The sequence below is a fragment of the Pseudoduganella namucuonensis genome, from assembly GCF_900116645.1.
In the GTDB taxonomy this organism is placed as follows: domain Bacteria; phylum Pseudomonadota; class Gammaproteobacteria; order Burkholderiales; family Burkholderiaceae_D; genus Rugamonas; species Rugamonas namucuonensis.
In genome coordinates, this window is the sequence record NZ_FPBO01000015.1 from 1 (window position 1) to 55,688 (window position 55,688).

Genomic DNA, 55,688 nt, shown 5'->3' on the forward strand with positions numbered 1-55,688 from the left:
TTGAACGTTTTGCGGCACGCCCGACACCGGTAGCGTGGAAGCCCGTGAGCCTGGCCATGTCGGTATAGCTCGGCCCCTCCACAATGAGGACAGCTCGTGCACGTGGTGGCGAGCATATCCCGGATCTCCCCAGCTTCAGCTCCCTTGCTCCATTCATTCAGCATTTCACGAATGACGCCCCGCTGCTCCGGTGACAGCTCAATTAATTGTGCCGCTAGCGCACTGAACTCACTCTTCTTCATCGCCGCCTCCCATGTCTGCAAGTACTTGTCAGACCTGAGTTTGGGCGGGCAGTTCCACACCTAGCCGCGACATAGCCAAAAAAAACGCCCCGCTCGAGGCGGGGCGTGCGGACGGCGTCCCGGCGGAACCGGGACAGGACCAGGAGGCCGCTTATTCCTTTTCGAGCTCGAACACCTTGTGCAGCGCGCGCACCGCCAGCTCCATGTATTTCTCGTCGATCAGCACCGAGATCTTGATCTCGGAGGTGGAGATCATCATGATGTTGATGTTCTCTTCGGACAGCGTGCGGAACATCTGCGACGCGACGCCCACGTGCGAGCGCATGCCCACGCCGACCACGGAGATCTTCGACACCTTGGCGTCGCCCACCAGCGTGCTGTAGCCGATCTCGGCCTTCTGGCCGTTCAGCACGTCCACCGCTTTCTGGTAGTCGTTGCGCGAGACGGTGAAGGTGAAGTCGGTCTTGCCATCCACGCTCTGGTTCTGGATGATCATGTCGACTTCGATGTTCGCTTCGGCGACCGGGCCCAGGATGTGGTACGCCACGCCCGGACGGTCTGGCACGCCCAGGACGGTGATTTTGGCTTCGTCGCGGTTGAAGGCGATGCCGGAGATGACTGCTTGTTCCATGTGTGTGTCTTCCTCAAACGAAATCAGGGTGCCCGAGTTGGCTTCGGTGTCGAGATCCATCAACGGATCGGTCAGCGACGACAGCACGCGCGTCGGCACGCGGTAGTTGCCGGCGAATTCGACCGAACGCGTCTGCAGGACCTTGGAGCCCAGCGAGGCCAGTTCCAGCATTTCCTCGAACGTGATGGCCTTCAGCCGGCGCGCTTCCGACACCACGCGCGGGTCGGTGGTGTAGACGCCGTCGACGTCGGTGTAGATCAGGCATTCGGCCGCCTTCAGCGCGGCGGCGATCGCCACGGCCGAGGTGTCCGAGCCGCCGCGGCCCAGCGTCGAGATGTTGTCGTTCTCGTCCACGCCCTGGAAACCGGTGATGATGACGATCTTGCCGGCGTCCAGGTCGCGCTTGACCTTCTCGTCGTCGATCGACTGGATGCGGGCCTTGGTGAAGGCGGAGTCGGTTTTAATCGCCACTTGCCAGCCGGCGTACGAGACCGCGCTCTTGCCGATCGATTGCAGCGCCATCGACAGCAGACCCACCGAGACTTGCTCGCCGGTCGACGCGATCATGTCCAGCTCGCGCGGGTCGGGCGGGTTTTGAACTTCCCTCGCCAGCGCGATCAGACGGTTGGTCTCGCCGGACATGGCCGACGGTACCACGACGATCTGGTGTCCCGCGTCGTGCCATTTGGCGACGCGGCGCGCGACGTTCTTGATGCGGTCCGTCGATCCCATCGACGTGCCGCCGTACTTGTGAACGATTAAAGCCATAACAGTGAGGTTTCCGCTCAGAGATTGTAAATAAAGGACCTATAACTCTACAGGCTGTAGGGCGAATCGACAAGCCAAAAAAGTTATGACGTCATACAGTATTGGCATATCGACATACGAAAACCGCACAGTACCGACTTTTATTTCGCCTCCCAGCGGAACACCATGCGTTTACCCCCGCCCTGCCCGGTTTGGTGGCAATCCATGCCGATTCCGGCCGCGAACAGCAACTGGCCCGGCGCTTTCACCACCGGCAGCCGGGTGCGCTCCCAGGCGGGAATGTTGAGCGCCTGATAATGGTATTTGAGCGCGCGCGTGGGCCGGTTTTCGGCCAGCTTGAGCCGCTCGCCGCCGCGCCGGAATTCGATGGTCAGGTATTGGCCGCGCAGCCAGTCGGCGTCCACGCCCCGCTCCGCCTCCTCGATGTGCAGCACGCCGCCGTAGTTCGGGAACGCGATCGACGTTTCGCCGTCCCAGCGGAAGTCCTGGCCGGGGGCGTCGTCGAAGCGGTCCTCGCGCGTGCCTTCCAGTTCGGGCAGGCGCGGCGCCAGGTACAGGCGGTCGCGGTGGCGGCGCACGTCCACCTCGGGATGCACCACCAGCAGTTGCGCGTCGTAGCGCGCCTCCAGCAGCTGCGCCAGCATCTCGTGCAGCCAGGCGGTGGACGGCATGCTCAGGCCCTTGACGCTGAACCAGTGGCGCAGCAGGTTGTAGCAGCGGTCCACGCTCATGTCGCGCAGCTTGCCGATGTCGACGCTGTCGCCCTCCAGCGCGGCTTTCAGATCCTGCTCGGCCAGTTCGTTCAGCAGGCGCTGGGCGGACTGCGCGTGCTGCGCGCTGCGGGCGAAGCGTTCCTGGAAGCCGGGGAAGTGCCGCGCCAGCGCGGGCATCACCGTGTGGCGCAGGGCGTTGCGGGCGTAACGGGTGTCGGCGTTGGATTCGTCCTCGATGTGCTGGATGCCGTGCGTGGCGGCGTAGGCCTCGAGCTGCTTGCGCGAGGCGGTGAGCAGCGGACGGGCCATCGTCAGCGCGGGATTGGCCAGCAGTTCGGGGGCGGTGTTGGCGGCGTCCATGCCGGACAGGCCGGCCGTGCCGGAGCCGCGCAGCAGTTGCAGCAGCACGGTTTCGGCCTGGTCGTCCTGGTGGTGGGCGGTCAGCAGCAGGTTCACGCCGTGCTCGCGGCACAGGGCGCCCAGCGCGGCGTAGCGCTGCTTGCGGGCGGCGGCCTCGGTGCCGGAGCGCTCCTTCGTTTGCAGCGTGATGTGGCGGGCCTCGAAGGTCACGCCCAATGCCGCGCATTCTTGCGCGCAGTGGGCTTGCCAGGCGTCGGCGTTGGGGCTGATGCCATGGTGGACGTGGAAGGCGTACAGGCCGATGCCCCGCTCTTTCGCGTAGGCCTGCGCCAGGTGCAGCAGGACGGAGGAATCGAGCCCGCCGCTCAAGGCGACGGCGACGCGGCCCTCGTGCGGCACGCCGGCCAGGGACGCGGCGAAGATGCTGGATGGGGTGGCGGTTTGCTGCTTTTTCATACGGGAACTCCTAAAAAACCGGGGACAGACCACGTTTTAGGTGCAACTAGTTGCACCTAAAACGTGGTCTGTCCCCGGTTTCGGGCCGTGCGGACGGTCTTATTCTTGCGGCGTGGTCTCTTTGAATTTGCCGTAGCTCATGAGCTTTTCGTGGCGGGCGTTGATCAGGTCCTTGGTCTTCATGCCGTGGAACTGGCGCAGCGAGTCGGCCAGCGCGCGCTTCAGCAGGGTCGCCATCTGTTTCGGGTCGCGGTGCGCGCCGCCCAGCGGTTCGCTGACGATCTTGTCGATCAGGCCCATGGCCTTCAGGCGGTGCGCGGTCAGGCCCAGGGCCTCGGCGGCGTCGGACGCGCGCTCGGCGGTCTTCCACAGGATGGAGGCGCAGCCTTCCGGCGAAATCACGGAGTAGGTCGCGTATTGCAGCATCAGCACCTGGTCGCCCACGGCGATCGCCAGCGCGCCGCCGGAGCCGCCTTCGCCGATGATGGTGGCGATCAGCGGCACCTTCAGTTCGGCCATCACGTACAGGTTGTGGCCGATGGCTTCGGACTGGCCGCGCTCCTCGGCGTCGATGCCGGGGAAGGCGCCGGGGGTGTCGACAAACGTGAAGATCGGCAGGTTGAACTTCTCTGCCAGCTTCATCAGGCGCATGGCCTTGCGGTAGCCCTCGGGCTTGGGCATGCCGAAGTTGCGCATCGCGCGTTCCTTGGTGTCGCGCCCCTTCTGGTGGCCGATCACCATGCAGGACTGGCCGTTGAAGCGCGCCAGGCCGCCGACGATGGACTGGTCGTCCGCGTAGGTGCGGTCGCCGTGCAGTTCGTGGAAGTCGGTGAAGATCTCGTTCACATAGTCCATCGTGTATGGACGCTGCGGGTGGCGCGCGATCTGCGCGACCTGCCAGGGGGTCAGCTTGGCGTAGATGTCCTTGGTCAGCTGCTGGCTTTTCTTGGCCAGGCGGTCGATCTCCTCGGAGATGTCGACGGCGGAATCGTCCTGCACGAAACGCAGCTCTTCGATCTTCGAATCGAGTTCGGCGATCGGTTGCTCAAAATTGAGGAAAGTCGTTTTAGTCATTCTACCTCCGTGATGTTGCGGCCACGCGCGCAGGGAAACCTGCCGTTTCGGGGCTGTGAGTTGCTATTTTACCGGAACCGCGGGGGCCACTGGGTCCAGACTGCGCCACAGGTACCAGGTGGCGACCGTGCGGTAGGGTTCCCAATTGGCCGACACCTCGCGCGCGTCGCTGCGCGAAACCGGCTCTCCGGAGAAGTAATTCTGGCTGATGCCTTGAATCAGGCCGGGGTCGTCCAAAGGCAGGACGTTGGGCCGAAGCAGATTAAATATCAGAAACATCTCGGCTGTCCAGCGCGTAATGCCGCGGATTTGCACCAGCTCAGCGATGACGGCCTCGTCGTCCATCTGGTCCCACTGGTTGGCGTGGACCTTTTTGGTCTTGAAATGGTCGGCCAGGTCGAGGATGTATTCGGTCTTGCGCTTGGACAGCCCGCAGGCGCCCAGTTGCTCGGCGCCGGCCTTGACCACCATCGCCGGCGTGAATTTGGGCAGCGCCAGCAGCAGCTTTTGCCAGGCCGCGTCGGCGGCCTTGGGCGTGACCTGCTGCTTGACGATGGAGCGCGCCAAGGTCGTGAACGGGTCGTCGTGGCCGACCAGGTGCAGGTCGCCAAACTGAGGGATCAGCTTCTTCATGATGCGGTCGCGCTTCATGAGTTCCGCCTTGGCCTCCTCCCAGTACGGCGGCACCGCCACCGCCGGGGACGAAATGCCCGCCATGTCCTTGTGGCTCACCATTATGCGCGGCGCCAGTTGGTGGTGCCGTCGGGCTTGTCTTCGAGGATGATGCCGGCCGCCAGCAGGTCGGCGCGGATCTTGTCGGACTGGGCGAAGTCGCGCGCCTTCTTGGCGGCGGCGCGCTGTTCGATCGCGGACGCGATGGCGTCCTCGCCGAGCGAGTCGCCGACGGCCGCCTGCAGGAAGGCCTGCGGCGCGCGCTCGAGCAGGCCGAGCACGGCGGCCAGGCCTTGCAGCTGGCGCGCGGCGGCGGGCGACCTCGATTTATTCACCTCGCTGGCCAGGTCGAACAGCACCGACACCGCGATCGGGGTGTTGAAGTCGTCGTCCATGGCCTCGGCGAAGCGCTGGGCATTGGCTTCGGTCCAATCCAGCGCCAGGCCGTCGCCTTCCGCGCCGTCCAGCGCGGTGTACAGGCGCGTGAGCGCGCCGCGGGCGTCGTCCAGGTGGGCGTCCGAGTAGTTCAGCGGGCTGCGGTAGTGGGCGCGCAGGATGAAGAAGCGCACCACCTCGGCGTCGTACTTCTTCAGCACGTCGCGGATGGTGAAGAAGTTGCCCAGCGATTTGGACATCTTCTCGTTGTCCACGCGCACGAAGCCGTTGTGGATCCAGTAGTTGGCCAGGCTGTGGCCGGTCGCGCCCTCGGACTGGGCGATCTCGTTCTCGTGGTGCGGGAACTGCAGGTCGGCGCCGCCGCCGTGGATGTCGAACTGGTCGCCCAGCAGCGCCGAGCACATGGCCGAGCACTCGATGTGCCAGCCCGGACGGCCCTTGCCCCACTTGGAGTCCCACTTGACCTCCTCGGGCTCGGATTCCTTGGAGGCCTTCCACAGCACGAAGTCCAGCGGGTCGCGCTTGCCGGTGTTGACGTCCACGCGTTCGCCGGCGCGCAGGTCGTCCAGCGACTTGCCGGACAGCTTGCCGTAACCCTCGAAGTTGCGCACCGCGTAATTGACGTCGCCGTCCTCGCCCTGGTAGGCCAGGTCCTTGGCTTCGAGCCGCTCGATCAGCGCCAGCATCTGCGGCACGTATTCGGTCGCGCGCGGCACCAGGGTCGGCGGCTGGATGCCGAGGGCGGCGGTGTCCTCGTCCATGTATTGGGTGAAGCGGCCTGTCAGTTGGCCGATGGTTTCGCCGTTTTCAACCGCGCGCTTGATGATCTTGTCGTCGATGTCCGTGATGTTGCGCGCGTAGGTGACGTCGTAGCCCGACGCCTTCAGCCAGCGGTAGACCACGTCGAACGCCATCATCATGCGGCCGTGGCCGATGTGGCAGTAGTCGTAGATCGTCATCCCGCAAACATACATGCGGACCTTGCCCGCTTCCATCGGTACGAATGTCTGTTTTTCGCGCGCCAGCGTGTTGTAAATCTTTAAATTGCTCATCGGACTCTTGCGTTTTTATAAAGGGCAAGCCAGCCGGGCAATACGAAACCGGCGCGGGACACTTGTGGTGCCGCGCCGGCGCTGATCGTTGTTCGCCGTGGGGACTGACAGACCCTCGTTATCTAGTTCTTCTTTGATAGAATGATACGTCGCACCTAGTATAGCATTGATAAAAACAGTACCGGCCCGATCTTGGAGAGGTTTTTATCGGATCTTAACTTAAGGAAGTCATATGCAAGAGACAAAAACCCTGATGGCAAAATTCATGGGCCTGTTCGCCGGCCTGGCCCTGTCCGGCGCCGCCGTGGCCGCCGATCCGGCCCTGCCGCAGGTGTCGTTGAAGACCACCGAGGGCGAAATCGTCCTGGAGCTGAACCAGGAAAAAGCGCCGAAAAGCGTGGCCAATTTCCTCGCCTACGTGAAGAGCGGCTATTACAAGGGCACCATCTTCCACCGCGTGATCGACGGCTTCATGATCCAGACCGGCGGCTACTCGGTCGACCTGAAAAGCAAGCCGACCCGCCCGCCCGTGCCGCTGGAGTCGCAGAACGGCCTGAAAAACGAGACCTACAGCGTGGCCATGGCCCGCACCGGCGATCCGAATTCGGCCACCTCGCAGTTCTTCATCAACGTGGTCAACAACGAGGGCCTGGACTATCCGGGCCGCGACGGCTTCGGCTACACCGTGTTCGGCCGCGTGATCAAGGGCCACGCGGTGGTGGACAAGATCAAGGGCGTGCTGGTGGACGACAAGCCGATGTTCGCCAACATCCCGGTCAAACCCATCGTCATCACCTCGGCCACGCTGCTGAAGACGCCCGTTCCGGTGGAGCCGCCGCCGCAGGCGCAGGCCCCGGTCACGCAGTAAAATAGCGCTTTGGCCGCGCCTCCTGTATAGTCGCGGCCCATGTCATCACCCTAACACTAAGGATCATCTCATGACCAAGATCGTCATCACCACCAACATGGGCGTCATCACCGCCGAACTGGACGCGGAAAAAGCGCCTAAAACGGTCGCCAACTTCCTGGCCTACATGAACGCCGGCCACTACTCGAACACCATCTTCCACCGCGTGATCGACGGTTTCATGATCCAGGGCGGCGGTTTCGAGCCGGGCATGAAGCAGAAGCCGGCGGAAGCCACCGTTGAGAACGAGGCCAAGAACGGCCTGAAGAACGAGCCCTACACCCTGGCCATGGCCCGCACCTCGGCGCCGCACTCGGCCGGCGCGCAGTTCTTCATCAATGTGAAGAACAACAGCTTCCTGGACTATCCAGGCCAGGACGGCTGGGGCTACGCCGTGTTCGGCAAGGTCGTCGAGGGCACCGACGTGGTCGACGCCATCAAGAAAGTGAAAACCACGCGCAGCGGCATGTTCGCCGACGTGCCGGCTGAAGACGTGATCATCGAAAAAGTCGAAGCAGCGTAATAGTCCCGCCCCGCTCGCGGGAAACCCTGGCGGCCGCCGCGCGCGCCGCCGGTTTCCCGCCGCATCCCTTGGATTCCCCCGCGCGGGAATGACGGTATCCGCACCGATGTCCTCTGCACACAATCCCCCAGTCGCGCTGTTCATTTCGGACCTGCACCTGCAGCCGTCCCACGCCGCCATCACGGCCGCCTTCCACCAATTCATGGAACGACACGCGCCGCGCGCGCGGCAGCTGTATCTGCTGGGTGACCTGTTCGAGTACTGGGCGGGGGACGACGACCTGGCGGAGCCGTATCATCAAGAGATCATCGCCGCCATCCGGCGCGTCAGCGACGCCGGCGTGGCCGTGTACTGGATCGCCGGCAACCGGGACTTCCTGGCCGGCGACGCCTTCGCCGCCGCCGCGGGGCTGACCCTGCTGCCGGAAACCTGGGTGGCCGACATCGCCGGCCAGCGCATCGCGCTGCTGCACGGCGACGCCCAGTGCACCGACGACGTGAAATACATGGAATTCCGCGCCATGGTGCGCCAGCCCGCGTGGCAACAGCAATTCCTGGGCATGCCGCTGGCGCAGCGCAAGGCCATCATCGCCGGGCTGCGCGAGAACAGCCGCAAGGAGCAAGGCGGCAAATCCTACGAGATCATGGACGTGACGCCGCAGGCGATCGCGGACATCTTCACGCAGACCGGGACCAACGTCATGATCCACGGCCACACCCACCGTCCCGCGCTGCACACGGCCGGCGCCACGCGCCGCTACGTGCTGCCGGACTGGGAGCCGGACGCCACGCCCCCGCGCGGCGGCTGGATCGCCGTCGCCGCCGACGGCGCCATCACCCGCCACGGCCTCGACGGCGCCATCCTGGCCTAACCACAAGCGCGGCGAGTGCCTGGTCCGCGGCACGCGGGCCAGGTACCAGTTACGTGGCGGAAAAATGTCCGAATGTCGCGCCTGACACCGATGTTATTTTGATAACCACCTAGCCCCAGATCATCTCTTCGGTCCAGCCGAGCTCGGCGAAGTCCTGCGCGCGCAGGCCGGCTTCGCCTGCGCTGTAGAACTCGTCCAACTGCGGCGGCGCTATGCGCGTGCCGGACAGCATCGCGTGCGCCTGCCCGCGGTGGTGGGTCTGGTGCTGGAACAGGTGCGCCAGCAACCGGTGCCGCCGGTCGCGCTGGACCGATCCGGTGCGCAGTATCGTCACGTAACGGCCCAGCTCCTCGTCCTTCAATTGCTTGCAGTAGTCGATCAATCGCCGGTCCGCGTCGCGCTGCTCGGCGCGCAACCCGGCGCAATTGGCGCACGGTTCGTCGCGCTCGAAAAAACTCAGGTAGTTGGGGTGCGGCTCGGCGCCGCGCAGCTCGCGCTCCAGGGCGTCGATGTAGAACCAGTCCACCGTCAGGTTGTGGTTCAGGGTCGCCTTGATCGACGGGAAGAAGCCGGTGCGCGCGGCCTGGAATTCGTCTTGCGTCAGCTGCGCGCAGGCCTTGTGCAGGCGGTGGTTGGCCCAGGCGTTGTTGTAGGCTTCCGTCAGCAAGTGATGCGATAGCGTCGGTGTCTTCATGGTTGCTCCTTGTCCAGCGCGCGCTGCCACCGCTCCGACCACTGCAGCAATGGCCCCATCGATTCCAGCAGCCCCGCTCCCAGTTCGCTCAGCGCGTAGCCGCCCCCTTCCGCCTGGCCGATGATACCCGCCTCGCGCAGCTCGTGCAGGCGCTGGTTCAGCACCGTGGGCGACATGTCGTCGCAGCGCTCGCGCAGCGCGCGGAAGGTCAGCGGCTCGCCGCGCAGCTCCCAGATCACGCGCATCACCCAGCGCCGGCCCAGCAGGTCCAGCAAGGCCATGATGGGCCGCCCGCTGCGCGAGCCGCGCACCGGCATCCCCGGTTTGGGTATTGCCATTTCCAGTCCTTTGCTACACAATCCGTAGCGGTTCGCTACATTATCCGTAGCGCCAGTCTACCACCAGGGAGATCATCATGCACGCACCGAGAATCGCGCCCGTCGAGGGTCCGTATGCGCCGGCCATCCGGGAGGCGTTCGACCGTGTCATGCCGCCCGGCATGGAACCGTTGAATCTGTTCAAAACCATGGCGCACAGCCCGCGCGTGCTGCAGCGCATGTTCGCCGGCAATCTGCTCGATCCGGGCCCGCTTTCGCTCAAGGACAGGGAAACGCTGATATTGCGCACCTGCGCGCGCTGCGGCTGCGACTACGAGTGGGCGGTGCACGCGGCGCTGTTTTCGCGGGCCGCCGAATTGAGCCCGGCCGAGATGGCGGCCACGCGGGCGGACGATCCGGACGCCCTGCTGCTGCGCGTCGCCGACGAATTGCACGACGGCGCGGCGTTGTCGGACCGGACCTGGGAGGCGCTGTCGGCCCGCTACGGCCCCGGGCAGATCCTGGAGATCCTGGCGCTATGCGGCTACTACCACGCGATCTCGTTCATCGCGAACGGTTGCCGCGTAGCGGCGGAGCCGTTCGCGCGGGCCACCGGCGCGCAAGGCGCCACGGGAGACTAGGGAATTCCGGTTCCGGGCCGCCGGCGCGTGGCCTCCGTCCCGCCTATTTCGCGGGCTCCAGCATGATCACCAGCGAGGTCGGCGTGGTGCGGATGGTGGTGGGCACGAAGCGCACGCCGGCGTAGCGCAGGTCGTCGGGGTTGAAGCTGTGGAGCGGCACGTCGCGTAGCAGCTTGTCCACCAGGATGTTGGCGGCGCCGGCGATCTGGCGCTGCTGCGATTCGCCCACGCCGTCGATGGCGAAGCGGTCGACCTGCGCGTCGCTGAGGAAGACGGCGTTGCGCACCGTGTCCACCACCAGCCGCCCGGACAGCGTCAGCCCGCCGCGCCACGATTGCCGCACCAGCATGGGCGTCACCGTGAGGTCGGCCGACAGCGAGACGCGGTCGTTGTCGCGCAGGGTCGCCAGCCGCGGGTTGTCGAGCTGGATGTCGAACACGCCCAGCGCGCGGTGGTGGACGGGGAAGCGCTGGTCCAGGTTGCGCTGCAGCTTCTCCAGCGGCAGTTCGACCTGGCGCGGGCCGACCAGCCCCGCGCAAGAGGTCAGCAGGCCGCAGGCCAGCAGCGGCAAGGCGGCGTTTCCGAGCAGTCGCGCACAGACGGCGCGGCGGGTTGGGTTCATGGTGTTCCTGTGATTGGGCGGCATCGCGGGCGACGCGCCCGTTTCGATTGCCGTAGAGTGTATTTCATCTTCCAGGGAGACGCCATGACAGTAGTGCGGACGGGTTGCGCAAGCTGGTCCATCCCGCGGGCGGCGGCGGCCGACTTTCCGGCCGAGGGCAGCCACCTGCAGCGTTACGCCGCCGTGTTCAACGCGGTGGAGATCAATTCCTCGTTCTACCGGCCGCACCAGCCGCGCACCTACGCGCGCTGGGCCGCCGACGTGCCGGACGATTTCCGCTTTTCGGTGAAGGCGCCGCGCCGCGTCACGCACGAGCGGCGCCTGGACGATTGCGCCGAGCCGATGGCGCAGTTCGCGGGGGGGACGGCGGCGCTGGGCGCGAAACTGGGCTGCGTGCTGGTGCAGCTGCCGCCCAGCCTGGACTTCGACGCCGCCACCGCGCGCGCCTTCTTCAAGCTGGCGCGCCGGCATTTCGATTGCATGATCGCCTGCGAGGCGCGGCACGCGTCCTGGTTTTCGGACGCCGCCACCAGGCTGCTGGAGAAGGCCGGCGTCACGCGCGTGATCGCCGATCCGGCCAAGGGCCAGCCGGGCGAACACGTGCCCACCACGCCCGGCGCCTACGTGCGGCTGCACGGCAGCCCGCGCGTCTATTACTCGTCCTACGAGGACGAGGCGCTGGACCGCTACGCGGCGCTGCTGGCGCGGGCGGACGGCGAGAGCTGGTGCGTGTTCGACAACACGGCCTCCGGCGCGTCGGTGCCGAACGCCGTCGCGCTGCTGCGACGGCTGGGACCGGGCTGACCGACATCCCCTGGACGACAGCGCGCGAATTCCGTTTGCCTTTTTTCGATCTAGTGTTATAGTTCACTACAACACCACCTCATCACATCACCGGAGGACGCATGTATGTGGAATGACCATACGCCGATTTACCGCCAGCTCAAGGAGCGGGTGATCGGCATGATGCTCGACGGGCTGCTCAAGCCCGGCGACGCCCTGCCCTCGGTCCGCCAGGTGGCGGCCGATTACCAATTGAATCCAATCACGGTGTCCAAGGCCTACCAGGAACTGGTGGACGAGACGCTGGTAGAAAAACGAAGGGGATTAGGCATGTACGTTACCGAAGGCGCCCACGAGAAACTGCTGGCCAGCGAACGCGAACGCTTCGTGCGCGAGGAGTGGCCGGCCATGGTCGAGCGCATCCGCCGCCTGGGCCTGGACATCGAGCAGCTGCTGCGGGTCTCGCAATCCCTTTCGGCGCAGCGGGACGAACCGGGAGCGCCGGCATGAGCGCCCTGATCACTGCCCGCAACCTGTCCAAGCGCTATGGCAAGCACCTGGCGCTGGACAACGCCAGCTTCGAGATCCAGCCGGGCCGCATCGTCGGCCTGATCGGACCGAACGGCTCCGGCAAGACCACCACGCTGAAGGCCATCCTGGGCCTGGCGCGCTTCGACGGCGAGCTGTCGGTGCTGGGCATGGACCCGCGCAAGCAACGCGACGAGTTGATGCAAGAGGTGTGCTTCATCGCCGACGTGGCGATCCTGCCGCGCTGGATGCGGGTGCGGGACGCGATCGACTTCGTGGCCGGCGTGCATCCGCGCTTCAACCGCGACAAGGCCGAGCGCTATCTGGCCAGCACCAAGCTGGAACCGGGCATGAAGGTGAAGGCCATGTCCAAGGGCATGATCGTGCAGCTGCACCTGGCGCTGGTGATGGCGATCGACGCCCGGCTGCTGGTGCTGGACGAGCCGACCCTGGGGCTGGACATCCTGTACCGCAAGCAGTTCTACCAGAACCTGCTGGAGGATTACTTCGACGAGCAGAAGACCATCATCATCACCACCCACCAGATCGAGGAGGTGGAGAACCTGCTGACGGACCTGATGTTCATCCGCGAGGGGAAGATCACCCTGTCGGCGTCCATGGAGGAGATCGGCGACCGCTACACCGAGGTGATGGTCGAGCCGCAGTTCATCCACGCGGCCAACGCGCTGGCGCCGCTGACGCAGCGCAGCGTGTTCGGCAAGGCGGTGATGCTGTTCGACGGCGCCTCGCGCGCGCAGTTGGAGAAGTTTGGAGAGACCCGCACGCCGAGCGTGGCGGACCTGTTTGTCGCCACTATGAAAGGGACCTACGAATGAATACGCCCGCTAAAAAATTCGAATGGCTGCTCAGGCGCGAGCTGTGGGAGCACAAGGGCATGGTGGTGTGGGCGCAGTTGGTGGTGGCGGCCATCATCTTCGCGCTGGTGGCGGGCGCCCTGCTGCTGGGGCAAAACATGTCGTACAGCGAGGACGGCGTGCGGCTGTTCTCGATGAGGGAGAAGATGATGGACGAGTCGGTCCGCCAGGTGTTCAGCGACATGGCGCCGCAGATGTACCTGGTCACCGCCGCCCCGCTGTACATCATGCTGGGCTTCCTGGTGTTCTTCTACTGCCTGGGCGCGTTGCACGACGACCGCCGCGACCGCAGCCTGCTGTTCTGGAAGTCGCTGCCGGTGTCGGACCACATGACGGTGCTGTCCAAGGTGGCCGTGGCGCTGGTGGTGACGCCGGCGGTCACCATGCTGATCGGCACCGCGCTGTCGCTGGGCGTGATCCTGCTGCTGTGCCTGAAGATGGCCTTCATGGGCGTCAACGCCTTCGGCGCGCTGCTGTCGTCGCCGGAGTTCTACCTGGCGCCGGTGCGCGCGCTCGGACTGCTGCCGGTGTACGCGCTGTGGGCGCTGCCGACGGTCGGCTGGCTGCTGATGGTGTCGAGCTGGGCGCGCTCCAAGGTGTTCCTGTGGGCGGTGGGCGTGCCGCTGGGCGCGGCGGTGCTGATCGCCTGGACCAACCGCATCTTCGCGCTGGGCTGGAACAGCGGCTGGTTCATGGAGCACATCGTGGCGCGCATCCTGGGCGGCGTGGCGCCGGGGGTGTGGTTCGCGTTCAGCCGCATCGAGCCGGGCGAGGTGGTCCGGGCCGGCGGCAAGCACCAGGCGGCGGGGGATTTGTTCCTGGCGTCGTGGGGCACGCTGGCCACCGGCACGCTGTGGGCGGGCGTGGCGGCGGGCGTGGCGATGATCGCGGTGGCGGTGTGGATGCGGCGCTGGCGCGAGGAGGGGTGAGCGGCGCGTATTAACGGCCCAGCATCTGGCGGTACTGGGTGGGCGTGACGCCGACCGTGGCGCGGAACTGGCGGGTGAAGGCGCTGTGGTCGCCGTAGCCGCAGGCCAGCGCGATCTCGGCCACGCTGGCCGGTCCGGCCAGCATGCGCGAGGCGGCGTCCAGCCGGGTCTTGATGATGAGCTGGCGCGGCGTGAGCTGGTAGATGCGCAGGAAGTAGCGCTCCAGCTGCGCCACCGACATGCTGGCGGTGCGCGCCAGCTCCGGCAGCGGCAAGGGCTGGTCGTAGCGCTCGTGGATCATGCGCACCGCGGCGGCCACCTTCTGGTAGCTCGCGTTCTTCCTGTCCTCCATGGCCAGGTCGCGCGACACGCCGGCCAGGCCGACGATGGCGCCGGACGCGTCGCGCAGCGCCGTCTTGCGCGTCAGGCACCAGCCCGGGTCGCGGTTCGGGTACAGATGCAGTTCCAGCTGGTCCTCTATCTCCCCCGCCCCCGCCAGCACCGCCTGGTCCTGCGCCAGGTAGTTCTGGCCGTAGGGCCGCGCGAACACCTCGGCCGAGGTGCGTCCCAGCAGCGCGTCCTTGTGCTTCAATCCACAGCGCTTGACCAGGGTCCGGTTGACCACCACGTAGCGGCCGCCCGCGTCCTTCACGAAGAACACCACGTCCGGCAGCGCGTCGAACAGCGGCTCGGCGAAGAACACGTCGGCGATGCCCTCGCCCAGGGCGGCGCGCGCGCCGGCCATTTCCAGTTTGGTCTTGTCCATGGGCGCATTCTCGCACAGCCCGGGCGGGGGGCCGGCCGTTGTGCCGATTTCGTCATCCCCGGTGCGCAGCCGATGCAAGACGGCCGGGGGCGATCGGCCTATGATTGCCCTCATGAAAACGATCTCCATCATCGATAGCCACACCGGCGGCGAACCGACCCGCCTGGTGACCGGCGGCGGCCCGGAACTGGGCGCCGGACCGCTGCGCGAGCGCCTGGAGCGCCTGCGCGACGAACACGACCGCTTCCGCTCGGCGGTGGTGTGCGAGCCGCGCGGCTCGGACGTGCTGGTGGGCGCGCTGCTGTGCGCGCCGCACGCGCCCGATTGTGCCGCCGGCGTCATCTTCTTCAACAACGTCGGCTACCTCGGCATGTGCGGGCACGGCACCATCGGGCTGGTGGCGTCGCTGGCGTTCATGGGCCGTGTCGGCGCCGGGCGTCATCGCATCGACACGCCGGTGGGCGTGGTGGAGGCGGAGCTGCACGCGGACGGCAGTGTCACCGTGGAGAACGTGCCGGCCCACCGCGCGCTGCGCGACGTGGTGGTGCAAGTGCCCGGCCATGGTCCGGTGACGGGCGACGTGGCCTGGGGCGGCAACTGGTTCTTCCTGGTGGCGGACCACGGCCTGGAGCTGGAGGTGGCGCGCGCGGGCGAGCTGACGGCCTTCTGCGGCCAAGTCAAGCAGGCGTTGGCGGCGGCCGGGGTGACGGGCGAGGACGGCGCGGAGATCGACCATATCGAGTTGTTCGGGCCTTCGCGCAACGGCGCGGACAGCCGCAACTTCGTGCTCTGCCCCGGCAACGCCTACGACCGCTCGCCCTGCGGCACCGGCACCAGCGCCAAGCTGGCCTGCCTGGCGGCGGACGGCAAGCTGGCCGAGGGCGCGCTGTGGCGTCAGGAGAGCATCGTCGGCAGCGTGTTCGAGGGGTCCTACCGGCGCGATGGCGACAAGCTCATTCCCAACATACGCGGCCAGGCGTGGGTGAACGCGCAGGCCACGCTGATACTCGATCCCAGCGATCCACTGGTGTGGGGCATACGCTGATGGCCAGCGCCGGGACGCCCAGCGATTCGACGGGCGCGGCGCCCGAGGCGGCCGCCGCCCCGGGCCTTGGCGGCGTATCCACCGCCGCCGCGGGTGGATCGGCCGACGTGCTGGTGGTCGGCGCGGGCATCGTCGGCGCGGCGTGCGCGGACGCGCTGGCCGCGCGCGGGCTGCGGGTCACCGTCATCGAACAGGAGGTGGTCGGCTCGGGCGCGACGGCGGCGGGCATGGGGCACCTGGTGGTCATGGACGACAACCCGGCCGAGCTGGCGCTGTCCTCCTACTCGCTGGAACTGTGGCGCGAGTTCGTGGCCGACCAGCCGGCGCGGCACGAGTACAGCCGCTGCGGCACGATCTGGGTGGCGGCGGACGACGAGGAACTGGACGCGGCGCGGCTGAAGGCGGCCACCATGGCGGCGCACGGCCTGGAGTGCCGCATGCTCGACGCGGCCGCGCTGTACGCGCTGGAGCCGCAATTGCGGCCCGGCCTGGCCGGCGGCCTGCTGGTGGCCGGCGACGGGCTGGTGTATCCGCCCAAAAGCGCGCGCATCCTGCTGGACCGGGCGCTCGCCCGCGGCGCGCGGCTGGTGGCGGGCTGCGTGCGCGCCATCGAGGATGGCGGCGTGCTGCTGGCCGATGGCACGCGGTTGCGGGCGGGCGCCGTGGTGGTGGCGGCCGGGTCGCGTTCGTCGCAGCTGCTGCCGGAATTGCCGGTGCAGCCGAAGAAGGGGCACGTGGCCATCACCGACCGCTATCCCGGATTCATCCGGCACCAGCTGGTGGAGCTGGGCTATATCAAGAGCGCCCACGCGGCCAGCGGCGATTCGGTGGCGTTCAATCTGCAGCCGCGTCCCACGGGACAGATTTTGATCGGGTCGTCGCGCCAGTTCGGCGCCACGGACCCGGCGGTGGAGCCGGACATGATGGCGCGCATGCTGCGCCACGCAGTGGGGTTCACGCCGGCGCTGAGGGGGCTGAACGTGCTGCGCTGCTGGACGGGTTTGCGCGCGGCCAGCCCGGACGGGCTGCCGCTGATAGGCGAGCATCCGGGCCGGCCGGGGGTGTGGCTGGCCACCGGGCACGAGGGCCTGGGCATCACGACCTCGCTGGCGACGGCGCAGCTGCTGGCGGCGCGGATCGCGGGCGGGGACGCGGCCATACCGGCGCAACCGTATTTGCCGGAACGCTTCGCGACACTTCAACCCAATTGCGAACCCTGGGGTCAGTCCCAGCGGGACTGACCCTGGCATCCGCCGTTGGTTTTTTATGCGCATCGCCAAACGCTACTTATTATGATCGACACCATCCAACTCACCATCGACGGCCAGGGCATCAAGGTCCCTCCCGGCACCATCGTGGCGGCGGCGATCGCGATGGCGATGCCGGCGGCGATCACGCGCCGCTCGGTCGGCGGCGCGCTGCGCGGGCCGGTGTGCGGCATGGGCGTGTGCCAGGAGTGCCGCGTGACCATCGATGGCGTGGCGCACCAGCTTTCGTGCCAGACGCCGTGCGCGCCGGGTATGGATGTGCGCACCGCGCTGTCGGAAGGCGCGCCATGAGCATGTTCGACATCCTCGTCATCGGCGCCGGCCCGGCCGGCCTGGCCGCCGCGCACGCCGCCGCCGCGCAGGGCGCCATCGTCGGCGTGGTGGACGACAATCCGCAGGCGGGCGGCCAGATCTGGCGCGGCGGCGCGCAACACCAGCAAGACCGGCGCGCGCGCCGGCTGTGGGAAGACCTGCGGGCGGCCCGCAACGTCAGCTTCATGCACCAGGCACGCGTGCTGTATCCGTCCGGTCCCGGCGCGCTGGCGGTGCAGACGCCCTCCTCGGCCCTGACATTGCGCTACCAGCGCCTGGTGATCGCCACCGGCGCGCGCGAATTGCTGCTGCCCTTCCCCGGCTGGACCTTGCCCGGCGTGACCGGCGCGGGCGGGCTGCAGGCGCTGGCCAAGGGAGGCTATCCGGTGACGGGCAAGCGCGTGGTGGTGGCCGGCTCCGGTCCGCTGCTGCTGGCCGTCGCGGCCACGCTGGTGGAGCGCGGCGCGCGGGTGGCGGCCATCGTCGAGCAGGCCGACAACGCCAGCCTGGCGCGCTTCGCGGCCGGCCTGCTGGCGACACCATCGAAAATAGCGCAGGCGCTGCGATTGCGGCGGCGCCTGCGCGGCATCCCCTATCACAGCGACAGCCACGTGCGCCTCGCGCGTGGCGCCGGCGCCTTGCGGGAAGTGGAAGTACAAGGCGGCTCCGGCAGCGTAACGATCGCCTGCGATTACCTCTCATGCGGCTACGGGCTGGTTCCCAATCCGGAACTGGCCCTGGCTTTGGGCTGCGCCACGAGCGCGGCGCATACGCCGCACGGCGGGGGGCATGCCCTTGCCGTGCAAGCCGACGCCTGGCAGCAGACCAGTATTCCCGGCGTGTACTGCGCCGGCGAGGGCACCGGCGTGGGCGGCGTGGACAAGGCGCTGGCCGAGGGCCGCGTCGCCGGACTGGCGGCCGCCGGCCGCATGGACCTGGCCGAGCGGCACTTCGCCGAACGGGCCAAGTGGCAGGCTTTCGCGGGCCGCCTCGCCAAGGCCTTCGCCCTCGATCCCGCCATCCGCGCGCTGGCCGACGACGACACCATCGTCTGCCGCTGCGAAGACGTCAGCCATGGCGAACTGCGTCGGCACGACAGCTGGCGCAGCGCCAAGCTCCACACCCGCTGCGGCATGGGCCCTTGCCAGGGCCGCGTCTGCGGCGGCGCCACCGATATCCTGTACGGATGGCGGCCCGAATCGGTACGCGTGCCGTTATCCCCGGCGCGCGTCGACAGCATCATCACTCATAACCCAAGGAGAACAGCATGAGCACAACAATAAGCGCAGCAAAATGGCAGGGCATATTCCCGGCAGTGACCACCAAGTTCCACGCCAACGAGGAACTGGACCACGCCGAAATGGAGAAGCATTTCGAGTTCCAGATCCAGAACGGCGTGCACGGCATGGTCACTTGCGGTTCGCTGGGCGAGGCCAGCACCTTGTCGCTGGAGGAAAAACTGGAAGTAGCGAAGCTGGCCGTGAAGGTCGCCAACGGCCGCGTGCCGGTGCTGGCCAACGTCAGCGAAACCCGCACCGCCAACGCCATCCGCTACGTGCAGCAGGCGCGCGACCTGGGCGTGCAGGGCTTCATGGTGATGCCCTCCGTGCTGTACGCGGCGGACGCGCGCGAGGCCAAGGACAACCTGCGCACCATCGCCGCCGCCGCGAAGCTGCCGATCATGGTGTACAACAATCCCGTCACCTACAAGGTGGACCTGACGCCGGAGGACTTCCAGGAACTGGCGGACTGCGAGGAACTGGTGGCGATCAAGGAATCGACCGACAACATCCGCCGCATCACCGACCTGCGCAACGCGGTGGGCGACCGTTACCAGCTGTTCATGGGCGTGGACGACCTGTCGTTCGAGGGCCTGGCGGTGGGCGCGGACGGCCTGCTGGCCGGATTGGTGGTGGCCTTCCCGGCCGAGACGGTGGCGCTGTACAAGCTGATGAAGGCCAAGCGCTATGACGAGGCCCTGAAGCTGTACCAGTGGTTCATGCCTCTGCTGCACCTGGACGTGTCGACCAAGCTGGTACAGAACCTGAAGCTGGTGGAGGCGCTGGTCGGCGTCGGTAACGAAAACGTGCGCCGCCCGCGTCAGCCGCTGGTGGGCGCCGAGCGCGAGAAAATCGTCGCAATCGTCCGTCAGGCCATGGCGACCCGGCCGGGCCTCGGCCGCCTGTTCTAAAACGGTATGTCGCCGGCGTAGACCTTTAGCGGCCGGCGTTCCTCGTATGGCCAAGCCGTGGCGTTCTCCATCGCGATGGAGTGCTTTGCCGCCTCGGGCGGCAGGTGCACCACGAGGCCTGTGTGGGAAAACATACTGAAACCTCCACTGAAATGACCTGAAAAGTCCTGAAAAATACTGAAACCGCACATAGGGTTGGACCTTTTCAGGGAAATTCAGTTCAATTCAGGGCGTTTCAGGACCGATTTCAGGACGTTCTCCCGCATGGGGTGCGCAAGCAGTACATCCACCTCTACGCCCCGCCCCGTCAACTTCGGTTGACAAATCCAAATCCGTCAACTAAAGTTGACGCATGGGTGATATCAAGACATTAACGCTGCCGGACGAACCGGGCGAGGCGCTGGCCGCCGTGGTGGCCTTGCGCATGGTCGCGGACCGGCTGGAGCGCAGGGCCGTGCGCGACGCGATCGCGCAGGGATGGACTTGGGCGCAAGTGGCGGAGGCGCTCGGCGTCACCCGCCAGGCGGCCCACAAAAAGCACGCCGGCGCCATCGCGGCCGGCCATTCAACCGGCATGGGGGAGGACTGATGTTCAATCGCTTCAAACTGTATTGGCAGGATATCCGCACCGTGGCCGCGCTCAACACCGAGGCGGAACGGCAGGCGCACTTGGGCGGCGAACAGTTGCCAGGGGCCGAGCACTACCTGCTGTCGGCGCTGTCGCTGGAAGAGGGATCGGCGCGCCGTGCGCTGCAACGGGTCGGCGCCGATCCCGAAGGCTTCCGCGCTGCGATCTCGGAACAATATGCGTCAACGCTGGAGAAGATGGGATTGGACGCCGGGCTGGCCGGCGAGGCGCCGCCCCCCGTTTCGGACAAGAAGGCGCTGTTCAACGCCCAGCCCTCGGGACAGGCCTTGATGCGGGCGCTGCCGGATTTGCGCAAGGCCACCAAGGCCACGCCTTTGTGCGGCGCGCACGTGCTGCTGGCCATCGCCCGCATGCCGCACAGCGTGGCGGCGCGGGCCTTGAAGACGATGGGGGTGGACTGCCAGGCCGTCGCGCGAGCGGCCGAGGCCGAGCTGGCGATGATGGCTTCGTAAACGCGGGCGGGCTTGCACGCATCCGGCGGAATAGCTCTTCGAGCTACTCCGCCCTACCGAGGCTATCGAATCAGCGCAGGGCCAGCGCGGTGCCGGGCGCCGCGCTCTCGTCCAGCTTGAACACGGCCACCACCTGCTCCAGCGTGGCCGCCTGCTCCTGCAGCGACGCGGCCGCGGCGGCGGCCTGCTCCACCAGCGCGGCGTTCTGCTGCGTGGCGTCGTCCATCTGGATGATGGACTGGTTGACCTGCCCGATGCCGTCGCTCTGCTCGTGGCTGGCGGAGGTGATCTCCACCATCAAGGTCGCCACGTGCTGCACCGAGGCCACAATCTCCGTCATCGCCGCGCCGGCGGTGTCGGCCAGCTTGCCGCCCGCCTCCACCTTGCCGACCGAATTGACAATCAGTTCCTTGATCTCCTTGGCCGCCGCCGCCGAGCGCTGCGCCAGGTTGCGCACCTCGGAGGCCACCACCGCGAAGCCCCTGCCCTGCTCCCCGGCGCGCGCCGCCTCCACCGCCGCGTTCAGCGCCAGGATGTTGGTCTGGAAGGCGATGCCGTCGATGACGCCGATGATGTCCGACATCTTGCGCGAGCTTTCCGTGATCTCGCCCATCATCTCCACCACCTGCGTGACCACCGTGCCGCCCTTGACCGCGGCCGCCGTGGTGGCGCCCACCAGCTTGTTGGCCTCCTCCGCGTTGGCCGCGTTCTGCTTGACGGTGGAGGTCAGCTGCTCCATCGCCGCCGCCGTCTCCTCCAGGTTGGAGGCCTGGTGCTCGGTGCGGGCCGACAGGTCGAAGTTGCCGGTGGCGATCTCGGTGGACGCGTTGGCGATCAGGTTGGTGCTGTCGCGCACCTTGCAGATGGTGCTGTTGAGCGAGGAGACGAAGCGGTTGAAGGCGGTGGCCAGCGCGCCGATCTCGTCGTCCGACTCCACCTCCATGCGGCGGCTCAAGTCGCCGTCGCCGCTGGCGATGTCGCCCAGCATCTCGGCCGCGTGCACCACTGGCGCGGCGATCGCGCGCGCGATCAGGAAGATGGCGGCCATGCCGATGCCGCCGCCGATCAGCGCGGCCACCAGCGCCGAGATGGTGGCCGAGCGCGCGATATTGCCCAGCACCTCGGCCTCCGGCACCTCGGCCACCACGTACAGGTTCAGCTCCGGCACGAAGGACGAGGCGACGAACTGCGCGCCCCGCTCGCCCTTGTAGGTGGCCGAGGCGAATTTCTGGCCGCCCAGCAGCGTCTTCGAGATGTCCGCCGAGAAGCCCGGCAGGTCCTTCAGGAAGTGCTTGCCGTCCACCAGCGCCGGGTTGCGGTGGATCAGGAAGGCGCCGTTCGGCCGCACCAGGTACACGTGGCCGGACTCGCCCAGCTTGTAGGAGCGGATCGATTGCGCCAGCGCGTTCACGCCCAGGCCCAGGCCGGCCACGGCCAGCTTGCCGCCGGCCGTCTGCACGCGGGTGTTAATGAACATCATGTAGGTGTCGGCGCTGACGTCCTTGTCGATGTCCAGCGTGTAGGGCGCGCCGCCGGCCAGGAAGCCGTAGAACCACTGGTCGCTGGCCTTGTCCTTGGACAGCGTGCGGTCGTAGCCGGCGTCGGTGAAGTATTTGCCGGTGTCGTGCGAGACCCAGAACACGGTGGCGGCCGAGTTCTTGGCCTTGAGTTGCCTGGCGTATTTCTGCCACGCGGCCGCGCCCTCGTCCGGCACGCCCGCCTCCTCCCAGTCGTGCAGGAAGGTGTTGTTGGCCAGGGTCTGCGACACCGACAGCGGCTGGCCGATCTGGCGCAGGATGTCGTTGCGGATCTCGCCGATCTGCGCCGGCAGTTCCTGGTCGACCACGCGCCGGCGGGTGTTCTCGCTGCCCATGTACACGGTCAGCGTGGAGGAGATCAGCATGAACAGCAGCAGGCACAAGCCCATGCTGAGCATCAGCTTGTTTTTGATGGATAGACGGCGCCACATGGCCATAACGAATCTCCCGGAGTATGAGTGGAGCGCCGCGTGCGTGCGCGGCGCCCTTTGTTTTTCAGTGTACCCAGCAAGTTGCGCTGTCCCAACCATTTTCCGCTATCTGTTGCGCGTCCAATACCCCGGTTGCGCGTATACCCGCTTTAACTCATCTATAAAGAAACGTATCTTGGCAGGCAGGTGTCTTTGTTGTAGATAGACCGCCATGATGTCGTAGTCCGGCAGCGCGAAATCGTCCAGCACGGTGATCAGGCTGCCCTCGGCCAGCTGCGACTGGATCTCCCACGTCGAGCGCCAAGCCAGCCCCAGGCCCTCGCACGCCCAGCGGTGCAGCAACTCGCCGTCGTTGCAGTCCAGGTTACCTTGTACCTTAACCGTGACGGGTTTGCCGCCCTGTTGAAAATACCAGCCGCGTTGCTGGCCGCCCTGCAGGTTGAAGGCCAGGCAATTGTGGTGTTCCAGGTCCTCCAGGGTGCGGGGGATGCCGTACCGGTCGAAATAGTCCGGCGTGCCGCACACCACGCGGCGGTTCCTGGCCAGCTTGACGGCGACGAAGCTGGGGTCGATCACGCCGCCGATGCGGATGCCCAGGTCGTAGCCCTGGCGCACCAGGTCGATCACCTGGTCGGTCAGGTTGAAGGAGATCTGCACGTCCGGGTTGGCGGCCAGGAAGGCCGGCGCGTGCGGCGCCACGTGCTGGCGCCCGAACGAGGCCGGCGCCGACACGATCAGGTGGCCGGTGGCCGTGTGCCGCCCGGCCGAGATGTTGCGCTCGGCCACGTCGAAATCGGCCAGCAGCTTGCGGCAATCGTCCAGGAACACGTTGCCCTGCTCGGTCAACGTCAGGTGGCGCGTGGTGCGGTGCATCAGCTTCACGCCCAGCCGCTTCTCCAGCGCGTCGATGCGCCGCCCCAGCATCACCGGCGTGATGTTCTGCACCAGCGCCGCGCCCGCCAGCGACCCCTTCTCGACCACGGCCACGAAGGCCTCGATTTGTTTGAATTTATCCATGGAATCATTATTCCATACCTGGAGTATCGAATAAACCGATATTTTGTCGTCTTATCACGGAAGCCCAACGCGGATAGCATACAAAACATCAACAACGGGTTTCACACCATACACATCAGGAGAACGACATGGCAAAGATGACCGCAGCTGAAGCAGCTGTCCACGTACTGAAAAAAGAGGGGATCGACATCGCCTTCGGCGTGCCCGGCGCGGCGATCAACCCGCTGTACGCGGCCCTCAAAAAGAACGGCGGCATCAAGCACATCCTGGGCCGCCACGTCGAGGGCGCCTCCCACATGGCTGAAGGATACACCCGCGCCGCGCCCGGCAACATCGGCGTGTGCATCGGCACCTCCGGCCCCGCCGGCACCGACATGATCACCGGCCTGTACTCGGCCCAGGCCGACTCGATCCCCATCCTGTGCATCACCGGCCAGGCGCCGCGTGCCCGCATGCACAAGGAAGACTTCCAGGCCGTCGACATCGCCTCGATCGCCAAGCCGGTCACCAAGTGGGCCACCACCGTGCTGGAGCCGGCGCAGGTGCCGCGCGCCTTCCAGCAAGCGTTCCACCTGATGCGCTCCGGCCGTCCGGGCCCGGTGCTGATCGACCTGCCGTTCGACGTCATGATGGCCACCATCGAGTTCGATCCGGAAACGTACGAGCCGATGGAGGTGTACAAGCCGCGCGCCACCCGCGCCCAGATCGAAAAGGCGCTGGGCATGCTGAACGACGCCGACAAGCCCTTGATCACCGCCGGCGGCGGCATCATCAACGCCAACGCGTCCAAGCTGCTGGTCGAATTCGCCGAGATCGTCAACGTGCCGGTCATCCCGACCCTGATGGGCTGGGGCACCATCCCCGACGACCACGCGCTGATGGCCGGCATGGCCGGTCTGCAGACCAGCCACCGCTACGGCAACGCCACCGTGCTGGCCTCCGACTTCATGATCGGCATCGGCAACCGCTGGGCCAACCGCCACACCGGTTCCGTGGACGTGTTCACCCAGGACCGCTCCTTCGTCCACATCGACATCGAACCGACCCAGATCGGCCGCGTGTTCGGTCCGGACCTGGGCATCGTGTCCGACGCCGGCCACGCGCTGGAATTGCTGGTCGAAGTGGCCAAGGAATGGAAGGCCGCCGGCAAGCTGAAGGACCGCACCGGCTGGGTCCACCAGTGCCAGGAACGCAAGCGCACCATGCTGCGCAAGACCGACTACGACAACGTCCCGGTCAAGCCGCTGCGCGTGTACGAGGAAATGAACAAGTACTTCGGCCGCAACACCCGCTACGTGTCGGCCATCGGCCTGTCGCAGATCGCCGCCGCCCAGTTCCTGCACGTGTACGAGCCGCGCAACTGGATCAACTGCGGCCAGGCCGGCCCGCTGGGCTGGACCATCCCCGCCGCGCTGGGTGTGCGGGCCTCCGACCCGACCACCGACATCGTCGCGATCTCGGGCGACTACGACTTCCAGTTCCTGATCGAGGAACTGGCCGTGGGCGCGCAGTTCAAGCTGCCGTACATCCACGTGCTGGTCAACAACAGCTACCTGGGCCTGATCCGCCAGTCGCAACGCGGCTTCGACATGGACTACTGCGTGCAACTGGCGTTCGAGAACGTCAACGCGCCGGAACTGAACGGCTACGGCGTGGACCACGTGGCGGTCGTGCAGGGCCTGGGTTGCAAGGCGATCCGCGTGCACACCCCGGACGAGATCATCCCCGCCTTCGAGAAGGCCCGCGAACTGATGGCGCAATTCAGCGTGCCGGTGGTGGTCGAGATCATCCTGGAGCGCGTGACCAACATCGCGATGGGCACCGAGATCAACGCGATCAACGAGTTCAACGACATCCTGGACGTTCAGTAACAAGCCGGAACGGGGGAGCCGACCTCCCCCGCGCAGCAACCTAAAGGAAGAAGACATGCCAAAATTCGCCGCCAACCTGACCATGCTGTTCAATGAACTGCATTTCCTGGACCGCTTCAGCGCCGCCTCGCGCGCCGGCTTCAAGGGGGTCGAGTTCCTGTTCCCCTACGACTTCGAGCCGGAGCAACTGGCCGAGAAGCTGCACCAGTTCCAGCTGGAGATGGTGCTGCACAACCTGCCGGCCGGCCACTGGGCGGGCGGCGAGCGCGGCATCGCGTGCCTGCCGGACCGCGTCGCCGAGTTCGAGGCGGGCGTGGAGCAGGCCATCCGCTACGCCAAGGTCTTGAAGACGCAGCGCGTCAACTGCCTGGTCGGCATCCCGCCGGCCAACGTGGAACGCGCCAAGGCGCAGGCCACGCTGGTGCGGAACCTGAAGTTCGCCGCCAGGGAATTGAAGGCCGCCGGCGTTCCGCTGCTGATCGAACCGATCAACACCTTCGACATCCCCGGCTTCTTCCTGTCGGGCACCCGCCAGGGGCTGGAACTGATCGAGGCGGTCGGTTCGGACAACCTATTCCTGCAATACGACATCTACCACATGCAGCGCATGGAGGGCGAACTGGCCAACACCATCAAGGCCAACCAGTCCGTCATCAAGCACATCCAGCTGGCCGACAACCCGGGCCGCTTCGAGCCGGGCACGGGCGAGATCAACTACCGCTTCCTGCTGAACTTCCTGGACGAGATCGGCTACGACGGCTGGGTGGGCTGCGAATACAAGCCGAAGAACGGCACCGTGGACGGCCTGGGCTGGCGCCAGGCATTGGCGAACTAAAACCAACGCCGAAAGGCCGGGGTCAGACCCCATGGGGTCTGACCCCAGATTCCGCCTCTGGTTCTAATTAATAAACACTAGGAGAAATTATCATGGCAAAACTGGGATTCATCGGTCTGGGCATCATGGGCGCGCCAATGGCGGGCCACCTGCAAGCCGGCGGCCACAAGCTGTACCTGCACGACATCAAAAACCCGCCGGCCAACCTGGTCGAGGGCGGCGCCACCGTCTGCACCTCGGGCGCCGAAGTGGCCAAGCGCGCCGACATCGTCTTCCTGATGGTGCCGGACACCCCGCACGTCGAGGAGGCGCTGTTCGCCGAGGACGGCGTGGCCGCCGGCCTGACCGCCGGCAAGATCGTGGTCGACATGAGCTCGATCTCGCCGATCGCCACCAAGGAATTCGCGAAGAAGATCAACAAGAAGAACTGCGCCTACCTGGACGCCCCCGTGTCCGGCGGCGAAGTGGGCGCCAAGGCCGCCTCCTTGACCATCATGGTCGGCGGCCCGACCGAGGCGTTCGACACCGTCAAGCCGCTGTTCGACCTGATGGGCAAGAACATCACCCTGGTCGGCGGCAACGGCGACGGCCAGACCACCAAGGTGGCCAACCAGATCATCGTCGCGCTGAACATCCAGGCGGTGGCCGAGGCGCTGCTGTTCGCGTCGAAGGCCGGCGCCGACCCGGCCAAGGTGCGCGAGGCGCTGATGGGCGGCTTCGCCTCCTCGCGCATCCTGGAGGTGCACGGCGAGCGCATGGTCAAGCGTTCGTTCAACCCGGGCTTCCGCATCCAGCTGCACCAGAAGGACCTGAACCTGGCTCTGCAAGGCGCCAAGGCGCTGGGCGTGTCGCTGCCGAACACCGCGGCCACCCAGGAACTGATGAACGCCTGCGCCGCCAACGGCCTGGCCGGTCTGGACCACTCCGCGCTGTGCCAGGCGATCGAGCTGATGTCCAACCACAAAATCGCGCAAGGCTGATCCAGCCCGAGCGACGCGCCCCGGCCTCCGGGGCGCTTTTTTTTGCCCAAACCAACGGCAAAAATCCGGGGTCAGACCCCATTGGGGTCTGACCCCGGCCTTTGCCTCTGGTTTTAATCGATACCACCAAAGATCCAAATGCGCCGCGAACGTAAAGCCAAAATAGTAGCCACGCTGGGCCCCGCCAGCTCCGACCGCAACACCATCCAGGCCCTGTTCGAAGCGGGCGCCGACGTGTTCCGCTTCAACTTCAGCCACGGCAGCCACGCCGACCACAAGGCCCGCCACGACATCGTGCGCGCCATCGAACAAGACCTGGGCCGCCCGATCGCCATCCTGGCCGACCTGCAGGGCCCGAAACTGCGCATCGGCCAGTTCGCCGGCGGCAGCGTCGCGCTGGACGCCGGCGCCGAATTCACGCTGGACCGCGACCCCGCGCCGGGCGACGCGCGGCGCGTCTGCCTGCCCCACCCCGAGCTGTTCGAGGCGGCGCGCGCCGGGCAATCACTGTTGCTCGACGACGGGCGCGTGCGCCTGGACGTGCTGGCCAGCGACGACACCACCATCCGCACCCGCGTGGTCAACGCCGGCGTGCTGTCGGACCGCAAGGGCGTCAACGTGCCCGACGCCGTGCTGCCGATTCCCGCGCTGACGGCCAAGGACCGCCGCGACCTGGACTTCGCGCTGGAACTGGGCGTGGACTGGATCGCGCTGTCGTTCGTGCAGCGCCCGGAGGACGTGCTGGAGGCGCAGGCGCTGGTCAAGGGCCGCGCCGGCGTGCTGTCGAAACTGGAAAAGCCGGCCGCGCTGGACCGGCTGGAGGAAATCATCGCGGCGTCCGACGCCGTGATGGTCGCCCGCGGCGACCTGGGCGTGGAACTGCCGCCCGAGCGCGTGCCCGGCGTGCAAAAGCGCATCGTGCGCCTGTGCCGCAAGCACGGCAAGCCGGTGGTGGTGGCCACGCAGATGCTCGAATCGATGGTGAGCGCCCCGGTGCCGACGCGCGCCGAGGCCTCCGACGTCGCCAACGCCATTTACGAGGGCGCGGACGCGGTGATGCTGTCGGCCGAATCGGCCAGCGGCCAGTACCCGGTGCAGGCCGTGTCGATCATGAACCGCATCATCTGCGAGGTCGAGCGCGACCCGCTGTACCCGGCGCTGATCGAGGCGCAGCGCGAGGCGCCGCTGCCGAACAAGGGCGACGCCATCAGCGCCGCGCTGCGCGACGTCACCAAGATCATCGGCGTGGTGGCGACGGTGGCCTACACCACGTCCGGGCACAGCAGCCTGCGCACGGCGCGCGAGCGGCCGCTGGCGCCCATCGTCAGCATCACGCCCAACCGCGACGTGGCGCGCCGCCTGGCGCTGGCGTGGGGCGTGCACAGCACGGTGAGCGCCGACGTGCACAGCGTCGACGAGATGGTGGCTGCGGCCTGCCGCACCGCGCTGCGCGAGGGATTCGTCAAGCCCGGCGACCAGATCGCCATCGCCGCCGGCACGCCGTTCGGCCAGCCCGGCACCACCAACCTGCTGCGCCTGGCCGAGATCTGGCCGCAGTGACCAAACACCCCAGGGGTGATTATTTACCCCTGGGGTAATTAGGCGGCCGTCGCGTCAGACGGGGTCGGGGTCGCCGTAGCGCAGTTCGATGGTGTCGCGCGCGGCGGCGGCCGGGCCGCAGCCGCAGACGGCCATCACGGCGTCGCTCAGCGGGTCCAGCCCCAGCGCCCGCTCGATGTCGACGTCGTTGACGGCGGCCGTGACGAAGGCCGGCATGCCCGCCTCCGTGGCCAGCAGGTAGAAGGTCTGCGACAAATGGCCCGCGTCCAGCGTCACCGCCTTGTAGGCCTTGGGGTGGTTGCGGTACTTCCAAAAGTTGCGCGCCACCCGCGCCACCATCGCCACCTGCATCGGCGCGTCGGCGAACCAGTGCTGGTCGGCGACGAAGCGCAGCGCCAGCGCGGCCGCCGCGGCGCCGTCCAGCAAGGTCAGCGGCGTCAGCGTGTGCGCCACCGGGTGGTAGTGGTACAGCCCGGGCGCCACCCCGTCCACCCGCTGCGCCAGCACATAGGCCTCGATCGGATGCAGGCCGCCGGCCGACGGGCTCAGCTTCTTGAGCACGTGGGCGTCCTCCCCCACCAGGCGCCGCTCCTGCGCGCCGAACGCGCGCTGCAGCAGCCGCGCCGCGACCGGCAGCGGCAGCGAGGCCTCCTTGTCGAAATTGCGCCCGGTGTAGCGCCGGAACAGCGTGTCGTCCAGGCCGGCGCGTTCGACCGGCGGCAACGCCAGCGCCGGTCCCGCCCCCGCCGGTTCCACCGTGGGCGGCGGCGGCGGCCCGTTGGCCGCCACCAGCTGCTGGAAATCGGGGAAATGCATGCCGGTCTCGACCCGCACGTCGCCCCAGCGGCCGAAGGCGTGGGCCAGCGCCGACATCGGCCGCCAGTGCTGCGCGCGCAGCGTCTCGTCGCGCGCGCGGACCGGTTCCCCGTCCGGCGCGTCATCCACCAGCAGGCCCAACGCCAGCAGGCGGGCCACGCTGGCCTCGCCGAAGCGGCGCGCGGCCTCCTCCCGTTCGATCCACACGGTCTGGCCCAGGCCGCCCAGCGCCGCCATGTCGGCGGCGTCCACCTCGACCTCGCGGTCCAGATGCGGCGCCAGCGCCACCCAGCGCATGGTGGCCGACAAGGCGCTGCCGCCCGAGAACAGGCCCGACCAGTCGATCCCCAGCTCCTCGCGCGGTTCGATATACAACACGGCGCAACGTCGTATCTTCATGGATGTATCGCTTCAATTAAAGTTGCTTGGCAACAGCATAAGTCTGTCGTAGGATGGCCGGCGCGCCGTCGCGCGCTCACACGTGTTTAACCACTAAGGGATACCAGAAATGACCACGCAACCCACCGATAGCCTCGACACCCTGCTCGATTACCTGGCCTCCGACGAAGCCTTCCGCGAACGCATGCTGGGCGATCCGGTCGGCGCCCTGGGCAGCATCGGCATCACGCTCGATCCGGCGCAGGTGCCGGCCGTGCGCAGCCTGCCGTCGAAGGAAAGCATCGCGGCCGACCGCGACGCCATCAAGCAAAAGCTCGGCGGCACCGTCGGCATGCTGCCGTTCTTCCTGTCGGGCAAGCTCTAAGCCCCGCCATCCGGCCGCGGCTCAGTCGACCTCGACGGTGTCGCGGCGCGCCGCCTCCGTGTCCGGTCCGTCGGACTCGACCCGGTTGCGGCCGCGGTGCTTGGCCCGGTAGAGCGCGGCGTCGGCGCGCCCCAGCAGCGCGTTGACCGGCTCGCCGGCGCGCATGGTGGCCACGCCGAAGCTGCAGGTCTTGTGCCGCACCACCGGGAAGTGGTAGCCGGCGATCGCCGCGCGCAGCCGCTCGGCGAAGGTGACCGCCTGCGCGGCGTCGGTGTCGGCGCACACCACCAGGAACTCCTCCCCGCCCCAGCGCCCCACCACGTCGATGTCGCGCGAGCCCTCCCTGAGCAGCTCGGCGATGGCGACCAGCACCTGGTCGCCGGCCTGGTGGCCGTGCGTGTCGTTGATCGACTTGAAATGGTCGACGTCGAGCAGCACCACCGAAAACACGCCGTTGCCGCGCAAGCCGCGGCTGTACTCGGTGTCCAGCGCCTGGTCCAGCCGCAGCCGGTTGTACAGGCCGGTCAGCCGGTCGGTGTAGGACAGCGTCTCGAGCTGCTTGTTCTTTTCATCGAGCTCGGCGGTGCGGTCGCGCACCATCGTCTCCAGGAATTCCGCGCGGGCGCTGGCCAGCGCCTGGATCTTGCGCAGGCGCCAGCGGTGCCCCGCCGCCAACGCGCCCAGCAGGCCCAGCGCCAGCAGCGCGCGGCACCACCAGGTCTGGTGCCAGGCCGGCTCGACGGTGATGCGCATCGACAGCTCGTGCGGACTCCAGACGCCGTCGCGGTTGCTGCCGCGCATGCGCAGCAGGTAGCCGCCCGGCTTCATGTTGCTGTAGGACGCGACGCGCCGGCTGGCGTCCGCCTCCACCCAGCCCTTGTCGTAGCCCTCCAGCCAGAAGGCGTAGCGGTTGCGCGGGCTGGCCGAGTAGTCCAGCGCGGCCACCTCGACCTCGAAACTCCTGGCCTCGGCCGGCACCGTCAGCCCCGCCCCGCCACTCGCCAGCAGCGGCGCCGCCGGCAGCGCGCGCGCGCCCACGCGCGCCGCGCTGACCACCAGCGGCGGCTGGTAGCCCCACTTCTCGGCCTGTCCCGGGTGCACGATGGTGTAGCCGCCGGAGGTGCCGAACAGGATGTCGGCCTGCGGCGTGCGGGTCGCGGCGCCGACGAAATAGGGCTGGAACACCAGCCCCTCGGCGCGGCCGTAGGCGCGCGCGCGCAGGGTGGCGATGTCGACCGCCGCGATGCCGCTGATGGTCGAGACCCAGACCCGCCCGGCGCCGTCGGGCTGCATCGCCACCACGCTGGGGTTGGGCAGGCCGTCGGCCAGGCCGACGCGGCGGAACACCGGCGCGCCGTCCGCCGCCCGCCCCTCGAGCACGCTGATGCCGCCGGTGTTGGTGCCCACCCACAGCCGGCCGCGGGCGTCGATGGCCAGCGAATACACGGTGGAATCGGCCAGCCCGGACGGGTTGCCGGGCGCGCCCATGATGTGCTCGACCGCGCCAGTGGCCGGGTCGAGCCGGTTCAAGCCGTTCTGCGTGCCGATCCACAGCGCGCCGCCGGCGTCGGCCACCACGGCGGTGACGCGATTGTCGCTCAGGCCGCCCGCCGCCGCCGGGCCCGCCGGGTAGGCGCGCACCGTGCGCGCCCGCGGATCGAAGCGCAGCACGCCGCCGCCGGTGCCCAGCCACAGCTCGCCGCCGCGGCGCAGGATGGTGCCCACCCGCGGGTGCGGCTCGCCCTGCGGCATCGGCACGCGCGCCACCTTGCGGCCCTGGGCGCTGGTGCGGTACAGGCCGAGCTGGGTGCCGATCCAGGCCTCGCCCGGCTCGGCCTCGGCCATCGACAGCACCAGCCGCTTGGGCAGGGCGCTGTCGGGACGGGCCGGATCGGGCCGCAGCGCCGCGACGCGGCCGCCGTCGGGATGGATCAGGTCGATGCCCTGGTCGCCCAGCGCCACCCACAGCCTGCCGGCGGCGTCGTTCATGAAGGCCAGCACCGACACCTCCAGCAGGCCCTCGCCGTCGAACACGGTCTCGATGGCGCGGTTGCGGGGGTTGTGCGTGTCGACGCCGCGCTCGTTGGCGACCCACACCAGGCCGCTGCTGTCGCGCCACAGCGCGGCGACCCGGTCGTTGGCCAGGCTGGTCGGCATGGCCACGCGGTGCGCGATGCGGCGCCCGCGGCCGGTGTCGTCGAATTCGATGACGCCGCCGCCGTAGGTCGCGGCCCACCAGCGCCCGGGCACGACCTCGGCCAGCGACAGCACCATCGTGCTGTTGGCGTCCTTGACCTGGTCCAACGCCAGGATGCGCCCCTCCGCGGCCCCGGCCTCGACCAGGCCGACGCCGCTGCGCAGCGTGCCGAACACCACCTGGCCCAGCGTGTTGGTGGCCAGCGCCAGCACCGCGTCGCTCCAGGCGCCGGCGGCCGCGCCGTCCACCACCGCCACCGGTGCGATCCGGCCGCCGGCCGCGTCGCGCCGCGCCAGGCCGGCGTTCGAGCCTATCCACAGGTCGCCGTTGCGGTCCAGCGCCAGCGCGCGGATCTGGTTGGCCCGGCCCCCGCCCTCGCGCGGATGGCGGGTGACGACGCCGCGCGCCGTGTCGATGTGGTCCAGGCCGGCCGGGCCGCCCACCCACACGCCGCCCTTGTCGTCGCTGGCGATGGCGCTGACCGACACGCCGGACAGCCCGCCCGGGCCGGCCGGGTAGCGCACGAAGCGTTCATGGACCTTGTCGTACATGGCCGCGCCGGCGGTCGAGGTGCCGACCCACAGCCGGCCCCGCCCGTCCACGTGCACGGTCTGGATGAAATCGCCCGGCAGGGAGCCGGGGTCGTCCTTGTCGAAGAAGAAATTGCGCATGGCGTAGCCGTCCCAGCGGGCCAGGCCGCGCTGGGTGCCGAACCAGAGGAAGCCGTCGCCGTCCTGCGCCAGGCTCATGACGACGGGATGGGGCAGGCCCCGGTCCGGCGTCAGGTGCTCGAACATGGTGGGCCCCAGCGCTTCCCAGCGGTTCTGCGCCGCGCCGGCCGCGCCGGCGGGGTTCCCCACGCCGAGGAGGATGGCCGCGGCGGCGGCCAGCGAACGCAGCGCCGGGGAAGCGGCCGCCGGCGAACGGCCGGACGCGGCCGGACGACGCCGTCGGCGGGGTTGTGAAAAAGACCAGACTGGGCGCATCACTCACATCTCTCGGGACACCGCGCGGGACACTTTTCCGTCGGCGGCTATTGGGGTGCGTCAATTATATCAGCAGTATCCGCGTGGAAATTCGTGTGTGGCGGAAATGAAAAACGCCGGCGGCGCCGGCGTTGTCGAGGCCATGTCCAGCCGCGCCTATTCGCCGCGCTGGTGCACCTGCCGGCCGGCCGCGTAGGTGGCCGCGACCGTGCGGTCGTCGCCCAGCAGCGCCAGCGCGAACAGCAGTTCCTCCAGGCTGTTGGTGCGCGTGCTGCGGCGCTCCAGCAGCGGCGTGGCCTTCGGGTCCAGCACCACGAAGTCGGCCTCGGCGCCGGCCACGAAGTTGCCGATCGTGCCCTCCAGCCGCATGCTGCGCGCGCCGCCCAGCGTGGCCAGGTAGAACATGCGCAGCGCCGGCATGTAGGTGCCGCCCATGCGCGCCACCTTGTAGGTCTCGTTCATGGTCTGCAGCATCGAGAACGAGGTGCCGCCGCCGACGTCGGTGGCCAGCGACAGCGTGACGTTCTGCTGGTCGGCCGAGGCGAAGTCGAACAGGCCGCTGCCCAGGAACAGGTTGGAGGTGGCGCACATCGACACGGCGGCGCCGGTGGCGGCCATGCGGGCGCGGTCCTCGTTGTCCAGCCACACGCAGTGCGCGTACATCGAGCGCGGACGCAGCATGCCGTAGTGGTCGTACACGTCCAGGTAGCTGCGCGCGTTCGGGTACAGCGACTTCACCCACGCCACCTCGTCGGTGTTCTCGGCCACGTGCGTCTGCAGGAAGGTGTCCGGATAGGCTTGCGCCAGCTCGCCGCACAGTCGCATCTGCGCCTCGGTCGAGGTCGGCGCGAAGCGCGGCGTCAGCGCGTACAGCTGGCGGCCCTTGTTGTGCCAGCGCTGGATCAGCTCTTCGCTTTCGCGCGCGCCCGATTCGGCGGTGTCCTGCAGGAAGTCCGGGCAGTTGCGGTCCATCATGACCTTGCCGGCCACCATGCGCAGGTTGCGTTCGGCGCTGGCGCTGAAGAAGGCGTCCACCGACTCTGGATGCACGGTGCAGAACACCATGGCGGTGGTGGTGCCGCAGCGGGTCAGCTCGTCGAGGAAGAAGTCGGCCACGCCGCGCGCGTGCTCCGGATCCTTGAACTGGCGCTCGGTGGGGAAGGTGTAGGTGTCCAGCCACGGCAGCAGGCCCGGGGCCGGCGAGGCGATCATGTCGGTCTGCGGGTAGTGGATGTGGGTGTCGATGAAGCCCGGCATGATGATCTTGCCGCGGTAGTCGCGCACCTGCGCGCCGTCCGGCAGCGTGGCCTTCAACGCGTCGTAGTCGCCGGCCGCCTGGACGCGGTCGCCGTCCACGATCAGCAGGCCGTCCTCGTGCCAGGAATGGGCCCGGTCGCTGAACGCGGGGTCCGCCGTGAAGTGCAGGATGCTGGCGCGGAAGGCCTTGATGCCCGTCTCTTGTTGTGGTGTGGTCATGATGTCCGGTATTGGTCAGCTGCCGCGGTAGGTCGAATAGGCCCAGGGCGACACCACGATGGGCACATGGTAGTTGGCGCCGGCGTCGGCGATGCCGAAGGCGATCACCACCTCGTCGATGAAGCGCGGCTCCGGCATGGTCACGCCCTGCGCGGCGAAGTAGTCGCCGGCGCCGAACACCAGCTCGTACTTGCCGGTCTTGACCTCGTTGCCCTGCAGCAGCGGCGCGTCGCAGCGGCCGTCCTGGTTGGTGGTGTCGGTCTTTACCAACACTTTTTCCGCGCCGTTCACGCGGTACAGCTTCAAATGTACGCCCGCGCCCGGCTTGCCCTGCGTGATGTCCAATACGTGGGTACTCAGCTTGCCCATGGTGTCTCGCTTTCTGTTGAGATTGAATTCGGAAGGTCCTGGATGAAAATCATATACGGCGATGTGCATCGGGATATACGTATTGATGGATATCAACCATGAACGCGGCGGACATAATCGGGTTTCCAGACCTACATAACACCAAAGGGAGACGCAAGATGCACAAAGCTTTACGAGTGGCCGCCGCCGGCGCCGTTGCCGCCATGGCCTTCACCACCGGCATGCAGCAAGCCGGCGCGGCCGACTGGTCCGACACCTCGATCGGCTACCGCTACGGCACCAAGTTCGCCGAGCCGTTCAACGCCAGGGACATCGACAAGCACATCGTCAATCTGACGCACGCCAGCGGCAACAAGTTCGGCAGCGATTTCATCAACGTGGACTTCCTGGAGTCGGACGGCAACGACGCCAACGCGCAGGAAGCCTATGTGCTGTACCGCCACACCTTCGACATCGGCGCCATCGGCGGCAGCCCGATCAAGTTCGGTCCCGTGCGCGGCGTCGGCGTCACCGCCGGCTTCGACTGGAACACCAAGAACGACCCGTTCTACGCGTCCAAGAAGCACATGCTGGTGGCCGGCCCGACGCTGATGATCGACGTGCCCGGCTTCCTGAACGTCAGCCTGCTGGCCCTGTGGGAAAGCAACAAGCCGGTCGGCATCGCCAGCCGCTACTCCTACGACACGCACGCCATGCTGACCGCCTCGTGGGGCATCCCGCTGGGCAAGACCGGCCTGTCGTTCGAGGGCTACGCCAACTACATCGGCTCCAAGGGCAAGGATGAATTCGCCAACGCCACCTCGCCGGAGACCAACGTCGACATGCAGGTCATGTACGACCTGAGCCCGAGCATCGGCATGAAGGCCGGCAGCGTCAAGGTCGGCCTGGCGTACCAGTACTGGCGCAACAAGTTCGGCAACCAGCACCGCATCCCGGGCTCGACCGCCAAGACCCCGATGATACGCGCCGAGTACCACTTCTAAGCGCCACCGGCGACACCGCAGGTCCCAGGCCCGGCCCAGTCCGGGCCTGACGCATTTCGGAACGCCGGGCCGTAAATACCCCTGGGGTATTTTTTGTTGCACGCCGCGTCAGCGTAGTCCCACAAACACACGGGGACATGGCCGATGCGATCGGCGGCTTGCGGTTTGCATAATGTCGCCTGTTCATTTTTGCAAGCGACTCACCATGAAACTGATAGATCAACGCTACCTCGCCGGCGCCAACCTGTATTCGACCAAGCCCGCCGTGCTCGGCATTCTCGACGTCGGCGACGTCGCCGCGCCGCAGGGCGAAGGCGTGCGCGCGACCGCGCGGCGCGTCAGCGGCTGGCTGGGCGGGCTGCGGCAGGTACGCAGCCTGGTCGGCCTGCGTGGCAACGTGGGCGAGCGGTCGGCGGACGGGCTGGCGATGGCGCAACTGGTGCAATGCGTGGCGTTGAAGTTGCAGCGGCTGGCCGGCAGTGAACCGATCTTCGCGTTCGTCAGCGGCGTGCCGCAAATGCCGAGCCGCTACCGCCTGGTGCTGCCTTGCCGCATGCAAAAGATGGCGGCGGTGGCGCTGGAGGCGGCGGTCGAGTTGATCGACGCCGCGCGCGCCGGCAAGGCTTACCGCGTGGACGCGGCGCTGGCCCGGCTGCGGGCCGCGTCGGAACGGCGCGTAGCCACCTCCCCGTCCCGCTCCGCCCCATGCCGCCGCTCCGCGCGCCCCAGCCGCCGAGCCCCGCAACACCCGGCCGCGTCAACCGCCGTCCCCCCGTTGCAAGCGAGCTGAGCCCCATTTGGGGCCTGGCCCCAAATGGGGCTCAGCTCGCCTGCGGCGCGTCCTGGCTTGCCCTTGGTCGAGCTTGTGGGTGGGGAAGACGACGCTACGGCAACATCACCGGCCGCCGGCCTTGGCGCGGTAGTAGTCCGCCAGCACGCCGAAGGCCTGCTTGCGCACGCCCGTCTCCGACAACAGGCCCTTGCGGTTCCAGCCGTTCTGGATCACCGGGTGCTCGCGGCGCGGGGACCGGAAATCCTTCAGAATCCACGGCGACATGCCGCGCAGTGTCGGGATCTTCTCCGCCATCGCCAGCGTCTGGCGGTAGTACCCGGCCTGGTATTCCTCGGTGAACTTCTTGTTGCCGTCGTCGCGGTAGCCCGCCAGCGCGTCGGCGCCGAATTCGGACAGGATCAGCGGCCGGTCGGCCGGCACCCGCCACTTCAGGCCGGGCAGCGCGTCCAGCGTGTCGTTGCCGTACCAGCCGGCGTAGGTGTTCACGGCCAGGACGTCGAGCTTGTCCATCAGCGGGTCCTGGATCGCGGTGACCTCCTCGCCGTCGACGTCGTCGTTGACCTTCCTGCGCTCCACCAGCAGCGCCGCGCTGATCAGCCGCGTCGGGTCCAGCGCGCGCACGTTGTCGGCCATGGCGCCGTGGAAGCGCGTGCGCGGCGCCGACACCGGGGTCTCGTTCCCCACGCTCCACATCACCACCGAGGCGCGGTTGCGGTCGCGGTAAATGGTCTCGGCCTGCATCGCCAGCGCCTTGCGCAGCACGTCCGGATTCTCCCAGTCCACCGTCCAGTAGACGGGGATCTCGCTCCACACCAGCAGCCCCATCTCGTCGGCCAGCCGCACCGTCACCTCGGAGTGCGGGTAGTGCGACAGGCGCACGTAGTTGCCGTTCAAGCCGTGCTTGATCTCGTGCAGCAGCGCGCGCGAGGCCGACTCCGTCATGTTGCGCGCCGGGTTGGGGCCGAATTCCTCCTCGTGCAGCGAAATCCCGCGCAGGAAGATCGGCTTGCCGTTGAGCAGAATCTGGCTGCCCTTGACGGCGATGGTGCGGAAGCCCATGCGGTCGCGCACCGTGTCGGAGGCGGCGCTGAAGCGCACGTCGTACAGTTTCGGGCTGTCCGGCGACCAGCGTTCCAGCCCGGCCGGCGCCTTGATGTCGAACACCGCGCGGCCGTCGGCGTCCGCGACCGCCGTGGCGGTGGCCAGCGTGCCGATGGCGACGGTGACCGTTTGCCGCGCCGCCCGCGGCCCCTGCAGGCGCACCTCGCCCGTGATGCGGCCGTCGGCCCGCAGGTTCAGCGTGGCGTCGTCGATGAAGGTGGCCGGCGTGTAGACCAGGCGCACCGGGCGCGTGATGCCACCGTACAGGTCCCAGTCGGTGATGAAGGTGGGGATGGACTGCGCGTCATGGGTGGAATCGACGCCGACGGTGAGGCGGTTGTCGCCGGCGCGCAGCGCGTCCGTGACCTCCAGCGTGAACGGGGTGAAGCCGCCCTCGTGCCGGCCGATCTCCTTGCCGTTGAGGTAGACGTAGGCCTTGTAGTTGACCGCCTCGAAACGCAGGAAGGCGCGGCCGCCGTTCAGCGGCTTCGATTTGAATTTGCGCTGGAACCAGATCAGGCCGTCGTAGTAGCGCAACTCCGGCTGGGCCGCGTTCCAGGCGCCGGGAACGGCGATTCGCGGTCCCCGGTCCATGTCGAACTCGAAGAAGCCGGTGCCGCCCTTGGCCTCCTCGGCGGCGATGTCGATGTCGCGGTAACGCTGCATGCGCGACTTCGCGACCCAGCCGTTGATGTCGGTGAGGCCGGTGCGGTACAGGTCCTTGGAATAGGTCCACTGGCCCGACAGGTCCTGGCTGTCGCGGTGCACCGCGCCGGTCAGCAGGAACGCGGGACGCAGGTCCCGCGCCGCCGCCGGCACGCAGGCGATGGCCCATCCGGCGACGAGCAGCAAGGTGGTGATGAATTTTTTCATGATGTGATGAGTAGTGAATCGAACCTTCAAGAGACCAGCCCCGCCGCGCGCGCCGCCTCGTCCAGGCTGTCGCCGACCAGCGCCAGGTTCTGGATGGCGGCCAGTCCCCACTGCGCGGAGCCGTTGGTGCTGACGCCGGGCTGCTCGTCCAGCGGCCGCAGCACGGCGACGCCGTCGACGCGGCGGGTGAACACGCCTCCCCTCAGAAAACCGGACGAGCCTAGCAGCTCGCGCCAGGCCCGCAGCGCCAGCGCCTTGTCCCCCTCGTGGTGGGCCACGTAGGCCGTCAGGCGCGAGTGCGAGTCGATCTGCGAGCGGCCGCCGGGGTCCTTGCCCAGCAAGGCGACCAGCTCCTCCTTCGGCGAATTGTAGTAGCGGCAGTACTCCAGCCACGCCCTGCGATAGGCCGGCGCGTCGACCAGCGTGAGCAGCTCGGAGCTCATTTCCACCACGCCGAACACGCCGTTCAACTGCGAGATGGCGATGTGGTCGCCCTCCCCCATGAACTTGCCCGTCCCGGGATCGTAGGGCGCGGCGGACGCGAACCAGCGGCGCTTGAGTCCACCGATGCTTTGCATGCCGTTGACGATCTTGTCGCGCCAGCGGGTGTCGCCGGTGCGCTCCCATTCGGTCAGCCAAGCCGCGACCAGCGAACCCCACATGGTGCCGAAGGACGCGTTGACCAGGCCCGGGGCGGCGGCCCGCGCGGCGTTGGCGGGCAGCTTGCGCGAGATGTCGACCTTGTGCAGGTCGGCGTCCGACTCCAGCAGCTCGCGCATCAAATCGCCCACGCGCTCGTCGGCGGTGAGGTAGTAATAGATGCGGCGGTAGGCGGCGTTCGAGACCCTCGGCTGCTTCGACGAATCGGACCAGTGCTGCACGCCATGGCGCGTGCCGAAGCCCTTGAAGCGGCCCAGGTGGTACACGTCCACCTCGCCAGTGTGGCGCGTCATGGCCTCGGCGAGCTTGAAGATGTCCGCGCGCCCGGTGCGCAGGTAGCTGTACCACAGCCACAGGTCGGTCGACAGCTCCGAATTGTCCCAGGCGTAGCCGCCGATGTCGTAGCGCCACATGTGGCGGTCCTCGTCGTAGGCGTGCATCACGTCGCCATAGGACCAGAAGCCGTACCAGCGGCGCTGTTCGACCTCCTTGATGTACAGGCCCACCTGCGCGGCCAGCCGGTCCTCGATCAGTTTGCGCGCGGGCGTGCCGGCGTCGGCCGGGTCCCAGTCGCCGAACACGCCGCACTGGTGGATGCGTTGCGGCGACAGCGCCAGGCGCGCAGGGTTGGCGACCTGCTCGGCCATGTCCGAAAACGCCTGGTGCGACGGGGTCGCGCCCAGCACCCACAGCTGCAGCTCCGAGGTGCGGGCGACGCCTGCCGGCGTGTCCCAGCCCTCCTCGTAGTCCTCGTAGGTGATGTTCAGGCCCGCGACCTGCTCCTCGTGCGTGTCCATGCCGTCGGCTGCGCGGTAGGGGCGCATGTCCATGGCCGGCGCGGCGGGCGACCATAGCCAGGCCGTGACGTCGGCCATGGCGCTGGCCGCGCCGCGCACGTCGAGCTGGGTGGGCGCGCGCTGCCAGAAGTCCTTGAAGCCGAGCGCGATGCCGCCCCCCGCGCCGCCCGCGTAGGCCAGCCCCTTGGTGCGGGTGCCGGCGTTGGAATCGATCCAGGCTTGCCCGGCGCGGGTGCGCTTGCGGATCACGAAACCGTCGGACGTCGGCTGGGACAGCGAGAAATCGCCCCACTCCGGTATCCATTGCAATCCGGCCTGCACGGGTTTGGCCATGCCCTCCATCGGCGGCAGCGCCTTGCCCGCGACCTGCGCGTCGCGGTAGGCCTGGCCGGGGTCGCGGCGCAGGCCCGTCACGGGCCGCACCGCCTCGCCCCACACGCCCACGCCCTCGCCGGCGAAGCGGATGTGGCGGTCGTGGCTGGCGTCCGTCATCGGCGCCTTGGCCGTCACGCCGAGACCGCGGATGAAGTCCCGGGCCGGGTCGCCGTCGTAGACGAAGGAGTGCGCGATGCGCACGCTGTCCGAGCCGGCGTAAAAGTACAGGCGCACCGAGAACGGCAGCCAGTCGCGCCCGTTGCCGGAGTGCGCGCCCTCGGCCTTGAGCACCGCGCGCACCGGGCCTGTCTGTTCGATGGTCACCCGCGCGACCTTGCCGGTGAACGGCTGCCGCGTCACGCTGCCGCCCTCCTCCGGCTCGGGTCCGTCCTGGCGCAGGGCGACCAGTTTGAGTTCCCGCATCGTCACCCTGCCCGCGCGGGTCGCGGACGCGATCAGATGCTCGCCGGCCTTGGGCACGGTCCAGACGATGTCGCCGGCGGTCACCACGATGCCATCCGCAGTCTCCTTGACCGAGACGGCGGCGGGCATGGGCGTGGACGCGGGCGCGCCTGCCTCGATGCGCAAGTCGCCGGCCGGCGCGCCGCCGGCGATCGCGTGCGCCGTCCATTTGAGCGAGCCGTCCGGCCAGTAGGCGAGCGGCCAGGATTGCATGGCCAGGCCCGCGCCGGCGCCGGCCAGCCGGAACCGCGGCGTTTTATCGCCTACAGGTTTCACCGTTCCGCGCGGCCAGGGCACGCCCAGGGTCGCCCCCTCGAAGCGGGCCGGCGCCTTGCCGTCCAGCCAGATCAGCGCCGTGCCGGACACCGGGGCGGCCTTGCCGCCAGTGTTGGCCGTGGCGCTTCTGGCCGTCTCGGGCAAGGCCGACATGACGGAAACGGCCGCCGTCGCATGGAGAAAACGGCGACGGGATGGAATAAACGGTGCCATGCAGCCTCTCGGATAGTTCCCAGCGCAAGCCATGTCACGCTGAAATATTAGTATCGAAGAGCAAGTATAGGCGTTGGCGCTGTTCTGAGCGGAACCGGCCAAAAATAATCATGTCCGTGCGCGAAGCCACCCGCCCCGCCTTGTTGGAGGCCTTTTAGCGGGGCGGCAGGGATCGCCGATGCTTAATTGCGCAGGAAATCCAGCAGATCCTGGTTCAGGCGGTCCTTGTGGGTGTCCGCCAGGCCGTGCGGGGCGCCGGGGTAGACGATCAGCTTGGCATGCTTGACCAGTTTCGCGGTGGCGCGGCCGGAGGCGTCGATGGGCACGATCTGGTCGTCGTCCCCATGGATCACCAGCGTGGGCACGTCGAACTTCTTCAAGTCGTCGCGGAAATCCGTTGCGGAGAAGGCCGCGACGGAATCGTAGGTGTTCTTGTGCCCGGCCTGCATGCCCTGCGCCCAAAAGGACTGGATCAAGCCTTGGGAGGGGGCGCTTCCAGGGCGATTGTAGCCATAGAAGGGACCCGACGCGATGTCCAGGTAGAGCTGCGAACGGTTATTCAGTGATCCCTTGCGGATGCCATCGAACACGTCGACGGGCAGGCCGGCGGGGTTGGTCGCGGTCTTGAGCATCAGCGGCGTCACCGCGGCCACCAGCACGGCTTTCCTGACCTTCGTGGTGCCGTGGCGGCCGATATAACGCGCCACCTCGCCGCCACCGGTCGAAAATCCCACCAGCGTCGCGTCCTTGAGGTCCAGCGCCTTGATCACCGCCGCCAGATCGTCGGCGTAATGGTCCATGTCGTTGCCGTCCCAGGGCTGGCTGGAGCGGCCATGGCCGCGGCGATCGTGCGCCACCACACGATAACCGTTGGCGGCCAGGAAGTTCATCTGCGACTCCCAGCTATCCGAGCTCAACGGCCAACCATGACTGAAGACGACGACCGGTCCGTCTTTCGGCCCCCAGTCCTTGTAGTAGAGTTGGGCGCCGTCGGCCGCGGTGATGTAGCTCGACGTTTGGGTGGCTTCGGTCCGCTTGGCGGACAGGGCCGGGGCGGCCATCGACGGGACGGCGACCGCGGCGAGGATAAGCGCGGCGGCAATGGTGCTCAGCTTACGTTGCATGGAATTCATGATGTGCTCCTTAATCAGCTTGGGTTTGGTGTCGGGGTGACTGTTGACAGGACGAACTTTACGCCCCTTTCTGATATCATTAGCCACAATTAGTCTTCAAAATTTGATCAGGAGTATGCGCATGTCCGACCGGCTGGCCTCCCTGCTGGATCATTTCTCGATCAGTGCGCGCATTTTCCATTCCGGCACGCTGTGCGGTATCAACGACTTGCCCGGGGACGGCGCCACCGGCCAACTCCATCTGGTTCGTCAAGGCGTGGTCGAGGTCATGCACGGCGACGCCGCGGCCGCGCGCATCACTGAACCCAGCCTGTTGCTCTATCCTCTGCCGATGACGCACCGTTTCCGCACCGATCCCGAACGCGGCGCCGATTTCGTCTGCGCCAATCTGTGCTTTGAGGGCGGGCCGGCCAACCCCATCGCCGCGGCACTACCCGCTTTCATTTGCCGGCCGTTGACCGCGTTGCAGGGGGCCGAGCCCGTCCTGAACCTGCTTTTCGCCGAGGCGTTCGCGCACAACTGCGGGCGCGAGGCCATGCTGGACCGCTTGTTCGAGATCGTGTTGATCCAGGTGCTAAGGCACTTGATGGAGGACGGCGGCGTCCAGGTCGGCATGCTGGCTGGCATGGGCCACCCGCGACTGCGTTTGGCGCTGGTCGCCATGCACGACAAGCCCGCTCATGACTGGTCATTGGAGGAATTGGCCGGGCACGCCGGCATGTCGCGCAGCGTGTTCGCCAACAGCTTCCGCGAACGCGTTGGCTGCACGCCGGGCGTCTACCTGCAACGCTGGCGTATCGGTCTCGCCCAGCGCGCGCTGCTGCGGGGCCGTCCGCTGAAGTGGATCGCCATCGAGGTGGGCTACGGCAGCGAAGCGGCCCTCTCGCGCGCGTTCAAGGCCAGCTGCGGGATGTCGCCGCGCCAGTGGTGCGCCGCACGCCAGGGGAATGCGCCGTTGCCGGCCGCCATGTGACGAATGGGCCGGCAACCAGGGCGGCTCGCCGGGATGGACTCGCGCCCTCCCGTTCAGTATATTGTTCGGACGACTACAAGAAGGACAGCCCATGCCCGCCATCGACCCGCGCATCGACGCCTACATCGCCAACTCCGCCGAATTCGCCCGCCCCATCCTGGAACACTTGCGCGCCGTGGTGCACGAGGCGTGTCCGGATGCCGAGGAGACCATGAAGTGGAGCTTCCCCCACTTCGAGTACAAGGGCATGTTGTGCAGCATGGCCTCGTTCAAGGCGCACTGCTCGTTCGGCTTCTGGAAGGGCGAGCTGCTGATCGCGGCGGCGGACGACAAGGGCAAGGAGGCGATGGGTCAGTTCGGCCGCATCACGTCCATCGAGGACCTGCCGCCGCGGAAAACCCTGGCGGCCTATGTGAAGAAGGCGATGAAGCTGAACGACGACGGCGTGAAGGCGCCCGGCCGCGCCAAGCCCGCCACGCCGCGCGCGGTGGTGACGCCGGATTACCTGGATGCCGCGCTGGCGCGGCGGGAACCGGCGCTGGCGAACTTCAACGCATTCACGCCCGGCAAGCGGCGCGAGTACATCGAATGGCTGGAGGAGGCCAAGACCGAGGCGACCCGCCTGCGCCGCCTGGAACAGGCGGTGGAGTGGATCGCCGAGGGCAAGTCCCGCAACTGGAAGTACGAGAAGTGCTGACGGATCAAGTTCCGAACGGGGTGTAGACGATGCCGTTGCCGGTGACGCCCACCAGCGCCGCCAGATTCTCCTCGCTTTCGCTGAACGCGGCCAGGACGCTGGCCAGCGTGGCGGCCTTGGTGTCCAGCACGCCGACCCAGTAGTCGGCGCCGGCCGCATCCGGTTCGCGATGCAGCACGTTGGCGTAGATTTTGTTCACGGCGGCGCGATTGGCGGGGGCCGCGCCATACAGCGCCTGGAATTCGGGCGAGGCGACGAAGCCGGCCGCGACGTCCCGCAGATTCGCGCCCGCGTCCAGGACACCGATCCAGTATCCCAGCCCGGCGCCGTCCGGCGTGCGGTTGTAGGCCGCCTGGTACAGGCGGAACGCCTGGCCGCCCGCGCCGTCGATGTCCAGCGCCACATGCGCGTCGGCGAAATGCAGGCGCTCGATGTTGACCAGCGTGTCGACGCCGCCCGCCCCGCCGCTGTCCGTGACCAGCCACGCCCCTTCGCTCCGGGCGATGGCGTATCGCGCCAAGGCGCCGCTGAACACCGCGGCGTCGCGGCCGGCGCCGCCATCCAGCGTGTCGCTGCCGGCGGTGCCGGCGACCACGTCGTCGCCGGCGCCGCCGGTGAAGGCGAGGCCGCCGTCGTTGACCACCACCGCCGTGGGCGCGCTGATGGCCGATTCCGGCGTGCCATGGCCGTCCACGTAGCTCACAGCCGCCGTGACCTTCTTGCCCAGCGCCGCCTGGTCCAGCTTCAGGCTGGCGCCGGTGGCGCCGGCGATCGCCACGCCGTCCGCGTACCACTGGTAGCCGACGGCGCCCATCCCGTCGGCGTCCGTCAGCGTGTGCGACACGCTGAGCACCTGCGCCAGGCCGGCCTGTCCGCCGATGGCGACCGCGCCGGCCGGCGCGTCGTTCACGTTGGCGATGGCCGCCGTCATCGCGCTGCTGACGCTCTCCGCCACGCCCTGCCCGTCCACATAGCTCGCCGTGACATGGATCGCCTTGCCGACCGTGCCCTCGGTGAGCAGCAGCGAACTGGCCGACGCGCCGGCGATGCTCTTGCCGTTGGCGTACCACTGGTAGCTCACCTGGCCCAGGCCGTCCGGGTCGCCCAGCGTGTGCGACGCCTGCAGAATCTGATTCTGTTCCAGCGCGCCGCTCATCGTCACAGCGCCCGTGGGGCCGCCGTTGGCGCGCACCACCACGCCGCTCGCGGAGCTGGTCACGGATTCGCGGGTGCCGATGCCGTCGACGTAGCTCACCGCGACGGTCATCGTCTTGCCGACCTGCTCCTTCGTCAGCGTGAAGCTCTTCGCGGTGGCGCCGGCCACCGCCACGCCGCCGGCGTACCACTGGTAGCTCAGGGCGCCCAGGCCGTCCGCGTCGGTCACGGCGCTGGCGGCCGTCAGCACCTGGTGCTGCGCCGCCTTGCCGCCGATCGTGACCTTGCCGGCCGGCGCCGAATTGAGGGCGACCACGCTGTCGCTGAACTTGATGCGCTCGATGCCGGACAGCGCGTCCGTGCCGTCGACGCCGGCGACCGTGTAGCCCGCGCCGACGGCGGTGATGGTGTACGCGGCGCGCAGGCCGCTGTACACGGCGGTGTCGAGGCCGTCGCCGCCATCGAGGGTGTCGTCGCCACCCAACCCGGTCAGGCTGTCGTTGCCGGCGCCGCCTTTCAACACGTTCGCGCCCGCGCTGCCTGTCAGCGTGTCGCTGCCGCCGCCGCCGGTGGCGTTTTCAATCACGCTGCCGTAATTGACGGTGATCTGGCCGGCGCTGGTGATGCTGGCGCCGCGGCCGCCGATGTAGTCCCAGTGTCCCGGCTCCAGGTGCAAGGTGATGTCGCCCGCCAGGCCGGCGCCGCTGATCGTGTCGCTGCCCGCGCCATCCCAGATGAAGTTGCTGGCGCCGGCGGACAGGCTGTAGGCGCTGTCGCCCGCGCGCGCGGTCCGGCTCGGACCGTACAGGTATTGCAGCGCCGCGATATCCAGCGGCCCCAGGGCCTGCAGCGCGCCGCCGGCCATGAGGCTGGACTTCGCCGCGTCGCCGCCGGGCAGGTCCGCGTGCCGCAGGCCCAGCGCGTGCGCCAGGCCGTGCAGCAGCCCGGCCGTGTTTTGCGCGCCATTCGCGGCCGCCCCGGCGGCGCCGAAGTTGAAATAGAGATCGCCGCCGTTGCCGTCCAGCGCCGCCGCCGCGCTCTCGCCCGGCGCCAACTCCGGCGCGTTGTGCACCGACAGCGGCGCGCCGCCGTCGGCCAGCGAGAGGTCGACGCTTTGTCCCACGCCGTTGACGACGCGCTGGATGAACGCCTGTTCCGCCGTGCTGAAGGCGCCGCCGCCAGTGGGGAATGCCAGCTCGAGCGTATGCTTCGGGCCAAGCGCGGCTTCGAGCGCCGCGCGCAACTGCGCCGCCGTCTGGCCGGCGCCACGCTGCAGCAAGGCGTCGATCCAGTATGGCGTGTCGGCCGCTTGCAGCGTGAGCCGCGTGGTGGCCAGCGCGGCGAGCGCGCCGCCATCCCCTTGCGCGCCGGCGGCGTTGCCGTCGTTGAAGGTCCAGGTGATCCGCAACTGCTGCCCGTCCACGATCGCGCCGGTGTTCTGGTAGGTGATCGATTGCAGCGCCGCGTTGACCAGCGCCTGGGTGGTGGCGCCGTTGAAGACGATGCGCAGGCTGCCGCCGCCCTCCTGCGCGGTGCCGATTTCCACGCCCTTCAGGTAGGCGCGGCCGTTGCTGAAAGCTAGGGCGCCGCCGGCGGCGAAGTGATCGTCCGCGTTCGCGCCGCCCTCCCTCGCCAGCGTCACGCTGGCGCCGGCGTAGCGGCTGGCGGCGGCCGCCAGTTGGGCGTCGCTGACGGTGATGTTCGGGTTGAGGAACTGCTCGGGGTAATCCTCGCGATACGACGCGGTGTTGTCCGCGGCGGTGGACACGCCGCCGAAGTCGCCGGCCAGCTCGCCGTTCGCGTTCAATTTGACCAAGGTCGGTATCGGGGAGCCGGAAGCCGTGCCCTTGCTGGCCGCCAGCAGTATGGAACCGTCGGCGGTGACGGCCATGTCCTCCAGATAGACGCCGCGCTCTGAATTGAGCGTGGTGCTGGCCACGCCCTGGACGCCAAAGGAGGTGTCGAGGGAGCCGTCCGCCTTCAGGCGCACGGCGATGACGCGCTCCTCGTTCGCTTTGCTGTTGAACTCGGTGGTGATGCCGCTGAGCAGTATGGTGCCATCATCGTTCACGTGGACGTTGGTGGCGCGGCTGTTCAGATAGTCCGGCGCCGCCAGCTGCGAGCCGAACACTTGCGTCAGTTGCCCGTCGCCGCTGAAACCGGTGTCCAGGATGCCGTCGGCGTTGTAGCGCACCACCGTCACTCCGCGCCGGTTGAAGTTGTCGATCGAACCCCAGCCCGCGACGACGATTTTCCCGTCCGGCTGCACGGCGATGTGCTGCGCCGAACTGGTCGTGCTCCGCTGCGACGCGAAGCCGCTGTACACTTGGCCGTTGTCGCCGAAAGCCTGGTCCCGGCTGCCGTCGGCGTTGAAGCGGATCACGGACAGGGTTTCCAGATGCTCGGTGCGCTCATAGCCCGACACCAGGATCTTGCCGTCCGCCTGCCGCGCCATGTGAAACGCGGCGAAGGCCTTGTTCGCGTCGCGCATCACGCCCTTGTCGCCGAAGCTCGCGTCCAGCGTGCCGTCGGCGAGATAGCGCGCCAGGCCGATGCTTTGGTCCGCGTATTGCTCGCCGGTGCCCTTCGCGTCCAGCGCCCATGAATCGACGGCGACCAGGATGCGGCCGTCCGGCAGCACTTCGGCGCCGACCATGGTCGCTTGCGCCTGCGGGTCGGCGTTGGTGTAGACCACGCCCTTGCCGCCGCCGAAGCTCTTGTCGTAAGCGCCGTCCGCGTTCAGGCGCGCCAGCACGATGCCGGTGTCGCCCGGGACGATCGCGCTCGCGGTGTTCAGCGCGGTGCCGGTGACCAGGATTTTCCCTCCGGCCAGCGGCGTCGTGTCGTAGATTTGCCGGTAGCCGCCCGCGCCCAATTCCATCGCCAGCCTGCCGCCCGATCCAAACGTGGTGTCGGGAGTGCCGTCGGCCAGATACCTGAGCAGCTCGGGGCCGTTGTTCGCCAGGATTTTCCCGTTGGGCAGTTCGGTGACCGACATCAGATAACGGCCGACCGAGGAGTCGGCGTAATAGCCCGAGCGGCCGGCGGAAAACACGGGAGCGGAATTGGAGGACATGAGCGCGGCAGAGAACAGGCGGTCGCCTGTCTGTTTTTTAAATGTTCGAAGGGACGACATATTCCCATAAAACAATTAAAAAGAAAACCATATGATTGGCGCTCAGGAAACTCAAAACCGCCCCATCTGCCAATCAGAACGTATGGCGGATACCCAGCGCCACGCTGTCCCCGGCCTCGAAGCCGGTCTGCTTGTCGCGCGAGTAAATCGCGTAGACGTCGGTGCGCTTGGACAGGAAATGATCGTAGCCCAGCGAGGCGGTCTTGCGCAGGTTTTCCGGCACGAGGGCGCGGGTGCGTTTGGTGTGCGCGAACTCGGCCAGCACCGCGCCGTTTTGCGTCACGGGCACCTTCAGGCCCACGTCCCAGGTGCTGGTGTCGTTGACCGTGCCGCTGGCCTCGGACTTCGCCAGGGAACCGTACACCTTGGCCACCTTGAAGTCGTAGGCGGCGCCGACCAGGTAGCCCTTTTGTTCGGTGAGCGGCGCCGTCACCGGCACGCGGAAGCGCTGCGCCGAGAACGCGGCGCTGAAGCCGCCGTTGACGTAGTTGGCGTGCAGGCCGAGGTTCGCCGTCCCGCCGCTGCCGGCCGTCTCGCCCAGGCCATAGATGACGTTGCCGGCAAGCCCGCCCACGCGCGGCGTGCTGTACTGGACCGCGTTGTTCCACACCGTGTCCCCCACCAGCGCGCCGTTGTAGGTGGCGACGAAGGAATGCAGCACCAGCGGCGAGAACACCACCGAGCTGCCGAATGGACTGAGCATGCCCATGTTCAGGTAGGTCGGATTGGTCTGACGGCCCAGCGTCAGCTTGCCGAATCCGCCCTCCACGCCGACATAGGCGTTGCGCGAGAACAGCGGATCGGTCGCGTTGCGCCCCTGCGCGCCGGTGTCGGGCTGGAAGAAGCTTTCCAGCGCGAAGAGCACCTTGTAGCCTCCGCTCAGGCTCTCCGTTCCCCGCACGCCCCAGAACGAGGTCGTCAGTCCGCCGTGGGCAAGCTGCGCGACCGCCACCGGGCCGCCGCTGCGCTCCATCTTCGCGGCGTACGCGCCGACCAGGCCGTAGAGCTGGATCTGGCTGGCCTCCTGGGCGCAGGCGCAGAACGATGCGCTTGCGACGAGCAAGCCGGTACCGTTGCGCACGAGGCGCATGAATGTTGGATGTCTCATTTTTTGTATTTGTAAGGGGTGAATGGGATGACACGCCGTCCGCGGCCGCGGCGCCGGCGGCTACTGCTTGTCGATCTTCGCCTTGGCGATCACGGCGCCCCACTTGGCGATATCGCCGGCGAGCAGGTTCCTGGTGCCGTCCGGGGTGCCGCCCTGCGCTACGATGCCCAGTTCCAGCAGGCGCGCCTTCAGTTCGGGACTGGACACGGCGGCGTTGATTTCCTTGTTCAGGCGATCGATGACGGGCTGCGGCGTCCTGGCCGGCGCGGCCAGGCCGTTCCAGGAGGTGGCCTGGTAGTTCGGCAGGCCGCTCTCGGCCACGGTGGGCACATTGGGCAGTCCGACGAAACGCTTGCTGGACGTGACGGCGATCGCGTTGAAATTGCCGGACTTGATCTGCGGCAGCGCCGGGCCCAGGATCTCAACGGCCGCGTTGATTTCGCCGGTGGTGGTCGCGGTCAGCACTTCCGGCGTGCCCTTGTAGGGGACGATCAGCGCGTCGATGTCCGCCATCGAGGTGAACAGCTCGACCGCCAGGTTTTGCGTGCTGCCCCGGTTGATCGAGCCGATGCTGAGCTTGCCCGGGCTGGCCTTGGCGTAGGCGATCAGTTCGGCCACCGTCTTGACGGGCAGCTTCTTGTTGACCAGCACCGCCAGGTCGAAGTAGCCCAGCGTGGAGATGGGCGCGAAATCCTTCAGCGTGTCGTAAGGCAGTTTCTTGAACAGGTTGGCGCTCACCGCCGTGCCGTTGCTGATCAACAGCAGCGTGTAGCCGTCGGGCGTGGCCTTGGCGACCGAATCGGCGGCCACGATGCCGCCCGCGCCCGGGCGGTTTTCGACGATGATGGGCTGCTTCATCGACTCGGCCATTTTCTGCGCCACCAGGCGCACCGTGAGGTCGGCCACGCCGCCTGCGCCGAAGGGCACGATAATCTTAATCAGTTTGCTGGGGTAATCCTGGGCGCTGGCGGACATCGACGCTGCCAGCGAGAACGCCGCCAGTGCGTAGTGCAGACGCTTCATCTTGTGCGGAATCATAGCTTGCCTCATGTGTTGGACGCCGCCTGGAGCAGGACAACGTGAAGCGATTATCGGACAGCCCCGGTCAGCCAACAACGCTATATGTCGCCTAACAGATATAGCAAAATGTTATGGCTCATCCCGCGCCTTATCCAGCAGGACTTCCCTTGCCACGCGTTCAAGCAATTCCAGCGTCGCGTGCTGGGTGCTGGTGGCGGGCCGGTTGGCGCTGGTGGCGACCGACAGCAGCGGGTACAGGCCGGGATTGGTGATCCGGCGCATGGTGAACCGTTCGGGCTGCGCCGCCGTGATGACGGCGTGGCGAGACAGGACCGCGTTGCCCACGCCGTCGGCCACCAGGTCGAGGATGGTGGCGACGCCATCCACCTCCATCGCGATGCGCGGCTGGACCCCGATGTTGAGCAAGGCCGTTTCCACGTGCATGCGGATCGCGTTCGGCCTGCTGGGAATGATCAGCGGGTAGCGGGCGATATCCTTGAGCTCAACCGGGTCCGCGGAATCCGCCCCGCCGGGTCCCTGCACCAGCAGCAATTCATCCTGCAGCACCGGCCGCAACTCGATGCCCGGCGTGGGAAAGGCGTTGTAGACCAGCGCGATGTCGAGCTGTCCCGTCAGCAGCGACTCCTGCATCGTCTTCGACAGCCCCTCGTTGATGGACAGCGTGGCGTCCGGCATCAACTGCTTGAATTCCCGCGTGACCGGCACCGCCAGTATCCGGCCCAGCGTCGGCGGCATCCCGACCGCCACGCGCCCGGCCAGCGAGCCGCGCACCCGGGACAGTTCCTCGCGCAAGCGCTCCATCTGGTGCAGCACGCCCCGGCTGTGCTCCAGCAGCACCTTGCCCGCCTCGGTGAGCGTGATGCCGCGGCCATTCCGCACCAGCAGGTTCTGGCGCAACTCCACTTCCAGCAGGCGCACCTGGCGGCTCAGGGCCGGCTGCGCGATGTCCAGCACGATGGACGCGCGGGTGAAACTGCCCAGCTCCGCCACCCGGACAAAGTAGGAAAGTTGTTTGACGTCCATCGCGATTCCTCTAATTAAAACATATGTCTTTCCATGATATAGCAACTTTATATAGCTGTTAGATTTTCGGCGCTCTGTCTCATGCGCGGCAAGCGGCCCACAATCCGAAGCATGCAAACACCTATCAAAACCCACTTCATGCGAGGCGGCACGTCGCGCGGTCCACTCTTCATCGAGTCGGACCTGCCGGCGGACCGGGCAACCCGCGACCGCGTCCTGCTGGCCATCCTGGGCTCGCCGGACCGCCGCCAGATCGATGGCCTTGGCGGCGCCCACCCACTGACCAGCAAGGCCGGCATCGTGCGCAAGAGCGCGGTGCCGGGGGTCGACATCGACTTCCTGTTCGCGCAACTGCAGCCGGACCGGGACAGCGTCGACACCACCGCGAACTGCGGCAACATGCTCGCCGCCGTCGTGCCGTTCGCGCTCGAAACGGGCCTGGCCCCGGCGCAGGGCGACACCACCACGCTGCGCGTGCTCACGCTCAACACCGGCACCCAATGCGACATCACCGTGCAAACGCCGGGCGGCCGGGTGAGCTACGAGGGCGATGCGCGCATCGACGGCGTGCCCGGCACGTCGGCGCCGGTGAAGATCAACTTCCTCGACACCGCCGGCTCCGTGTGCGCCGGCCTGCTCCCCACCGGCAAGGTCATGGACGTGATCGACGGCGTCGAGGTGACCTGCATCGACAACGGCATGCCGCTGGTGATCCTGCGCGCAGCGGCGATGGACCGCACGGGCTACGAGGGCGTGGCCGAACTGAACGCCGACACCGCCCTGAAGGCGCGCATCGAGGCACTGCGCATCGCCTGCGGCCACGCCATGGGCCTGGGCGACGTGACGGCGAAGAACTACCCGAAGATGACGCTGATCGCGCCGCCGCGCGACGGCGGCGGCGTGTGCACCCGCAGCTTCATTCCCCACGTCTGCCACGACGCCATCGGCGTGCTCGCCGCCGTCACGGTCGCCACGGCCTGCGTGCTCAAGGGCTCGGTGGCGGACGGCGTCGCCGTGGCGTCCGAGGGCGGCGGGCGCGTATCGGTCGAGCATCCCACCGGCGAATTCTCGGTCGAACTCGAAGTCGATCCGCAACAGCCACAGAACGTCACGCGGGCCGCGCTGCTGCGCACCGCACGCCTCATCATGCGCGGTGAAGTCATGGTGCCCACTTCGATATGGAACAAAGGAGAAACAGCATGATCATCGATATCCACGGCCACTACACCACCGCCCCGCCGGCGCTGGAAGCCTGGCGCAACCGGCAGATCGCCGGCATCGCGGACCGCGCGATGGCGCCGTCCGTGTCCGAACTGCGCATCGGCGACGACGAGCTGCGCGAGAGCATCGCGGGCAACCAGCTCGGCAAGATGAAGGAACGCGGCATCGACCTCACCATCTTCTCGCCGCGCGCCAGCTTCATGGCGCACCACATCGGCGACTTCAACACCAGCGCCACCTGGGCCGCGATCAACAATGAACTGTGCCATCGCGTCAGCCGGCTGTTCCCGGACCACTTCATCGGCGCGGCCATGCTGCCGCAGTCGCCCGGCGCAGATCCGGCCAGCTGCATCCCGGAGCTGGAGCGCTGCGTGAAGGAATACGGCTTCGTCGCCGTCAACCTGAACCCGGACCCGTCCGGCGGACACTGGACCAGCCCGCCGCTGACGGACCGGCACTGGTATCCGGTCTACGAAAAGATGGTCGAATACGGCATTCCGGCGATGATCCATGTCTCCACCTCCTGCAACGCCTGCTTCCACACCACCGGCGCGCACTACATCAACGCCGACACCACGGCCTTCATGCAATGCCTGAGCGGCGACCTGTTCAAGGACTTCCCGACGCTGAAGTTCGTCATCCCGCACGGCGGCGGCGCGGCGCCCTACCATTGGGGCCGTTATCGCGGCCTGGCGCAGGAAATGAAAAAGCCCCTGCTGCGGGACCACCTGCTCAACAACATCTTCTTCGACACCTGCGTCTACCACCAGCCGGGCATCGACCTGCTGACCAGGGTGATCCCGGTGGAAAACGTGCTGTTCGCGTCCGAGATGATAGGCGCGGTGCGCGGCATCGACCCGGAGACCGGCCACCACTACGACGACACCAAACGCTACATCGACGCGGCCAACCTGAGCGGCGAACAGCGCCACCGGATCTACGAGGGCAATGCCCGCCGCGTCTATTCCCGGCTCGACGCCGCCCTCGCCGCGAAAGGACTGTGAAATGAGCACGCCATATCTGAACCAATTGGGCATCGTCAAGCGCAACATCGCGCGCGCCGAGCGCGCCGCCGTCGAGCGGCTCGGCCGCTTCGGCAGCGCCACCGTGCACGAGGCCATGGGCCGCCTGGGCCTGATGAAACCGTATATGCGCCCCATCCACGCCGCGCACGTGTCGGGCACCGCCGTGACGGTGCTGCTGCACCCGGGCGACAACTGGATGATGCACGTCGTCGCCGAGCAGATCCAGCCGGGCGACATCGTGGTGGCCGCCATCACCGCCGAATGCAGCGACGGCTATTTCGGCGACCTGCTGGCCACCAGCTTCATGGCGCGCGGCGCCACCGCGCTGATCATCGACGCCGGCGTGCGCGACGTGCGGGAACTGGGCGAGATGGGATTCCCCGTGTGGAGCAAGGCCGTCAGCGCCAAGGGCACGATCAAGGCGACGCTCGGCTCGGTCAACGTGCCGGTGGTGTGCGCCGGGGCCATCGTCCATCCCGGCGACGCCATCGTGGCCGACGACGACGGCGTGGTCGTGGTGCCGGCGGCCGACGTGGAGCGCGTGGCCGAAGCCGCCGCCAGGCGCGAGGAGCTCGAGGCCGAAAAACGCGGGAAGCTCGCCTCCGGCGTGCTCGGGCTGGATATGTACAACATGCGCGGCGCGCTGGAAAAAGCCGGCCTCACCTACATCGATTGAACTGAAACCATGACAAGCACAAAAACCTCCGGCTGGCTGGACTGGTACCAGGGACCGGCCAAGCCGCGTTTCCAGCTGCCGGCCGGCGCGGTCGACGCGCACTGCCACGTGTTCGGACCCGGCGCCGAATTCCCCTTCGCTCCCGAGCGCAAGTACACGCCGTGCGACGCCGGCAAGCGCGAACTGTACGCGTTGCGCGACCATCTCGGCTTCGCGCGCAACGTGATCGTGCAGGCCACCTGCCACGGCGCCGACAACCGGGCCATGGTCGACGCCTGCCTGGCCTCCAACGGCAGGGCGCGCGGCGTGGCCACCGTGCGGCGCGACATCGGCGACGAGGAGCTGCAACGGCTGCACGACAGCGGCGTGCGCGGCGTGCGCTTCAACTTCG

52 protein-coding genes (1 of these 52 running past the window's edge) are annotated in these 55,688 nt (G+C 67.7%); 28 read left to right on the plus strand and 24 right to left on the minus strand.

What is annotated here, in order from left to right; genetic code table 11:
• The 6 genes from BM436_RS38690 to cysS form a co-directional block, all read right to left on the minus strand.
• Window positions 1-242: transposase-like zinc-binding domain-containing protein (locus BM436_RS38690; protein ID WP_143133186.1), on the minus strand; the 242-nt coding region annotated here is incomplete at its 3' end.
• A 151-nt stretch (window positions 243-393) separates the two neighbouring features.
• A complete protein-coding gene (locus tag BM436_RS16580; RefSeq protein WP_093556647.1) occupies window positions 394-1,641 on the minus strand; it encodes an aspartate kinase in 1,248 nt (415 codons plus the stop codon).
• A 140-nt stretch (window positions 1,642-1,781) separates the two neighbouring features.
• The gene (gene tilS, locus BM436_RS16585; protein WP_093556648.1) at window positions 1,782-3,170 is read right to left on the minus strand and encodes a tRNA lysidine(34) synthetase TilS; all 1,389 of its coding nucleotides are present in this window, start codon (window positions 3,168-3,170) and stop codon (window positions 1,782-1,784) included.
• A gap of 99 nt (window positions 3,171-3,269) precedes the next feature.
• On the minus strand, window positions 3,270-4,244 hold the full coding sequence (locus tag BM436_RS16590; RefSeq protein WP_093556649.1) for an acetyl-CoA carboxylase carboxyltransferase subunit alpha: 975 nt from the start codon (window positions 4,242-4,244) through the stop codon (window positions 3,270-3,272).
• Between the two features lie 63 nt (window positions 4,245-4,307).
• Complete coding sequence (locus BM436_RS16595) at window positions 4,308-4,979, minus strand: DNA-3-methyladenine glycosylase family protein (protein WP_093556650.1); 672 nt, start codon at window positions 4,977-4,979, stop codon at window positions 4,308-4,310.
• Window positions 4,979-6,364: a cysteine--tRNA ligase gene (cysS, locus tag BM436_RS16600; RefSeq protein ID WP_093556651.1), complete on the minus strand. Its 1,386-nt coding sequence runs from the start codon at window positions 6,362-6,364 to the stop codon at window positions 4,979-4,981. Before cysS ends, BM436_RS16595 begins: the two co-directional genes overlap by 1 nt.
• A gap of 232 nt (window positions 6,365-6,596) precedes the next feature.
• Here cysS and BM436_RS16605 point away from each other — a divergent pair, with 232 nt between their 5' ends.
• From BM436_RS16605 to BM436_RS16615, 3 genes are all read left to right on the plus strand, one after another.
• Window positions 6,597-7,232: a peptidylprolyl isomerase gene (locus tag BM436_RS16605; RefSeq protein ID WP_371859646.1), complete on the plus strand. Its 636-nt coding sequence runs from the start codon at window positions 6,597-6,599 to the stop codon at window positions 7,230-7,232.
• A 70-nt stretch (window positions 7,233-7,302) separates the two neighbouring features.
• Entirely contained in the window at window positions 7,303-7,794 is a 492-nt protein-coding gene (locus BM436_RS16610) for a peptidylprolyl isomerase (protein ID WP_093556652.1), read from the plus strand.
• 106 nt (window positions 7,795-7,900) lie between these two features.
• Entirely contained in the window at window positions 7,901-8,665 is a 765-nt protein-coding gene (locus BM436_RS16615; protein ID WP_093556653.1) for a UDP-2,3-diacylglucosamine diphosphatase, read from the plus strand.
• A gap of 109 nt (window positions 8,666-8,774) precedes the next feature.
• On the opposite strand, the gene BM436_RS16620 is transcribed toward BM436_RS16615, so the two are convergent.
• Window positions 8,775-9,359, minus strand: a complete 585-nt coding sequence (locus tag BM436_RS16620) for a DinB family protein (RefSeq protein WP_093556654.1) — start codon at window positions 9,357-9,359, stop codon at window positions 8,775-8,777.
• Window positions 9,356-9,697 (minus strand): winged helix-turn-helix transcriptional regulator, encoded by a 342-nt coding sequence (locus tag BM436_RS16625; protein WP_093556655.1) that lies wholly within the window; start codon window positions 9,695-9,697, stop codon window positions 9,356-9,358. The genes BM436_RS16620 and BM436_RS16625 overlap by 4 nt, the downstream gene beginning before the upstream one ends.
• A 77-nt stretch (window positions 9,698-9,774) precedes the next feature.
• On the opposite strand from BM436_RS16625, the gene BM436_RS16630 reads away from it, so the two are divergent.
• Window positions 9,775-10,317 (plus strand): carboxymuconolactone decarboxylase family protein, encoded by a 543-nt coding sequence (locus tag BM436_RS16630; protein WP_093556656.1) that lies wholly within the window; start codon window positions 9,775-9,777, stop codon window positions 10,315-10,317.
• A 43-nt stretch (window positions 10,318-10,360) separates the two neighbouring features.
• On the opposite strand, the gene BM436_RS16635 is transcribed toward BM436_RS16630, so the two are convergent.
• Complete coding sequence (locus tag BM436_RS16635) at window positions 10,361-10,939, minus strand: DUF1439 domain-containing protein (RefSeq protein ID WP_093556657.1); 579 nt, start codon at window positions 10,937-10,939, stop codon at window positions 10,361-10,363.
• A gap of 84 nt (window positions 10,940-11,023) precedes the next feature.
• Here BM436_RS16635 and BM436_RS16640 point away from each other — a divergent pair, with 84 nt between their 5' ends.
• From BM436_RS16640 to BM436_RS16655, 4 genes are all read left to right on the plus strand, one after another.
• Complete coding sequence (locus tag BM436_RS16640; RefSeq protein WP_093556776.1) at window positions 11,024-11,743, plus strand: DUF72 domain-containing protein; 720 nt, start codon at window positions 11,024-11,026, stop codon at window positions 11,741-11,743.
• Between the two features lie 105 nt (window positions 11,744-11,848).
• Window positions 11,849-12,232 carry a GntR family transcriptional regulator gene (locus BM436_RS16645; protein ID WP_093556658.1) on the plus strand — a complete coding sequence of 128 codons (384 nt, stop codon included), beginning with the start codon at window positions 11,849-11,851 and terminating at the stop codon, window positions 12,230-12,232.
• A complete protein-coding gene (locus BM436_RS16650; RefSeq protein ID WP_093556659.1) occupies window positions 12,229-13,086 on the plus strand; it encodes an ABC transporter ATP-binding protein in 858 nt (285 codons plus the stop codon). Before BM436_RS16645 ends, BM436_RS16650 begins: the two co-directional genes overlap by 4 nt.
• Window positions 13,083-14,054, plus strand: a complete 972-nt coding sequence (locus BM436_RS16655; protein ID WP_093556660.1) for a hypothetical protein — start codon at window positions 13,083-13,085, stop codon at window positions 14,052-14,054. Before BM436_RS16650 ends, BM436_RS16655 begins: the two co-directional genes overlap by 4 nt.
• Window positions 14,055-14,064: 10 nt before the next feature.
• Here BM436_RS16655 and BM436_RS16660 read toward each other — a convergent pair whose 3' ends face one another.
• Window positions 14,065-14,820: an AraC family transcriptional regulator gene (locus BM436_RS16660; protein WP_093556661.1), complete on the minus strand. Its 756-nt coding sequence runs from the start codon at window positions 14,818-14,820 to the stop codon at window positions 14,065-14,067.
• A 112-nt stretch (window positions 14,821-14,932) separates the two neighbouring features.
• On the opposite strand from BM436_RS16660, the gene BM436_RS16665 reads away from it, so the two are divergent.
• The 5 genes from BM436_RS16665 to BM436_RS16685 are packed head-to-tail and all read left to right on the plus strand — an operon-like array spanning window position 14,933 to window position 19,636.
• A complete protein-coding gene (locus BM436_RS16665) occupies window positions 14,933-15,865 on the plus strand; it encodes a 4-hydroxyproline epimerase (protein WP_093556662.1) in 933 nt (310 codons plus the stop codon).
• Window positions 15,865-17,106 carry an NAD(P)/FAD-dependent oxidoreductase gene (locus BM436_RS16670; RefSeq protein WP_093556663.1) on the plus strand — a complete coding sequence of 414 codons (1,242 nt, stop codon included), beginning with the start codon at window positions 15,865-15,867 and terminating at the stop codon, window positions 17,104-17,106. The genes BM436_RS16665 and BM436_RS16670 overlap by 1 nt, the downstream gene beginning before the upstream one ends.
• 51 nt (window positions 17,107-17,157) lie before the next feature.
• Window positions 17,158-17,424, plus strand: coding sequence for a 2Fe-2S iron-sulfur cluster-binding protein (locus tag BM436_RS16675; RefSeq protein WP_093556664.1), 267 nt, complete (start codon window positions 17,158-17,160; stop codon window positions 17,422-17,424).
• Window positions 17,421-18,716, plus strand: coding sequence for an NAD(P)/FAD-dependent oxidoreductase (locus BM436_RS16680; protein WP_093556665.1), 1,296 nt, complete (start codon window positions 17,421-17,423; stop codon window positions 18,714-18,716). Before BM436_RS16675 ends, BM436_RS16680 begins: the two co-directional genes overlap by 4 nt.
• Window positions 18,717-18,724: 8 nt before the next feature.
• Window positions 18,725-19,636 carry a dihydrodipicolinate synthase family protein gene (locus BM436_RS16685; protein WP_093556777.1) on the plus strand — a complete coding sequence of 304 codons (912 nt, stop codon included), beginning with the start codon at window positions 18,725-18,727 and terminating at the stop codon, window positions 19,634-19,636.
• Here the strand turns inward: BM436_RS16685 and BM436_RS37105 are convergent.
• On the minus strand, window positions 19,633-19,770 hold the full coding sequence (locus BM436_RS37105; RefSeq protein WP_177307267.1) for a hypothetical protein: 138 nt from the start codon (window positions 19,768-19,770) through the stop codon (window positions 19,633-19,635). The genes BM436_RS16685 and BM436_RS37105 overlap by 4 nt on opposite strands.
• Window positions 19,771-19,988: 218 nt before the next feature.
• Between BM436_RS37105 and BM436_RS16695 the strand changes: the two genes are divergently transcribed.
• Entirely contained in the window at window positions 19,989-20,225 is a 237-nt protein-coding gene (locus tag BM436_RS16695; RefSeq protein ID WP_093556667.1) for a hypothetical protein, read from the plus strand.
• The gene (locus BM436_RS16700) at window positions 20,225-20,737 is read left to right on the plus strand and encodes a Clp protease N-terminal domain-containing protein (RefSeq protein WP_177307269.1); all 513 of its coding nucleotides are present in this window, start codon (window positions 20,225-20,227) and stop codon (window positions 20,735-20,737) included. Before BM436_RS16695 ends, BM436_RS16700 begins: the two co-directional genes overlap by 1 nt.
• A 70-nt stretch (window positions 20,738-20,807) precedes the next feature.
• On the opposite strand, the gene BM436_RS16705 is transcribed toward BM436_RS16700, so the two are convergent.
• The gene (locus BM436_RS16705) at window positions 20,808-22,712 is read right to left on the minus strand and encodes a methyl-accepting chemotaxis protein (protein WP_093556669.1); all 1,905 of its coding nucleotides are present in this window, start codon (window positions 22,710-22,712) and stop codon (window positions 20,808-20,810) included.
• 99 nt (window positions 22,713-22,811) lie between these two features.
• Window positions 22,812-23,723 (minus strand): LysR family transcriptional regulator, encoded by a 912-nt coding sequence (locus BM436_RS16710; RefSeq protein WP_093556670.1) that lies wholly within the window; start codon window positions 23,721-23,723, stop codon window positions 22,812-22,814.
• A 128-nt stretch (window positions 23,724-23,851) separates the two neighbouring features.
• Here BM436_RS16710 and gcl point away from each other — a divergent pair, with 128 nt between their 5' ends.
• The 4 genes from gcl (at window position 23,852) to pyk (ending at window position 28,969) form a co-directional block, all read left to right on the plus strand.
• Entirely contained in the window at window positions 23,852-25,594 is a 1,743-nt protein-coding gene (gene gcl / locus BM436_RS16715; RefSeq protein ID WP_093556671.1) for a glyoxylate carboligase, read from the plus strand.
• Between the two features lie 55 nt (window positions 25,595-25,649).
• Window positions 25,650-26,429: a hydroxypyruvate isomerase gene (gene hyi / locus BM436_RS16720; RefSeq protein ID WP_093556672.1), complete on the plus strand. Its 780-nt coding sequence runs from the start codon at window positions 25,650-25,652 to the stop codon at window positions 26,427-26,429.
• A 92-nt stretch (window positions 26,430-26,521) separates the two neighbouring features.
• A complete protein-coding gene (locus BM436_RS16725) occupies window positions 26,522-27,409 on the plus strand; it encodes a 2-hydroxy-3-oxopropionate reductase (RefSeq protein WP_093556673.1) in 888 nt (295 codons plus the stop codon).
• 138 nt (window positions 27,410-27,547) lie between these two features.
• Complete coding sequence (gene pyk, locus BM436_RS16730; protein ID WP_093556674.1) at window positions 27,548-28,969, plus strand: pyruvate kinase; 1,422 nt, start codon at window positions 27,548-27,550, stop codon at window positions 28,967-28,969.
• A gap of 54 nt (window positions 28,970-29,023) precedes the next feature.
• Here pyk and BM436_RS16735 read toward each other — a convergent pair whose 3' ends face one another.
• Entirely contained in the window at window positions 29,024-30,184 is a 1,161-nt protein-coding gene (locus BM436_RS16735) for a putative peptide maturation dehydrogenase (RefSeq protein WP_093556675.1), read from the minus strand.
• 109 nt (window positions 30,185-30,293) lie between these two features.
• Here BM436_RS16735 and BM436_RS16740 point away from each other — a divergent pair, with 109 nt between their 5' ends.
• A complete protein-coding gene (locus tag BM436_RS16740; protein ID WP_093556676.1) occupies window positions 30,294-30,548 on the plus strand; it encodes an NHLP-related RiPP peptide in 255 nt (84 codons plus the stop codon).
• A 21-nt stretch (window positions 30,549-30,569) separates the two neighbouring features.
• Here the strand turns inward: BM436_RS16740 and BM436_RS16745 are convergent, their stop codons facing one another.
• The 3 genes from BM436_RS16745 to uraH form a co-directional block, all read right to left on the minus strand.
• Window positions 30,570-33,731 carry a ligand-binding sensor domain-containing diguanylate cyclase gene (locus BM436_RS16745; protein ID WP_229490393.1) on the minus strand — a complete coding sequence of 1,054 codons (3,162 nt, stop codon included), beginning with the start codon at window positions 33,729-33,731 and terminating at the stop codon, window positions 30,570-30,572.
• A 156-nt stretch (window positions 33,732-33,887) separates the two neighbouring features.
• Complete coding sequence (guaD, locus tag BM436_RS16750; protein WP_093556678.1) at window positions 33,888-35,207, minus strand: guanine deaminase; 1,320 nt, start codon at window positions 35,205-35,207, stop codon at window positions 33,888-33,890.
• Window positions 35,208-35,222: 15 nt separating this feature from the next.
• Entirely contained in the window at window positions 35,223-35,576 is a 354-nt protein-coding gene (uraH, locus tag BM436_RS16755) for a hydroxyisourate hydrolase (RefSeq protein WP_093556679.1), read from the minus strand.
• Window positions 35,577-35,734: 158 nt separating this feature from the next.
• On the opposite strand from uraH, the gene BM436_RS16760 reads away from it, so the two are divergent.
• Complete coding sequence (locus tag BM436_RS16760; protein ID WP_093556680.1) at window positions 35,735-36,559, plus strand: outer envelope protein; 825 nt, start codon at window positions 35,735-35,737, stop codon at window positions 36,557-36,559.
• A gap of 205 nt (window positions 36,560-36,764) precedes the next feature.
• A complete protein-coding gene (locus BM436_RS16765; RefSeq protein ID WP_093556681.1) occupies window positions 36,765-37,349 on the plus strand; it encodes a cyanophycin synthetase family protein in 585 nt (194 codons plus the stop codon).
• 105 nt (window positions 37,350-37,454) lie between these two features.
• Here the strand turns inward: BM436_RS16765 and BM436_RS16770 are convergent, their stop codons facing one another.
• From BM436_RS16770 to BM436_RS16780, 3 genes are all read right to left on the minus strand, one after another.
• Window positions 37,455-39,326: a glycoside hydrolase family 2 protein gene (locus BM436_RS16770; RefSeq protein WP_093556682.1), complete on the minus strand. Its 1,872-nt coding sequence runs from the start codon at window positions 39,324-39,326 to the stop codon at window positions 37,455-37,457.
• Window positions 39,327-39,352: 26 nt separating this feature from the next.
• Window positions 39,353-42,109 (minus strand): exo-rhamnogalacturonan lyase family protein, encoded by a 2,757-nt coding sequence (locus BM436_RS16775; protein WP_093556683.1) that lies wholly within the window; start codon window positions 42,107-42,109, stop codon window positions 39,353-39,355.
• Window positions 42,110-42,291: 182 nt separating this feature from the next.
• The gene (locus BM436_RS16780; protein WP_093556684.1) at window positions 42,292-43,242 is read right to left on the minus strand and encodes an alpha/beta fold hydrolase; all 951 of its coding nucleotides are present in this window, start codon (window positions 43,240-43,242) and stop codon (window positions 42,292-42,294) included.
• A gap of 121 nt (window positions 43,243-43,363) precedes the next feature.
• Between BM436_RS16780 and BM436_RS16785 the strand changes: the two genes are divergently transcribed.
• Both BM436_RS16785 and BM436_RS16790 read left to right on the plus strand, forming a co-directional pair.
• On the plus strand, window positions 43,364-44,215 hold the full coding sequence (locus tag BM436_RS16785) for an AraC family transcriptional regulator (RefSeq protein ID WP_093556685.1): 852 nt from the start codon (window positions 43,364-43,366) through the stop codon (window positions 44,213-44,215).
• Window positions 44,216-44,306: 91 nt separating this feature from the next.
• Window positions 44,307-44,912, plus strand: a complete 606-nt coding sequence (locus BM436_RS16790) for a YdeI/OmpD-associated family protein (RefSeq protein WP_093556686.1) — start codon at window positions 44,307-44,309, stop codon at window positions 44,910-44,912.
• A gap of 4 nt (window positions 44,913-44,916) precedes the next feature.
• Here BM436_RS16790 and BM436_RS16795 read toward each other — a convergent pair whose 3' ends face one another.
• The 4 genes from BM436_RS16795 to BM436_RS16810 form a co-directional block, all read right to left on the minus strand.
• Window positions 44,917-49,143, minus strand: a complete 4,227-nt coding sequence (locus BM436_RS16795) for a DUF4214 domain-containing protein (RefSeq protein WP_177307271.1) — start codon at window positions 49,141-49,143, stop codon at window positions 44,917-44,919.
• A 133-nt stretch (window positions 49,144-49,276) separates the two neighbouring features.
• Entirely contained in the window at window positions 49,277-50,311 is a 1,035-nt protein-coding gene (locus BM436_RS16800; RefSeq protein WP_093556688.1) for a porin, read from the minus strand.
• Between the two features lie 60 nt (window positions 50,312-50,371).
• On the minus strand, window positions 50,372-51,334 hold the full coding sequence (locus BM436_RS16805) for a tripartite tricarboxylate transporter substrate binding protein (RefSeq protein ID WP_177307289.1): 963 nt from the start codon (window positions 51,332-51,334) through the stop codon (window positions 50,372-50,374).
• 126 nt (window positions 51,335-51,460) lie between these two features.
• Window positions 51,461-52,375, minus strand: coding sequence for a LysR substrate-binding domain-containing protein (locus tag BM436_RS16810; protein ID WP_093556690.1), 915 nt, complete (start codon window positions 52,373-52,375; stop codon window positions 51,461-51,463).
• A gap of 111 nt (window positions 52,376-52,486) precedes the next feature.
• Here BM436_RS16810 and BM436_RS16815 point away from each other — a divergent pair, with 111 nt between their 5' ends.
• The 4 genes in view from BM436_RS16815 to BM436_RS16830 are tightly spaced (at most 16 nt apart) and all read left to right on the plus strand, a layout consistent with a single transcriptional unit that may run on beyond the window.
• A complete protein-coding gene (locus BM436_RS16815) occupies window positions 52,487-53,578 on the plus strand; it encodes a 4-oxalomesaconate tautomerase (protein WP_093556691.1) in 1,092 nt (363 codons plus the stop codon).
• Window positions 53,575-54,600 (plus strand): amidohydrolase family protein, encoded by a 1,026-nt coding sequence (locus BM436_RS16820; protein WP_093556692.1) that lies wholly within the window; start codon window positions 53,575-53,577, stop codon window positions 54,598-54,600. The genes BM436_RS16815 and BM436_RS16820 overlap by 4 nt, the downstream gene beginning before the upstream one ends.
• A 16-nt stretch (window positions 54,601-54,616) precedes the next feature.
• Entirely contained in the window at window positions 54,617-55,297 is a 681-nt protein-coding gene (gene ligK / locus BM436_RS16825) for a 4-carboxy-4-hydroxy-2-oxoadipate aldolase/oxaloacetate decarboxylase (RefSeq protein WP_307665782.1), read from the plus strand.
• A 9-nt stretch (window positions 55,298-55,306) separates the two neighbouring features.
• Window positions 55,307-55,688, plus strand: partial view of an amidohydrolase family protein gene (locus BM436_RS16830; protein WP_093556694.1) — the beginning only. 533 nt of this gene lie beyond the right edge of the window; the window shows 382 of its 915 coding nt (coding positions 1-382); the start codon lies at window positions 55,307-55,309; its stop codon lies off the right edge, out of view.

Bases quoted from the DNA above. Each gene is read 5' to 3' on its own strand.
- BM436_RS16580 (WP_093556647.1), bottom strand. From the start codon at position 1,641: ATGGCTTTAATCGTTCACAAGTACGGCGGCACGTCGATGGGATCGACG.
- tilS (WP_093556648.1), bottom strand. From the start codon at position 3,170: ATGAAAAAGCAGCAAACCGCCACCCCATCCAGCATCTTCGCCGCGTCC.
- BM436_RS16590 (WP_093556649.1), bottom strand. From the start codon at position 4,244: ATGACTAAAACGACTTTCCTCAATTTTGAGCAACCGATCGCCGAACTC.
- BM436_RS16595 (WP_093556650.1), bottom strand. From the start codon at position 4,979: ATGGTGAGCCACAAGGACATGGCGGGCATTTCGTCCCCGGCGGTGGCG.
- cysS (WP_093556651.1), bottom strand. From the start codon at position 6,364: ATGAGCAATTTAAAGATTTACAACACGCTGGCGCGCGAAAAACAGACA.
- BM436_RS16605 (WP_371859646.1), top strand. From the start codon at position 6,597: ATGCAAGAGACAAAAACCCTGATGGCAAAATTCATGGGCCTGTTCGCC.
- BM436_RS16610 (WP_093556652.1), top strand. From the start codon at position 7,303: ATGACCAAGATCGTCATCACCACCAACATGGGCGTCATCACCGCCGAA.
- BM436_RS16615 (WP_093556653.1), top strand. From the start codon at position 7,901: ATGTCCTCTGCACACAATCCCCCAGTCGCGCTGTTCATTTCGGACCTG.
- BM436_RS16620 (WP_093556654.1), bottom strand. From the start codon at position 9,359: ATGAAGACACCGACGCTATCGCATCACTTGCTGACGGAAGCCTACAAC.
- BM436_RS16625 (WP_093556655.1), bottom strand. From the start codon at position 9,697: ATGGCAATACCCAAACCGGGGATGCCGGTGCGCGGCTCGCGCAGCGGG.
- BM436_RS16630 (WP_093556656.1), top strand. From the start codon at position 9,775: ATGCACGCACCGAGAATCGCGCCCGTCGAGGGTCCGTATGCGCCGGCC.
- BM436_RS16635 (WP_093556657.1), bottom strand. From the start codon at position 10,939: ATGAACCCAACCCGCCGCGCCGTCTGTGCGCGACTGCTCGGAAACGCC.
- BM436_RS16640 (WP_093556776.1), top strand. From the start codon at position 11,024: ATGACAGTAGTGCGGACGGGTTGCGCAAGCTGGTCCATCCCGCGGGCG.
- BM436_RS16645 (WP_093556658.1), top strand. From the start codon at position 11,849: ATGTGGAATGACCATACGCCGATTTACCGCCAGCTCAAGGAGCGGGTG.
- BM436_RS16650 (WP_093556659.1), top strand. From the start codon at position 12,229: ATGAGCGCCCTGATCACTGCCCGCAACCTGTCCAAGCGCTATGGCAAG.
- BM436_RS16655 (WP_093556660.1), top strand. From the start codon at position 13,083: ATGAATACGCCCGCTAAAAAATTCGAATGGCTGCTCAGGCGCGAGCTG.
- BM436_RS16660 (WP_093556661.1), bottom strand. From the start codon at position 14,820: ATGGACAAGACCAAACTGGAAATGGCCGGCGCGCGCGCCGCCCTGGGC.
- BM436_RS16665 (WP_093556662.1), top strand. From the start codon at position 14,933: ATGAAAACGATCTCCATCATCGATAGCCACACCGGCGGCGAACCGACC.
- BM436_RS16670 (WP_093556663.1), top strand. From the start codon at position 15,865: ATGGCCAGCGCCGGGACGCCCAGCGATTCGACGGGCGCGGCGCCCGAG.
- BM436_RS16675 (WP_093556664.1), top strand. From the start codon at position 17,158: ATGATCGACACCATCCAACTCACCATCGACGGCCAGGGCATCAAGGTC.
- BM436_RS16680 (WP_093556665.1), top strand. From the start codon at position 17,421: ATGAGCATGTTCGACATCCTCGTCATCGGCGCCGGCCCGGCCGGCCTG.
- BM436_RS37105 (WP_177307267.1), bottom strand. From the start codon at position 19,770: ATGTTTTCCCACACAGGCCTCGTGGTGCACCTGCCGCCCGAGGCGGCA.
- BM436_RS16695 (WP_093556667.1), top strand. From the start codon at position 19,989: ATGGGTGATATCAAGACATTAACGCTGCCGGACGAACCGGGCGAGGCG.
- BM436_RS16700 (WP_177307269.1), top strand. From the start codon at position 20,225: ATGTTCAATCGCTTCAAACTGTATTGGCAGGATATCCGCACCGTGGCC.
- BM436_RS16705 (WP_093556669.1), bottom strand. From the start codon at position 22,712: ATGGCCATGTGGCGCCGTCTATCCATCAAAAACAAGCTGATGCTCAGC.
- BM436_RS16710 (WP_093556670.1), bottom strand. From the start codon at position 23,723: ATGGATAAATTCAAACAAATCGAGGCCTTCGTGGCCGTGGTCGAGAAG.
- gcl (WP_093556671.1), top strand. From the start codon at position 23,852: ATGGCAAAGATGACCGCAGCTGAAGCAGCTGTCCACGTACTGAAAAAA.
- hyi (WP_093556672.1), top strand. From the start codon at position 25,650: ATGCCAAAATTCGCCGCCAACCTGACCATGCTGTTCAATGAACTGCAT.
- BM436_RS16725 (WP_093556673.1), top strand. From the start codon at position 26,522: ATGGCAAAACTGGGATTCATCGGTCTGGGCATCATGGGCGCGCCAATG.
- pyk (WP_093556674.1), top strand. From the start codon at position 27,548: ATGCGCCGCGAACGTAAAGCCAAAATAGTAGCCACGCTGGGCCCCGCC.
- BM436_RS16735 (WP_093556675.1), bottom strand. From the start codon at position 30,184: ATGAAGATACGACGTTGCGCCGTGTTGTATATCGAACCGCGCGAGGAG.
- BM436_RS16740 (WP_093556676.1), top strand. From the start codon at position 30,294: ATGACCACGCAACCCACCGATAGCCTCGACACCCTGCTCGATTACCTG.
- BM436_RS16745 (WP_229490393.1), bottom strand. From the start codon at position 33,731: ATGCGCCCAGTCTGGTCTTTTTCACAACCCCGCCGACGGCGTCGTCCG.
- guaD (WP_093556678.1), bottom strand. From the start codon at position 35,207: ATGACCACACCACAACAAGAGACGGGCATCAAGGCCTTCCGCGCCAGC.
- uraH (WP_093556679.1), bottom strand. From the start codon at position 35,576: ATGGGCAAGCTGAGTACCCACGTATTGGACATCACGCAGGGCAAGCCG.
- BM436_RS16760 (WP_093556680.1), top strand. From the start codon at position 35,735: ATGCACAAAGCTTTACGAGTGGCCGCCGCCGGCGCCGTTGCCGCCATG.
- BM436_RS16765 (WP_093556681.1), top strand. From the start codon at position 36,765: ATGAAACTGATAGATCAACGCTACCTCGCCGGCGCCAACCTGTATTCG.
- BM436_RS16770 (WP_093556682.1), bottom strand. From the start codon at position 39,326: ATGAAAAAATTCATCACCACCTTGCTGCTCGTCGCCGGATGGGCCATC.
- BM436_RS16775 (WP_093556683.1), bottom strand. From the start codon at position 42,109: ATGGCACCGTTTATTCCATCCCGTCGCCGTTTTCTCCATGCGACGGCG.
- BM436_RS16780 (WP_093556684.1), bottom strand. From the start codon at position 43,242: ATGAATTCCATGCAACGTAAGCTGAGCACCATTGCCGCCGCGCTTATC.
- BM436_RS16785 (WP_093556685.1), top strand. From the start codon at position 43,364: ATGTCCGACCGGCTGGCCTCCCTGCTGGATCATTTCTCGATCAGTGCG.
- BM436_RS16790 (WP_093556686.1), top strand. From the start codon at position 44,307: ATGCCCGCCATCGACCCGCGCATCGACGCCTACATCGCCAACTCCGCC.
- BM436_RS16795 (WP_177307271.1), bottom strand. From the start codon at position 49,143: ATGTCCTCCAATTCCGCTCCCGTGTTTTCCGCCGGCCGCTCGGGCTAT.
- BM436_RS16800 (WP_093556688.1), bottom strand. From the start codon at position 50,311: ATGAGACATCCAACATTCATGCGCCTCGTGCGCAACGGTACCGGCTTG.
- BM436_RS16805 (WP_177307289.1), bottom strand. From the start codon at position 51,334: ATGAAGCGTCTGCACTACGCACTGGCGGCGTTCTCGCTGGCAGCGTCG.
- BM436_RS16810 (WP_093556690.1), bottom strand. From the start codon at position 52,375: ATGGACGTCAAACAACTTTCCTACTTTGTCCGGGTGGCGGAGCTGGGC.
- BM436_RS16815 (WP_093556691.1), top strand. From the start codon at position 52,487: ATGCAAACACCTATCAAAACCCACTTCATGCGAGGCGGCACGTCGCGC.
- BM436_RS16820 (WP_093556692.1), top strand. From the start codon at position 53,575: ATGATCATCGATATCCACGGCCACTACACCACCGCCCCGCCGGCGCTG.